Genomic DNA, 55,505 nt, shown 5'->3' with positions numbered 1-55,505 from the left:
GACCCTGATCTCCACCTCGGGTGCGCAGGTGGGATCAGGTGTGCGGCTGGTGCGGGAGACCCAGACCGCCCTCGACGGGATCGTCAGCCAGGCCGGGCGCATCGACGGCCTGGTGGCCGAGATCGCGGCGTCCGCTCAGGAACAGTCCACGGGGCTGCATCAGATCAACGCCGCCGTGAACCAGATGGATCAGGCGACCCAGCAGAACGCGGCCATGGTCGAGCAGACCACCGCCGCCAGCCATCGTCTGGCCGAGGAAGCTGAAGGTCTGGCCCGGTTGGTCTCCATGTTCCGCATCGACGCGCCTGCGGACGCGCCATCAAGACGGATGTCCAAGGCCGCGTGAGCGCGCCCGGCGATCAGCTGGCCGCGAACTCGCTCAGGGCGTCCATGACGGCGCGGTTCTGGTCCTCGGTGCCAACCGTGATGCGCAGGGAGTCGTGCAGACCATAGCCGCCGACGGGGCGAACGATGATGCCCTTGGTGTTCAGATAGTCGCTGGCCGCCTTGGCCCGGTCCGCATCCTTGAACCGCACCAGCACGAAATTGCCGGCGCTGGGCGGGACCTCGAAGCCGAAACCCTTGATGGCCTGGGTCAGGCGCGGGCGCCAGGTCTGGACCAGCTCGCGTGAGGCCTTCACGTGCGCCTCGTCCGCCAGGGCCGCCACCGCCGCCTCGATGCCGGGCACGGAGACATTGAACGGCAGGCGGATGCGGTCCACCGCCTCGGCCACATGCAGGGGCGCATAGCCGAAGCCGACCCGCAGGCCCGCCAGGCCGTGGATCTTCGAGAAGGTCCGCGTCACCACGATGTTGGCGCTGTCCTTCGCCAGCGGGAAGGACGTGGCCCAGTCGGGCTCGGTGACGAACTCCGCATAGGCCTCGTCCACCACCAGCAGCACCGAGGACGGCAGGGCGGCGTGCAGGCGCTCGATTTCCTCGGCCGCGTTCCAGGACCCGGTGGGGTTGGACGGATTGGACACATAGACGATGCGCGTGCGCTCATCGACCTGCTCCAGCAGGGCGTGCACTTCCGCTTTCAGCTTGGGTTCCGGCGCGGACTTCACCTCGGCCTGATTGGCCAGCGCCGAGATGCGGTAGGCCAGAAAGCCGTACTGGCCGGTGACGATGTTGTCGCCCGGCGTCAGATAGGTCTGGTTCAGAAGGGCGAACACCTCGTCCGAACCGTTGCCGAAGATCAGGCGCTCGGGCTCCAGATCATGATGCTTGGCCACCGCATCGCGCAGTTTCGCTGCGCGCCCGTCGGGATAGAGCGCCAGATTCTTGATGGCCGCCTCATAGGCCTCGCGGGCCAGCGAGCCGGCGCCCAGGGCGTTCTCGTTGGAGGACAGCTTGATAGGCTCGGCCACCCCGTCCACCTTCGACTTGCCGCCCACATAGGGGGCGATGTCCAGAATCCCGCTCTTGGGGGCGGGGCCGGTCGGGGCGGCGCCCTTGTCGGTGTCGGTCATCTGCGTCTTCCCTGTCGTATGTTCAGAACACCGGGGCGGCGCCGATCACGCCGCTCAGCCGTCCGGTGGGGGCGATCAGGCGCCCGTCGTCAGGCTGCACATAGCCCGCCAGCATGAACAGCTTCAAGCCGCCAGCCGTCTCCAGCGGCGTGCCCGCCAGACCGCGCTGGGCCAGAAGGTCGGTGATCTTCGCCTCGTCGCCCGGCGCCTCGATGACCCAGAAGGTGCGGTCCTCGCCGGTGGGGCCGATCTCCTCGCCCGACACCACCAGCGCCAGCGGCCGGCCGGAGGCGTCGTCGGGCAGGGCCGCCGTCACCCTCAGGTCCGGCTGGGCCAGCAGCCGCGCCCACCAGGGCGTTGACCGTCCAAGATCCAGCACCGCCCGGCCGCCCTCGCGCGCGGCCTTCAGCGCCGCCTCCGGGTCGTGGGCCGAGCGCACGCTGTGGCCATACCGATCCGCCGCCAGCAGGGCCGACAGGGGCCCCCAGACGCTGACCGGCCCGGCTGACCGCGCCTCCAGCCGGCTCCACAGCACCCGCACCAGATCGCGCGGCAGGTCGCCGGCGTCCTTGAGCACGGCGCGCAGGGCGATCACGGCTTCGTCGCGGGACCGGGGCCCCTCCGCCGCCACGCGGGCGGACAGGGCCGCCAGCAGGGTGCGGTCTAGATTGCGCGTGGCGGGCATCAGAACAGTTCCGGCGCCGGCGCCAGATTGAACGGGCCCAGCCAGGCCCGGCCTTCGCGGAATTCCACTTCCAGCTCCACGTCGCCGGTCAGCACCTCGTCGGCCCCGGCCGCCGCCGCCGCGCCCACCGTGGCGGTGCGGTTCACCGTGTCGGACTGGGCCAGACCAGCCAGAGCCGGCGCGGCCCGGTCGGCCGACAGGCGCAGGGTCCCCACCAGCCGCCCGTTCTCATCGGCGCGCAGTTCATCGGCCGTCAGGCGCGCGGCGCTCTCGCCCGCCTGCATTTCGCCGCGCACGTCCAGAAAGCGCCCGCCCGAGGCGGTCCACGCGGCCAGCAGGCTGGAGGCGTCCGGTCCGCTCAGGCCCTGGAAATTCTCCACCACCGTCTCGGCCTGCAGGCTGAACAGCCCGTCGCGGCTCATGAAGGCGATGGGGCCGCCGTCGCGCCCGACAGCGTCGATCAGGCGGAACAGCACATCCACATTGCGCTGCGAGGCGGGCAGGGCGGTCTGCACGGTTGCCCCCTCCGCCTCCCGCGCCTCGCCCGGCCGCAGATACAGCTCGATCCGCTCCGCCCGCTCCAGCGGGAAGGGTTCGGCCCCCGGATGGGCCGTGAACACCGGCTCCAGAATCTCCAGCGCCAGATTGGGGAATGGCTCGGTCAGACCGCTGGCCGAGGCGCGGATCACCGGCGCGGCCACCGCCACCTTGCCCTTGTCGCCCCGGGTCAGCACCAGCCCGTCGTCAGCCACCACAACCCAGCGGTCGGGCCGATAGGCGTTGGCCTCGGCGGCCAGACGGGGCGCGGCGATCTCGTGCCCGGTGGGCGCGGTCAGGCGCACATGCTGGCTTTCCAGCCGGGTGCGGAACGGCCAGCCGGTCAGGACGGGCTCGGAATAGACCACCTCCCAGCCCTGGGCGCGCAGGCCCTCGGCCGCCACGTCCAGCCGGTCGCGCACCTGCTGCGACAGCCAGAACCACCACGCGGTCCACACGACCAGAACGATCAGGACGATGGCGAACGGAATGATCAGGGGCGCATAGCGCGCGCGGGCTTGGGTCATGGACGCTCCGTTAGCTTGGCTTGAGGAACGCGCCAACCGTCTCGATGGCTTCCACCAGTCCCATTCTTTGCACCTCGGCCCCAGGCGGCAGGCCCGCGAACAGCCGCGTGGGGCTGGCGGCGTCCAGCATGACGAACACGCCCCGATCGTCCGCCCGGCGGATCAGGCGGCCGAACGCCTGGCTGATGCGGCCCCGGGCGATGGCGTCGTCATAGCCGCGCCCGCCGAAGGTCTCGCGCCGCGCCTTGTGCAGCAGGTCCGGCCGCGGCCACGGCGCCCGGTCGAACACCAGGATGCGCAGCGACCGACCCGGCACGTCCACCCCGTCACGCACGGCGTCCGTGCCCAGCAGGCAGGAATCCTCCTCGGCCCGGAACACGTCCACCAGCCCGCCCACCTCCAGCGGGTCCATGTGCTGGGCGTAGAGCGGGATGCCGGCCTTCGCCAGATCGGGCCCCAGCCGCTCATAGACCGCCTTCAGCCGCCGGATGGCGGTGAACAGGCCCAGCCCCCCGCCGCCCGCCGCCAGGAACAGCTCGCGCATGGCCGCCGCGATCTGGCGCGGGTCGTCGCGGGCCACATCGTTCACCACGATCACCCGGCTGTTGGCCGCATAGTCGAACGGGCTCTCCACCTTCAGGGTCCGGGGCCGCTCGGGCAGGCGGGCCGAGCCGGTGCGCATCCGCGCCATGTCGAACGGATCGTCGGCCATGGGGTCCGACAGGGTGGCCGAGGTCACCAGCACCCCGTGCGCCGGGGCGATCACCGCCGCCTCCAGCGGGATGGTCGGATCGATCCAGTGCCGCCGCAGGGCCACGTCATGGATGCGGCCGAAGGCGACCTCCGCCGACAGCCAGTCCACGAAATCCGGGTCCGGCGCCGCGTCCCCGTCCTCCAGCGCCGCCAGCATGGCGCGCCAGCCGGGCAGGGTCATGCGCGCGCGCCGCTCAAGGCCCCGCAGCGCCCCCTCGATGCGCGCCCGCGCCCCGCCGTCCAGCTCGGCCGCCTCGTCGTCCAGAAGGTCCTCAAGGTGCCGGGCCAGCGCCAGCAGGGGCGCCTCCACCGCCGCCAGCGCCCGCGCCGCCCCGCGCGCCGCCTCGATCACCGGCTCGGCGGAGGGGCGCACCGCGCACTCCATGCCGAACTCGCCCCCGCCATAGGTCGCGGCCTCGGACGTGCGCGCCCGCAGCTGCACCAGCGCGGCGGCCAGAAAGGTCTCGATGGGCCCGATGGGGTTCACCTCGCCCGACGGCGGCGCGATGCGGCCCGAGGCGCCTTCCCCCGGCAGCTGCGCCGCCGCCCGCACCGCATCGGTCAGGGCCTGCCGCGCGGCCTCGGAGTCCGCCACCAGATCGCCCAGTCTTTGTTCAAGGCCCCGCCCGCGCCGCCCGCGCCCCTCCGGCCCCCGGATCCAGCGCCGCAGCTCCGCCGCCTCCTGCCCCGACAGACAGGCGGAAAAGGCGCTGTCCGCCGCGTCGAACAGATGGTGCCCCTCGTCGAACACCACCCGCTTCAGGGCGGCGGTCTCGGTGTCGCCCTTGATGCCCCGCGCCGCCCGCGCCCCGTCGAACGCCGCCTGGCTCATCACCAGCGCATGGTTGGCCACCACCAGATCGGCCCGGCGGCTGGCGCGGATGGTCTTCTCCACGAAACACATGCGGTAGTGGGGACAGGCGGCGTGCACGCACTCCCCGCGCCGGTCCACCAGATTGGCCGCCCCCGCCTGCTGCGCCGGGGCCACGGCGAACAGCCCGGGCAGCCAGCCGGGGAAATCCCCGCCGGTCATGTCCCCGTCGCGGCTGTGCGTCACCCAGCGCGCGGTCAGGGCGGCCCCGATCAGGTCGCCGTTGCCCAGCTGCGCCCCCTGCACCATCTCCTGCAGGTTCAGCAGGCACAGGTAATTCTCGCGCCCCTTGCGCACCACCGCCTTGACCCGCCGCACCTCCGGATCGGGCCAGATGGCGTGGCTCTCCCGGTCGATCTGGCGCTGCAGGGCCCGGGTGTAGGTGGATACCCACGCCGCCCCCTGATTGCGCTCGGCCCACAGCGAGGCGGCGGCCAGATAGCCCAGGGTCTTGCCCGTCCCCGTCCCCGCCTCGGCCAGCAGCACCCGGGGCCGCCCCTCCTCGTTGCGGGGCGAAAAGGCGAAGGCCGCCTCGGCCGCATAGTCCGACTGGGTCGGCCGCGTCTCGTCCAGCCCGGACGCCTCCAGCAGCTTGGCCAGGCGGATGCGCGCGGACTCCGAATCCACCGGCGCCGAGCCCGCCTCCCCGCGCGGCGCCTCGTCCTCCCACTCGTCCAGCCGCGACCACACGTCCAGGCCCGAACCCCGGTATTGCCGGTCCCGGATCGGCTGCGACTGCAAGGCCGTCAGCACCCGCGGCGCCCAGGCCCAGCCCGCCCGCTCCAGCGTCTCGGCCAGGGTCACGGCCGCCTCGCGCCCGCCATAGGCCGGATCGGTCAGGTCCTTCAGCAGAACCCCCGCCGCCTCGCGCAGGGCCGCCGCCTGCTCCGGCGCGGTCTTCGGAGTCTCCAGCCCCAGCGCCAGCGCCAGCCCGGTGGGCGACGGCGCGCAGAATTGCGCCGGCCGCACGAACGCGAACAGCTCCAGCACATCCATCAGGTCCGGCGATCGCCCCGGCGCCGCCAGCCCCAGCCGCCGCGCCGTCAGGCTGGCGTGGGCGACCAGCACCGCCCCGCCGGTGAACAGCCCCTCGGCCGCCCCCCGCCCGACAGCCCGCGCCCCCGCCTCATCCGCCACGGCCCCCGCCCCCGGCGGAACCGCCAGCGCCGGCGGCAGATCGCGCCAGGCAGCCGCCGCGTCGGCGGCGGCGATGCCTACCTGCGTGTCAGCGATCACGGGATCGCTTTTTGTCTTTCAGGGTTTTGGCGAGTTGACGAAGCTGGTCCTCACCTGCGCGCTCTGCTTCAAGCCGCTTCCGTTGCTTGAAGGCTTTAATTTCTTTGGATGCATGAGCCGCTGCCTGCGCATGGCTCACAGATGTGGCGGCTCCCCAGGGCTTCAGTGGCCGTCCATCCAACTTGATAAGCTCGCGGAGTTTTATCTGGAACTCGCCCAATGTCGTCGCCCGACGTTGCTCAGCTTGGCTGTCAAAGAATTCCAGCATTAAGCTTGTGATGTGATTCAGCGCCTTGATCTCAGGTTCCAGCAACAGGTTTTTCGCAGTTTTGGCTTCATCGACGGTGGGCAGATTTCCTTTGAACGTGACGACGCCCGCACGTTCTTTTTGGTGGTCAACGCGCTCCACAACGAGTTCGCTGGCGGTCTTCTGGACGACCGCCCAATGAAGTGTGTTCTGTATCTCCGCGAAAAATTCAGTGTGCTGTGTCTTGTCGCGTGGGTCGTAATCAACACAGAAGGAGGCAAGCTCGAGGATGCGGGTCCACATCCGCTTTTCGGATGAGCGGATGTCCCTGACGCGCTCAAGAAGCTCGTCGAAAAAGTCGGGCTTGCCGTCTGGATTCTTCAGGCGTTCGTCATCGATGACAAACCCCTTCGTCAGGTAAGCCATTAGCACCTGGGTAGCCCAGATGCGGAACATGGTTCCAAGTCGCGAACTGACCCGATAGCCAACCGCTATGATGACATCGAGGCTGTAGAGGTTGGTTCGATAGGTTCTACCGTCGGCAGCAGTTATCCAAGATTCTTGGATAACCGAATCAGCCTCCAATTCGCCTTCGGTGAATATGTTCTTAATATGTTGGCTGATGCTGCGGACGTTCACTCCAAACATGTGAGCCATCTGGGCTTGTGTGGCCCAGAAGGTGTCACCGATCACCCGCAACTCCGCCCGCACTCCCTCTTTGGAGACGTAGACGAGAAACCGATCACCCGTGTCCCCGTCCTCTCGGATGGTGACCGGTCCGTTTTCTGCGGTGTTGCGGGGATCTTTCATGCCGCCAAGCTAGCATTCTCTATACCGAAACGAAACCGGAACATGGGCATCAAATCGCGTTCAGCGGCATCTTCAGAAACCGCTTCCCCGACGACTCTCCGCCGGCGGCAGGGCGCCGGCGCGGATGTTCACCTGCAGCGAGGGCAGGATCAGGATCGGGGGCTTCAGCGCAGCGTCGCGGGTCTAGCGCATGGCGGCTTGGGCGTCCTCGACCTTGAGGCGGTGTTTCCGTGGTCTCAGGTCAGGTCCGGCGGAACCAGGCCGACGCCGCCCAGCCGGTGAAGGCGGCCAGCACCACCGACAGGACGCCGTACAGCCACGAGCGCTGGTGCGCGAAGTCGAAGACGGCCCGCTCCACCCCAACCTTGTCCACGGCCAGCTCCATGCGGCTGACAGAGATCGCCTCGCCCTCCTGGAACAGCCACACCTCGGCCTCATAGGTCCCGGTGGGCGCCTCGGCGGGCAGTTCCACCTCGGCGCGGAACAGGCCCTGATCCACGAAGCGGACCCCGTCCGGGTCGGTGGCGTAAAGGGCCGCGTCCTCCTTCAGGCGGATCACCGCCCGGCGCCAGTCCAGATAGTCTTCGCCCAGCCGGTTGATGACCACGTCGCGCACGCCGAACCGGGTCACGGTGGTTTCCTGCTCCGGCGCGTTGATGCGGAGGTGGTCGACCCCTACGCCCAGACGCCGCAGCACGCTGAAATTGGTGATCTCGTCCAGCGGTCGCGTGGATGCGGTCATGTAAAAGCCCGGCGCGCCCTCGAACACCACCGGCCGGCTGTTCAGCCACAGGCCCGCGACCCGCACCTTGCGCACCAGACGCACCGGCTGATCGGGACCGCGCACCACCACCACCACGTCGGCGGGGGTGTCCGTGGGATTGAACACCGCCCCGTACAGCACCATGGAGGCGCCGGCGAAGCCCGTGTCGATGTCCACCGTCGTCTCGGTCAGGGCGGCGGCGACCCGCGCCCGGGTCACGGGGGTGAGGGTCTGCTGGCTCTGGGCCGGGGCCTCGGCCACGACGGCGGGCGGCTCGGGCGGCGGGGCGTCCTGGATCATCAGTCCACCCCCGGCGCCAGCACGAACATCTCGGACGGGCGCACGAACAGCTCCAGCCCCATCTGGATGCCCACCAGCAGCACGATCAGCCCCAGCACCGCCCGCAGTTCCTCGGCCCGGAACTTGCCCGACATGCGCGCGCCGTACTGGGCCCCCACCACCCCGCCGAACAGCAGCAGGGAGGACAGCACGATGTCCACCGTCTGGTTGCGCCCCGACTGCAGCACCGTGGTGATGGCCGTGGTGATGATGATCTGGAACAGGCTGGTGCCCACCACCACGCTGGCCTTCATGCGCAGCACGTACAGCATGGCCGGCACCAGGATGAAGCCGCCGCCCACCCCCATGATGGCCGACAGGATCCCGGCGAACACGCCCAGCCCCAGCGGCGGGATGGCGCTGATGTACAGGCCCGAGCGGGGGAACTTCATCCGCCACGGCAGACCGTACAGCCACATTGGGCGGCGGTTCTGGGGACGCGGCGCCGGCAGACCTTTCCGCCGCCGGATGATGGCCTCAAGGCTCTCCTTCAGCATCAGCCCGCCGATGGCGCCCAGGAAGATCAGATAGGACAGGGCCACCACCAGATCCGCCTGGCCCAGCAGGCGCATCAGGCGGAACAGCTCCACCCCGCCGACGGCGCCCATGGCGCCGCCCAGGGCCATGATCCCGCCCATGCGGTAATCGACGCCCTTCTTGGCGGTATAGGTGATGACGCCCGAGGTGGAGGAGGCCACCACGTGGCTGGCCTGGCTGGCCACGGCCACCGGCGGCGGCACGCCCATGAAGATCAGCACCGGCGCCATCAGGAAGCCGCCGCCGATCCCGAAAAGGCCCGAGATGAAGCCCACCGCCGCGCCCAGCAGGATCAGCAGGGGTGCGTTCACCGACACTTCGGCGATCGGCAGATAGATGTCCAAGGCGCTCGCCTTCGGCTCAGGAACTCGAAACAACCTCCGAAGGGGAGGCGTGAAAGTCTGGTCTATCGAGCCGTCCGGTGATGCGCCAGCACAGACGCCCGAAAAGCGTGCATCACGCCGACGTTCAGGCCAGCGGAGGCGCCTCGAAGGCGTCCGCGGCGTGGCGCGCGGTGCGCCGCACGCCCGCTGACAGTTCGCCCGTCATGCGGTCCGCGTCCGCCTGGGCCTGCTCGTCCCCGGCCCGGCCGGCGATCAGGTACCATTTGTAGGCCTCGCCCGCGTTGGCGGCGACGCCGTCGGCGCCCTGCTCATAGATGCGGCCCAGATTGTACTGGCTGTCGGTCAGGCCGCGCTCCGCCGCCTGCCGGAACCAGCGCACCGCCTGCACCTGGCTACGGTCGCCGCCGACGCCGTCGAACAGATACAGCGCCATGTTGTGCATGGCGCGCACCTCGCCGCCCTGGGCCGCCCGCTCGGTCCAGATGCGGGCCTCCGCCGCATTCTGGGACACGCCGTTCTCGCCGCCTTCATACAGCCGCGCCAGATGGAACTGCGCCGGCGCATGGCCGAGATTGGCCGCCCGGGTCAGGGTTTCGACGCCGGAATCCTCGCCTGCGTCCAGTTGCGCGACCGCCTGCTCGTAAAGGGTCTGGGCCTCGCTCGCCTCGGCGGGGCGGGCGGCGGCGTCCGTGTCCGGCAGCATGGCGGCGGCCAGCAAGGTCGGCTCCTCGTCGCCCTGGCCGCGCGGCCCCAGGGTCGAGCCGTCGGTCAACCGCGTATAGCCGAACACGGCGCCGGCCAGCGCCGCCACGGCGACGGAGGCCATGAACGCCTTCTTGACCGTGCCGCCTTCACGGCGGGACTGGCGATCCATGCGCTCCTGCAGCCGCGACTTGCCGCCGCGCTTGAGGCCGAAGCCGCCGCTTTTCGCCGGCTCGGGCTCGGGCGTGCTCATGGCGGCGCGGGCGGCGTTGATGGTGTCGCGGGTGGCGCTGATGCGCTGGGCCGGGGCGGGGGTCACGAACTCGGTTTCGGCCGCATAGTCGTCGCCGGCGTCCAGGGCGTCCGCCACATCTGCGCCCCCGAAGGCGGCGAAGGGCGCCGGCTGCGCCATGGTCTGAACCGGCGGCTGTGAGGCGGAAGGCTGCGGATCCGCCGGCGCGGCGACCACTTCAGGTTCCGGCTCCGGCTCCGCCGGCAGACGGGCGAACGGCTCGGCCGCCGCCGCCGCTGTCGGCGCGGGCGTCTCGGCCAGGTCGTCGCCGGGCCAGGCCATGGGATCTTCGTCCCCGAACGCGTCCGGGAACGCCGCCGCGCGCCAGTCCGGAGTGGGTTGGTCGACCGGCGCGGCAGGCTCGGCGGGCCGCTCACCCACGCGCTTCTCGATGCTCTCGCGGGCCTCGGCCAGCAGCTTCGCCGTGCGCTCCTCGCTCTGGCGCATGCGTTCGGCCAGCTCGCCGGACGCGCGGTCGTACTGCTGCTCGATCTTGTCGGACGAGCGCTTCAGCCGCTCGCCGATGTCGTCCAGCGCCTGGGTGGAGCGCCGCTCGGACTCCGTGATGCGCTCGGCCAGCCGTTCGGAGATGCGGGTGATCTCGCCGCCCAGCTTTTCGATGGCCAGGGCGTGGCGGTCCTCGGACCGGATCAGGCGCTGCTCGACCCCCTGGGCCAGCTTGGCCATGTCCTGCTCGACACGGCGGGTCATGTCCTGGCCCAGGGCGTCGAAGCGTCGGCCGCCGTCGTCCTCGGCCTTGACCATGCGCTGGTTCAGGTTCTGGGCGATGCGCAGAACCTCCTTGCCCATGGCCTCGACGGCCTGGGCCGAGCGCCGTTCCGACGCCTGCACCTGTTCGCCGATGGCCAGGACGGCGCGCTCGATCTTGTCGATGCGCCCTTCGGCCGCCGCGGAGTCCAGCCGCCGCATCATCTCGGCGCGATTGGTCTCAACCTGTCGGCTGAGGGTTTCAGCCAGCTTTTCGAAGCGCGCGGCCTCGCTCGGGCCTTCGGCGCGCGGACGGCTTTCAGCGGCGCGCATGCGCTGATCCAGCCCGGCGAAGGATTGCTCCAGCGCGCGCAGGGCGTCGGTCGTGCGCGATTGCGCCGCATCCAGCCGGGCGCCGACCTGGCTGAGTATCTCGGAGCTGGAAACCCGCGAGACCGCATCCTCGGCCTTGTCCGCCCGTCCGCGCAGCTCGATGAAGCCGGTGCGCTGGCGCTCCTCAAGATCATAAAAGCGGCCTGCCAGCGTCCCCAGCGCGGTCTCGACCTTCTTGAAGGCCTCGGTGGTCTGCGGTCCGGTGTCGTTCTCGAAGCGGCGCAGGCGGCGATGGCCCTCGCGCAGCTCTTCGGCGATGTCGTCGATGCGACGGCCCTGGGCGCGGAACTGTTCGTCGACCCCGTCGATCCGGTGCATCAGGCCGCTGACCGCCTGATCCACCCCCGCGATGGCGGTGGTGGAGCGGCGCTCGGAAGCCTCCAGCCGGTCGGCGATCATCTCCACCGACGCGGCGACCCGATCCAGGGTCTCGTCGCGGCCATAGGCGTCGTCCAGACGGCGCAGGCGCGAGCGTCGATCATCGCGCGGCGCGGCCTGATGCCGGCGCGGCAAGGGGGTCACCCCGTCGTCCTCGTCATCCAGGATCATCTGGTTGAGCCACTCGCCCAGGGTCATCCCCGAGCGGCGCGCCAGATCCTTGGCGATCTCACGCGCCTTGGGTTCAATCCCTTTGACGCTCCAAGGCGCCGCTGCGCTCACTGATTCGTCTCCCGACCCGTTTCCACGACGCTACCCGCCCAAATCAGGGGTGTAAACGCATGGTTAACCCCAATATCTAGCGACGAGGCCTTGTTCCTGTGGACAGAGACTCCGCCGGATTCATACCTGCGGTGATACGGTTAATGAGGCGTAAAGGGTTAACGGGTCGCGTAATCATTCGTCAGCACTTGTCGGAAAGAGACGCAGCGGCCATCTGCTCGAACGCCATGAGCCTCACCGTCACTCTCGCCGCCCTCGCCGCCGCCATCGGCCTGACTGTGTTCAGCGGCTGGCGCGGTTCCCGTCCGCCGGACCTCATCCGGGGACCACGCATGGCGCCGTGGCGGTTCTTCATGCTGCTGGGCATTACGGTCGGCATCTTTCTTGTGGTGCACCTGGTGAATCTGGCCGGGTTCGACACCAGCGCCGCCAGACCGGGCTTCTGACGGGAACATCATCGCCCCGCATGGGTTGTCCCGGCTCCACCGCAACAGGAGCCGACCATGACCGACCATCTGGACCGCAAGGACGCCGAGGATCGCCTGTTCAAGGCCATCGAGGACACCCGCGTCGGCATGCTTGGCCCGGCGGGCGGCGAGCCCCGCCACATGCAGCCCATGACCGCCTATGTGGAACGCGAATCCAACGAGCTGTGGTTCTTCACCTATCGCGACACGGATCTGGTGCGGGATGTGAACGCCTCGGGCGGCCATTACGCCATGTTCTGCGTCATCTCCAAGGACCGCGAGGTTTACGCCTGTCTGGGCGGCGAGCTTGAGGAGCATTTTGATCGCGAGCGCATGGAGCGGTACTGGAATCCGGTGGTCGCCGCCTGGTACCCGGACGGCAAGGACGATCCCCGCCTGACCCTGCTGCGCATGCGGCTGGACGACGCCCAGATGTGGATCAGCCAGGCCGGCCCCGTCCGTTTCGCCTTCGAGATCGCCAAGGCCAATGTGACCAAGGACCAGCCCGATCTGGGCGGCCGGGCCGACATCCAGTTCTGACGGACGTCAGCGCGGGTCCAGCAACAGGCCGGACACCGTGACGGCCAGCAGGCGCGGCGCGAAGGGCATTCGCGCCGCGCGCCCCAGCAGGTGGTCGCGCACCCACGGCAGCAGCCGTCCGTCGGCCTGATAAAAAGGGGTGAAGCCCCAACTGAGCGCCTGATAGAGACGCACATGCCAGCGCCGTGCGGCGGCATAGGCAGGCAGGGCGACGGTCATGTCGTCGGTCGCCGCCAGCGCCCGAGCCAGAGCGTAGGCGTCCAGCAGGCCCATGTTCACGCCCTGGCCCAGTTGCGGGCTGGTGGAGTGGGCCGCATCGCCGATCACCGCCAACCGGTCGCCGAAGGGACGCTTCAGGGTGCGGTGGGCGTAGCGCGCCAATGTCAGGTCATCCGGCTCTGTGATGGGGGCCAGAAGGGGCGCCGTCTCGGGCCAGAAGCCCCGCACCCTGTCCTTCCACGCCTCGAGCCCCGCCGCGCGCCATGCCTCATGGTCGCCGCCCTTGAGGCTCCAGAACACGGTGGCGAGACGCTGGTCCGATCCGGGCCGCCGCCCGCTGGGCAAAACCCCGATCATGGTGTCCGCCCGCCGATAGACTTGCTCCAGCGCGCCCTCATCGAACCCGGCCCCATCCGCCCATGGCACGGTGGTCCACAGCGCCCCGAAGCTCAGCGGCCGGCGCGGGCCTTCCAGCGCTTCTGCTATAGGCGACCGGGCGCCGGCGGCGTCGATGACCAGATCGAACCGGGGCGTCGTCCGCCCCCTGGCGTCGGTGAGGCGGCCGTCATCTGCGCCGACCGCATCAAACCCGGTCTCGAACCCGACTCCTGCGGCCAGACAGGCCCGATAAAGCACCTCGAACAGCGCCGCCCGGTGCACCCCCAGAGCCGCCCGGGACCGTTTCAGATCGGCGTATCGCACATCCAGAACGGTGCGGTAGGTCGGCGCCGCGCGACCGAACAGACGCGTCACCGGCTGGCCGAGCGCTTCGACCTCGCCAGTCAGGCCCAGTTGATCCAGAACATGCAGGCCGGTGGGTTGAAGCAAAAACCCCGCCCCCACCGGTCTGGGCGCGTCGAACCGCTCATGGACCACCACCCGCCGTCCCTGACGGGCCAGCATCAGGGCGACGGCCAGACCAGAGGGCCCCGCGCCGACGACGGCGATGTCGTGCGGCTTCACGGTCAGGCCGGAACGATATCCAGCAGGTCCAGATTGGATTCGTACTGCGGCCACGGAATCACCAGCCGCCAACGCTGGTTCTCGATGCGCTCCAGCACCGCCACCATGTCCCGCTCGGGCCGCTGGCCATAAGAGTTGGCGGGCGGCTCGCTGGCCAGGGCCATGGAGCCCAGGAACACCATGCGCCGGTCGCTTTCCGGGAACAGCAGGCCCGCCGGGCGCTGCGAGCCGGTCAGCTTGATGAATTTCAGCCCGTTCGGCGTCTCTTCCACCCGGCAGGCGAACCAGCCGTAGACCACATAGCCCAGGCCCTCCTCGCCCCCCTGCGACCCCAGCTTGACCGTGCGGCAGCGATAGTCGCCCACCGGCGGGGTCACGTCGCTCAGGCCCGCGCCCGGGTCGATCAGCCGCCCCGTGGAGGCCAGGTCGCCCGAGCCTTCCTGACGCCGCGCCTGTTCCAGAGCCAGATCCCACGCATGCTCCAGCCGGTTCAGGCGATCGCGGTCATGGCTGGTGATGGCGCCGCGCCAGTCCGGCAGAATGCGTCCGCCCCCGCCCGACGCGTCCGGCAGGGGCGGCGGCGGGGGAAGCGCCGGCGTACAGGCGCCCAGGACCAGAAGGGATGCGAGAATAACGGCGGAGATGCGCATGGATGAGGTCCATTGCTTGAAGCTTCACCATCCTTAAGACCCGCCCGTAGCGGCTTTCGTCAACCCCGGGCCACGCTGTTCCAATGCCCCCGCAGCCGCTATGCATGGCCCATATGAGCCGGAATCCCACCATGAAACTCTACATCACCCCGCCCTCCCCTTTCGCCCGCAAGTGCCGCATCGTGGCCCGGGAAGCGGGCCTTTCGGACCATATTGAGGAGATCGTCGCCGACCCCTACGCCAGTGCGCCCGAACTCCTTGCGGCCAACCCCCTGGTCCAGGTTCCGGTCCTCATCGCCGACGACGGCGAGCCCATCACCGACAGCCCTGTGATCTGCGAATATCTGGATGCGTTGGGCGGCGGCCTGCGGCTGCTTCCCGCCGAAGGACCGGAGCGCTGGCGGGTCAAGCGGCTGGAGACCCTGGCGAACGGCGTGCTGGAAATGGGCGTCAAGCTGGTGCTGGAAAAGCGCCGGCCGGAGCCTGAGCGCTCGCCCTCGTGGATTGAGCGCTGGACCCGCAACATGGGCCTGGGACTGGACGCGCTGGAGGCCGCGGCGCCCCGGGCCGACCCGCTGGACATGGGCGTGATCACCACAGGTGTGGCGGTGACCTGGATCGGCTTCCGCCATCCGGATTTCGACTGGAAGACGGGACGCCCGAATCTGGTCGCCCTGCAAGAGGCGCTGGAAGCGCGCGACAGCTTCCGCCAGACCCGCCCCGTCCCTTAAGGCGCAATACCGGCCAACTGCAGGCCCTGATAGAGCGCCAGGGCGATGATCAGGCCGCCGACCAGAAAGGTCAGGGTCCGCGCGGGCACGATCTTGGTGATCCAGCCGGCGAAAGGCGCAGCCATCAGGCCGCCGACCACCAGGCCGCCCACCGCCCAGGCGTGGTCCTGAAGCGCGCCTCCGGCCCAGCGCCCGGTGAGCAGGGCGGCCAGAAAAGCCACCGAAATGGCCGTGGTGACGAACAACTCCGCCGTGTTGACCGTGCCGATGGCGCGCCTGGGCTCCGCGCCCGCGCCCACCAGGGTGGAGGTCACCACCGGCCCCCAGCCGCCCCCGCCGATGGCGTCCAGAAAGCCGCCGACAACGCCCAGCGGGCTGCTGTAGCGTTCATTGAAGCCCTTGGGCCGGCGGGCGCCGAAAGCGCGATACAACACCCACACGCCGATCAGCAGCAGATAGCTGAGGATGAACGGCTTGATGATGTCGCCATCAACGCCGGTGAGGACGTAGGCGCCGACGATCCCGCCCACGACCCCGCCCGCGGTCAGCGGCCAGAACAGCGACCATTGAACGTTGCGGTGATAAAGATGCGACCCGCCCGAGGCCGCGCCGGTGAAGATCTTGGCCACATGGACACTGGCCGAGGCCGTGGCCGGGGGCACCCCGAAGGCCAGCAGAACGGTGTTGGCGATGACGCCGTAGGCCATGCCCAGGGCGCCGTCCACGGCCTGGGCCAGCACGCCTACGAGCAGGAAGATGAAGAAGGTCTCCAAGCGCGCAGCCCCGGGGCCCTGCCGACCGTTTCGGCGCCCCATGTTCAACGCCGCATATAGGGTTTGCGCCCGCTCGCCTTCTGATTTTTTCTTGATCCGCCTGGCCGACAATCTGTCAGCGGTTGATCCGTCCGCGCGCATCGACATGCGCCCCCGCCCCGGCGTAAACAGCGCCCCTGCCCTTCCCCGACGGAGACGTGATCCTTGCGACTGCCCCAGGCCCGCCTCGACCAGGTGCTCGACCGTTTCCACGAAGTGGAGGCGCGCATGGGCGCGGCCGCGGACGGTGCGGAGATCGTGCGCCTGTCCAAGGAGCACGCCGAGATCAAGCCGGTGGCCGATGCGGTCCAGACCCTTTCGAAAGCGCGTCAGGAACTGGCCGATCTGGAGATCATGGCCCGCGACCCCGAGATGGCGGCCATGGCCGGCGAAGAGCTGGAGACGCTGAAGGAACAGTTGCCCGAGCTGGAGCGGCAGGTGGCCCTGCTGCTGGCCCCGCGCGACGCCGACGAGAACGCCAGTGCGGTGCTGGAAGTGCGCGCGGGAACCGGCGGCGACGAGGCCGCCCTGTTCGCGGGCGACCTGTTCCGCATGTATTCGCGCTACGCCCAGGGTCGCGGCTGGCGCGTCGAGGTGGATTCCGCATCCGAGGGCGAGGCCGGCGGCTACAAGGAGATCGTCGCCACCATCTCGGGCGACGGGGTGTTCGGGCGGCTGAAGTTCGAATCCGGGGTGCACCGTGTTCAGCGGGTGCCGACCACCGAAGCCGGCGGACGCATCCACACCTCGGCCGCCACCGTCGCCGTCCTGCCCGAGGTGGAGGACGTGGAGATCGAGATCCACGACAAGGACATCCGCATCGACACCTACCGGGCCTCAGGCTCGGGCGGGCAGCACGTCAATAAAACCGACTCAGCGGTGCGCATCACCCACCTGCCCACCGGCATTGTGGTGACCTCGTCGGAAAAGTCCCAGCACGTGAACCGGGACAAGGCCATGAAGAACCTGCGTGTGCGGCTCTACGACATGCAGCGTCAGGCCAAGGACGCGGCGCGGTCGGACGCTCGCAAGTCGCAGGTGGGCTCGGGCGACCGCTCCGAGCGCATCCGCACCTACAACTTCCCGCAAGGGCGCGTGACCGACCACCGCATCGGGCTGACCCTGCACAGCCTGCCGCAGATTCTGGAGGGCGACATCGATCCGGTGCTGGACGCCCTGATCGCCGAGGATCAGGCCGCACGGCTGGCCGACCTGGAGGCGGAGCTGGGTTAATCGCCCCTGTTGCGCCCCCGGCGCATGAGGCGGTCAGACAGGCTCTCGGCATGCTTGAGGGTAAAGGCCAGGGCCGCCGGATTGCCGCGCCGCGCGCCCACAGAGTCCGCCATCACCGCGCCCCGCTCGCCCAGCGGCGCCGGGGCGCCGGTGGTGGTGTCCAGCGCGGTCTGGTGTTCGATCTCGGCGTTCAGCTCGGCGCCCATGAGAACGATCTGAACCGTGACCCAGGTCCACAGCAGGAAGGCCATCATGGCCGCCAGCGGGCCATAGGTGTCGGTGCGCACGAAATTGCTCAGGAACCAGCTGAACACGAACGAGGTCACGACGCTGAGGGTCGCCGCCGTCAGGGCGCCGGGCGTCAGCCAGCGCCAGCGGGCCCGCGCCCGACACGGCCCCATGCGGTAGATCAGGGTCAGGGCGGTGACATAGCCGACGAACATCACCGGCCACCGCAACGGCGCCAGATGGGCCCACTCATCCCGCAGGCCGAACAGATCGAGGATGATCGGCACCCCGATCACCATGGCGGCGGTTATCAGCACGAAAACCAGAGCCGACACCGTGAAGGCCATGCAGACCAGATTGTAGCGGACGAAATTGCGCTTCTCGACCTCGCTGTAGGCCACGTTCAGCCCGTAAAACAGATGCTTGACCCCGTTGTTGGCGGTCCACAGCGACAGGGCCAGGGTCCAGATCAGGGTGAAGGTCAACTGGCCCGCAGAGTTCTCGGCCAGGCGCTGCATCTGGGCGCCGATGAACTCGGCGATGTTGGCGGGCAGCACCGAATACAGAAACTGCAGCCGCCCCCAGGCGTCGCTGGGATCGGCGAACAGGCCGTAGATGGTCACGAACGCCGCCAGCATGGGAAACAGCGACAGCACCATGAAAAAGGTCACCCCGCCCGCCACGAAGCCGACCCGGTCGCCCAGATAGGCGGCGCCGGTGCGCCACAGGATGTCGCTCCAGCCCCTGTGGGGGATTCGCGTGGGCCGGTCCGCCACACGCCCCCGGCCTGGCTCCTTCGCGTCATAATCAGCCGGCTGGGGATCGGGCTCAGGCTCGTATGGTCGCGTGCCCGGCTCCACGCCAAGATCGCGCACCAGCTTGTTGCCCCGCGTGTGCAGCAGGTGCGCGCCGGCCGCGCCCGCCGCCAGACCCCCAGCCCCCGCCGCGATCCAGCGCCACAGCCCTGCCTTCCCGCCGGAGCGGGACAAGGCGGACAGCAGAGGGTTATCGAGACGGGGAAGGCGCGCCATGAGCGGGGAACGGTCAAGCCTGATCGCCGTTCCCGCTTGCCCCGTCACGCGTGCGAGGCCATCTAGCGCCCATGACCGACGCCCCCACCTTGCTGACCGCCTGGAAAGACGCGCAGGCCCGCCTGAAGGCCGCGCGGATCGACAGCCCGTCCATCGACGCCCGCCTGCTGCTGGAGGCGGCTGCTGACGTGTCGCGCACCGACATCCTCACTGATCCCTATCGCCATCTGGGCCCGGAGGCGCTGGCGCGGATGGAGGACTATGTGGAGCGGCGTCTGAAGCGCGAGCCGGTTTCCCGCATCCTGGGCCGCAAGGGATTCTGGAAGATCATGCTGTCGGTCACCCCCGACGTGCTGTCGCCGCGCCCGGACACCGAAGCGGTGCTGGACGTCTGCCTGAAAGCGTTTCCCGAGGGCCGGTCCTTCGAGATGGCCGATCTGGGCGTCGGCTCCGGCGCAATCCTGCTTGCCGTGCTGGCGGAGCGCCCGGCCGCGAGGGGTCTCGGCACCGAGGTGTCCGAAGAGGCCCTGGCGGTGGCCCGCGAGAACGCGGCCAATCTGGATCTGAACAATCGCGCTGTCTTCCTGCGCACGGACTGGACCGCAGGGCTTTCGGACGGCGCCTTTGATCTGGTGGTGTCCAATCCGCCCTATATCCCCAGCAAGGACATCGAGACATTGGACCCGGAGGTGCGCGACCACGACCCCCGTCTGGCGCTGGACGGCGGCGAGGACGGGCTGGACGCCTATCGTCTGCTGGCCCCCGAAATCCGGCGTATTCTGAAACCGGGCGGGATTTTCGCTGTGGAGATCGGCTGGGATCAGGCGGGGGCCGTGAAGGCCTTGTTCGAGACCGCCGGGTTCGAGGACGTAAAGGTGGTCAAGGACCTGGCCGGGCGTGACCGCGTCATCACCAACGGGCCCGATCCGCACGAAGGCACGGCGCTGAACTGATCGCTTTTGCGCGAATGCCTCTTGGAAAGCGGCGCGACGCGCGCTAAGTCTCGATCTGTCTCCCACCCATCAGAACCTTTTCGGGTCCGCCCGACGGTTGACGACTGGAGTTCGTGACGGCTCACGGGGTTCCGTGCGTTGTGGCGCAAAGGGCGGCGAACGGTTTTCCGAGCATCGGACGCCGGGGATCGGCCCCGGCCGGCAGGATCAGACCCATTTTCGGCGACGTCTCACCGCTTCAGTCGGCGACCCGCCCCAAGCACGGTAGCGTCTATGAGAGATTTCAAGGGCATGAAGCGCCAACGCGGGCGCAACAGGAAGCCCGGCGGCAATCAGAACAACAACAGCGCCAATCCGAACCGTTCCTGGGACTCCCAAGGGCCCGAGAACATCAAGGTTCGGGGCAACGCCCAGACCGTCTATGAGCGCTATCAGCAGCTGGCGCGGGACGCGACGTCGGCGGGCGACCGGGTTCTGGCCGAGAACTATCTGCAGCACGCAGAGCACTATTTCCGCGTCCTGCGCGCCCTTCAGCCGCAGCGCTCGTTTCAGGAAATCGCCCAGCGCGAGCAGATCGGCCAGGGCTTCGACATCGATTTCGAGGACGAGTCCGGCGCCCAGGCCGCCGCTTTCCTCGCGGCCCAGCAGGCGGCCGACCGTCAGGCCCAGCAAGGCCAGGGCGGTCACAATCAGGGCGCCCAGAATCAGGGCGGTCAGAACCAGGGCGGCCAGGCCGCATCCGACGTCGAGAGCCGTGACGGAGACAACCGTGACGGAGACGGCAACCGTCGCGAAAGCCGCCGCGAACGCTGGGAGCGCCGCCGCGACGGCCGCCGGGGTCAGTATGAGCGCGACGACGCCGAAGGCGCCGCAGCGCCGTCCTCCGAAGCGGCTGACGAAAGCGCCGCTCCGGACCGGGACAAGCCAGCGCCTACGGGCGATTCCGGCGATCAGGACCGGCCGCGGCGCGCCCGACGGCCTCGCAGCGGCGGCGACGAGGTTCCGAGCGAAGTGGAATCCGCCCTTCCCGGCTTCCTGACCCGTTCCACGCCTCAACCCGCCGGCAGCGAAACCGCCGAGGCTGATGCGGAAGAGAAGCCGGCGCCCCGCCGCCGGGCGCCGCGACGCAAGGCGGCGGATGCGCCCGTGGGCGAAGACCTGTAAAGCAACCGCAGCAAGATATTCACCGGTACGCAACCTATACGTGCTCTCATTGGGCGCGGGAGGTACGCATGTCCGGCAATTGTTCTGTGCTGAATGGGTCAACGCTCGCGCCTGATGAGACGGCGGGCGGCAAACAAGACGCGCTTCTGAAAGGGCTTTCCCGCGAGATCGCCCTGGCTGCCGCCGGGGTGGCCGGCCTGGTCCAGGCCCTCGACGACGAGCGCGTCTGCGAGCCTCTCGGATCGCGGCAGGAACGCGCGGTACGCGGCCTGCGTCACGCGGGCCGGCGCCTTCTGGCCCTGGCGGAGGATTTGACCGACACCACCGCGCAAGAGCGCTCGCCTCTCGCCAGCCCGGCGCGCGTGGATCCCGTCCTGGCGCTTCATGGAGCCCGTGAACGGCTCGCCGAACGCCTGCATGACACGCGCGTGCGCGTGGTCGGACCGGGCTCCGCCCCGGGCCTGGGCGCTCTGGTTCCGCCCGACGGGCTCGACGACCTGCTCGACGGCGTCCTCTCAGCGACATCATCCATGTTGGGCGATGACGGGGTGGTCGTTATGGAGGTCCGCAAAGCGGACCAGGTGCAGATCAGGGTGCGCATGGTCAGCGCGACCTTGACCGAGGAGGCCCTGCACGACGCCATGAGCCCGGGCGGCGAACTCGGCCTGGCGCGGCGACGCGCCCGGCGCATGGGTGGAGACCTGACCTTGCGCGCCGACGGCCGCCTGTGCCCCGGACTGATCCTTCATTTGCCGGCGACGTACGGTCCGGGGGGTGAAGCGGTTGTTCTGCCGGCCTTCGAGCCTGTGAGCGGCAGCGCCCTGCTCATAGGATTTGGTCCCGCAGATCGCGCCCTGATGCGTCTGATCGCCGACGCCGTCGGCCTGAGCGCGCTGTACATGGCTCAGGATGAAGTGGACGGCTTGCGAATGACAAACGAGCTGGACCCCGATGTGGTGATCGTCGACCTGTCGAAGCCCCGCATCGACGCCGAAACCTTCGCGCGAAGTCTCGATCGGGAGGATCATGGTCGCCGGGCGAAACGCCTGGCCGTCGCGTCATCCGCGCCCAGCTCGGCCGAGCGGCGCAGCCTGCGCCGTTGGGGGTATCGCCATGTTCTGGCCCATCCCCTGGACCTCGAGGACGTGGCGCACGCTCTCAAAAGCGCGGTCTGCGCCTGAACTGTCAGCGGGCGAGCCGACCCAGAACCGCCCGTGCGAAGCCCGCGCCGTGTTCGGGATCGAAACCCAGGTAGAAGTCGGGTTCGATCAACTCGGCCTCGATCAGCACGGGCGATCCCTCCGGCCCGGGAACCAGATCGATGCGGGCGTACAACAGATCCTCGCCGATGATGGCCAGCACCTGCTGCGCCACCGCCATCGCCTCGTCCGGCGGCGTGATGGCCGTGACATGGCCGCCGAAATCCGGCTGGCTGCGGAAATCCCCCACGGCCGGCACCTTGCGGATGGCGTGGCTGAAGCGGCCGCCGAAGAACAGCAGCGACAGTTCGCCCTCGGTCTCCAGCCCCTTCAGATAGGGCTGGATCATCGCCGTCCCCTGGGGCGCCTCGGTCAGGCTCTCGCCCCGGCGCAGGCGGGTGGTGCGGTAGGCCCCGCCCGACACCGCCGGCTTCACGATCAGGGCCTCGGCGTCAAAGTCCGCGAAGGCGGCCTCGATGTGATCCTGGGTCACGTTCTCCGCATAGACGGTCGGCACGATGGGCGCTCCGGCCTCGGCCAGCCGCCCCAGATAGCGCTTGTCGGAATTCCAGATCAGCACATCCGCGGGATTGGCCACGGGAACCCCCGCCGCGCGCCAGGTCTCGCACGCCGCCAGCCAACGCCCGTGATCCCGGTGATAACCCCAGGCGATCAGCGGCAGAACCAGACCGAACCCGGCCAGACCCGCCGCATCCCCCTCATGGTCCGTCCACGGGGTCGGGACCGGCTCCAGCCCCGCGTCTCGCAGCGACGGCGCCAGACGGTCGAACACCGCGCGCCAGCGGCCCCCGTAGGACGGATCGTTCGGCGCGGGGGTCAGAATGGCGATGCGGTTCATGAAAGCTCCTTCAGCGCGGCCAGGTCAGTTCGTCGGCGCCCAGCACTTCGCCCGCCAGATACAGCGATCCGCAGATCACCACACGCTCCGCGCCGAAACGCAGGGCCCGCTCCAGCGCGGCGTCCAGTCCCTCGCACGGCGTCGCGCCCAGCCCGTGACCGTGGGCCACGGCCGCCAGGGCGGCGGGATCGGCCGCCGCGCCCTCGAACGGCACGGTGAACACATGGGCGCCCGTGCCCGCCAGCGCCTCGAAGAACCCACCCGCATCCTTGTTGGCCAGCATGCCGCAAATCAGCGCCAGAGGCCGGGGCGCGCGGGCCTGCATCCGCGACAGGGCGTCGCCCAGGGCGGCGGCGGCGTGGGGATTGTGGCCCCCGTCCAGCCACAGCTCGGCGTCGGCCTCCCGCGCCATTTCCGCGTATCGCCCCTCCACCAGCCGCTGCATGCGCGCCGGCCAGCGGGCCGTCTCGACGCCGCGCACGATGGCGGCCTCGGGCAGGTCCAGCTCCAGCGCCACGGCGACGGCCAGCGCCGCATTGTCGATCTGGTGCGCGCCGTACAGGGTCGGTGCGGGCAGGTCCAGCAGCCGGTCCTCGCCCTGCCAGGCCATGGCCCCCCGCTCGGGCCAGGCGTCGAAGTCGCGGCCCATGACCGTCAGGCGCGCGCCCACGCGGGCGGCCTCGGCCTCGATCACGGCCATGGCGTCTTCCGCTTGCCGCGCAATGACGGCGGGGACGCCGGGCTTGAGCACCCCCGCCTTCTCACCCGCGATAACGGCCCGGTCGGTCCCCAGAAACTCGGCGTGGTCCAGATCCACCGGCGTGATGACGCTGACCAGCGGCCGGTCGATCACATTGGTGGCGTCCAGACGCCCGCCCAGCCCCACCTCGATCAGGGCCAGATCCGCAGGCGTCTCGGCCATGGCCAAGAGCGCCGCCGCCGTGGTGGCCTCGAACACCGTCACGGGCACGCCCGCAGCCTCAACCCGGTCCAGAAGGCCGTTCAGGGCGTCGGTTTCGATCAGGTCGCCAGCCAGCCGGATGCGCTCATTGAACCGCACCAGATGGGGCGAGGTGTAGACATGCACCCTTAGCCCCGCCGCCTCGGCCATGGCCCGCAGGAAGGCCACGGTGGATCCCTTGCCGTTGGTCCCGGCCACATGCACCACGGCGGGCAGCCGGTCCTGCGGATCGCCCAGCGCCGCGCACAGGGCCCGCATGCGGTCCAGCGACAGATCGATCTTCTGGGGCAGCCGCGCCAGCAGGCGCGCGGAAATGGGGTCCATGGCGCGCTTTTACGCCGCGCGCCGCCGTCCGCCCATCAGCATCGACAGGATAGCGCCCAGTTCCTTCGGCAGGTCGGCGCGCTTGACCACCCGATCCACCATGCCCTTTTCCTGCAGGTACTCGGAGCGCTGGAAGCCGGGGGGCAGTTTCTCGCGGATGGTGGTCTCGATCACGCGCGGCCCGGCGAACCCGATCAGGGCGCCCGGCTCGGCCAGGTGAACGTCCCCCAGCATGGCGTAGGACGCCGTCACCCCGCCCGTGGTCGGGTCGGTCAGCACCACCGCATAGGGCAGTTGCGCCGCCTTCAGCTCCTGAATCGCCAGGGTGGTGCGCGCCATCTGCATCAGGCTCAGGGCGCCTTCCTGCATGCGCGCGCCGCCGGCGGCGGTGAAACAGACCATGGGGCAACCGCGCTTCACGGCCTCGCGCGCCGCGGCGATGAAGGCCTCGCCCGCCGCCATGCCCAGCGATCCGCCCATGAAGGTGAAGTCCTGCACGATGACCACGGCGGGGGTCCCGTCGATCTCGCCATAGCCGATGGCCATGGCGTCCTTTGCCCCGGACTTCTTGCGCGCGGCGTTCAGGCGCTCGCGGTATGGCTTGCCGTCCGAGAACTTCAGCGGATCCTCGGGCACATCCGGGGTGTCGATCTTCTCCCAGGCGCCGTCGTCGAAGGTGTAGCGCAGGCGCGCCTCGGCCCCGATGCGCATGTGCCGGCCCGAGGGCGTGACCCACAACGCCGTCTCCAGATCCGGGCGATACAGCATCTCGCCGGAGTCCGGATCCTTGACCCAAAGGTTATCGGGAGTGTCGCGGCGGCCCACGATCTTGCGCACGCCCGGCGCGAAACGGGACAGCCAGCCTTGGCGAGGGGGATTGGTCTTGTCGATCATGCCGGGGCCTTTAGACGGTTTCCGCCGTGCGCGCACCCCGGACCGCGTCGGACAGCGCCTTCACCTTGGCCAGAACGCGCGGCGCGGCCGGTTCGTTCGCGTCCAGCGCGGCGGCCACCTCGTCCACCAGCACCGACCCGGCCACCACCGCATCGGCCACCTTTGCGATCTCGGCGGCGCGTTCGGGGGTCTTGACCCCGAAACCCACCGCCACTGGCAGGCCCGAGGCCTTGCGCACCCGCTCCACGGCGGGGGCCACGGAGGCGGCCTGCGCCTCCTTCACCCCGGTCACCCCGGCCACCGAGACGTAATAGACAAAGCCCGACGTGCGCGAGACCACGATCTTCAGCCGCTCATCGTCCGACGTCGGCGTGGCCAGGCGGATCAAGGACAGGCCCTCGGCGTCCAGGGCGTCGGTCAGAGGGCCGGCCTCCTCGGGCGGGCAGTCCACCACGATCAGGCCGTCGATCCCGGCCGCATTGGCCGCGCGGGCGAAGGCCTCATGGCCCATGCTCTCGATAGGGTTCAGATAGCCCATCAGGATCACCGGCGTGTCCGCGTCGCCCTTGCGGAAATCGGCGGCCAGATCCAGCGTGCCCTGAAGAGTCAGCCCGGCCTTCAGGCCACGCTGCGCCGCCCGCTGAATCGGCGGTCCCTCGGCCATGGGGTCTGAGAACGGAAAGCCCAGCTCGATGATGTCGGCCCCCGCGCCCGGCAGGCCGCGCAGGATCTCCAGCGCCTGATCCCGCGTGGGATCGCCGGCCATCACATAGGCCACAAACCCGGCCCTGCCCTCGGCCTTCAAGGCCGCGAAGCGGGCGTCGATACGCGTTGTCGTCATTGCTGAGGCGTCTCACCCTCTGTCGGGGGCGGCAGGCAGTCGCCGCCGGTGTGCAGGGCGAAGCCCAGATAACCCGGCGCCGTCGCGAGCGCCTCTTCGGACAGTTCCACATCGTAGAAGGTGATCATCTCCAGGATGTCGCAGCCGCCGCTGGACCGCGCACGCTGGAACAGCACCTGGTTGGGCCGCCCGCCCGCACCGCTCCAGCCGGTCTGGCCCAGGGCGCCGATATAGACTTCGGCGATGTCTCCGATTTCGCTCAGCGGAGCCGTCATGCACTGGGCCCGCCCGGCCAGACCATACAGGCCGCCGCAGTCGGGCGCCGCGCGGGCGCCCTCCACCACCGGCAGGACCAGGCTGATGTTGTCCTGGCCGGACGACGCGTCCTGGCGGGCATGGGCGGGAAGAGCGATAAGGACCGTCATTGCGGCGGTCAGGGCGATACGCATCAAAGATTCACTCCCAGGTGCTTGGCGACGGTGAAGATGTCCTTGTCGCCGCGTCCGGACATCAAAAGCACGATATCGCCGTCCTTGCCCACCTGCTTCGCCACCTCGCCGGTCCGGGCCAGGGCGTGGGACGGCTCCAGCGCCGGAATGATGCCTTCCAGCTCCGAGCACATCTGGAACGCGTCCAGGGCCTCCTGGTCGGTGGCCGACAGATACTCCGCCCGCCCGATGTCGTTGAGCCACGCATGCTCCGGCCCGATGCCGGGATAGTCCAGACCGGCGGAGATGGAGTGTCCCTCCACGATCTGGCCGTCCTGGTCCTGCAGCAGATAGGTGCGGTTGCCGTGCAGCACGCCCGGACGCCCGCCCTTCAGACTGGCGGCGTGGTCGGGCGTGTCCAGCCCGTGGCCGGCGGCCTCGACCCCGATCAGGCGCACGCCCTCGTCGTCCACGAAGGGGTGGAAGGCGCCGATGGCGTTGGAGCCCCCGCCGATGCAGGCGACCACCGCCTCCGGCAGACGCCCGATCTGGTCCATGGACTGGGCCTTGATCTCACGACCGATCACGCTCTGGAAATCGCGCACCATGGCCGGATAGGGGTGCGGCCCCGCCGCCGTGCCGATGATGTAGTAGGTGTCCTCGACATTGGTCACCCAGTCGCGCATGGCCTCGTTCATGGCGTCTTTCAGGGTCGCGGCGCCCGCCGTCACCGGCGTGACCTCGGCCCCCATCAGCTTCATGCGGAACACGTTGGGTTGCTGCCGCTCCACGTCAACCGCGCCCATGTAGACCGTGCAGGGCAGGCCGAAGCGCGCGCAGACGGTGGCGCTGGCCACCCCATGCTGGCCCGCGCCGGTCTCGGCGATGATGCGGGTCTTGCCCATGCGCCGGGCCAGAAGAATCTGGCCCATGCAGTTGTTGATCTTGTGCGCGCCGGTGTGATTCAGGTCCTCGCGCTTCAGCCAGACCCGGGCGCCGCCGAAATGCTCGGTCAGGCGCTCGGCGAAATACAGCGGGCTGGCCCGGCCCACATAGTGGGTCAGAAACCCGTCCAGCTCCGCCTGGAACGTGGGATCGGCCTTGGCCGCCGAATAGGCCGCATCCAGCTCATGGATCAGCGGCATCAGGGTCTCAGCCACGAACTGCCCGCCGTAAGGTCCGAAGCGGCCCTTGTGGTCGGGCCACGCGTAAGCGTTCGTCAGGGGGGCGTTCGTCGGGGAAGCGTTCATCAGAGGAGCGTTCATTCAGGCCACCAGCGTCAACGTGGGGAGGTTGCGCGCACAGCCTCCAGGAAGGCCGTGATCAGGGCCGGTTCCTTAACACCCGGCGCGCTTTCCACGCCAGAAGATACGTCCAGCATGGGCGCGCCGGATGCCGCCAGCGCCTGCGCCACATTGTCCGGGTTCAGACCGCCGGCCAGGAACCATGGTCGGGCGAAGGTCCGCCCTTTCAGCATGGACCAGTCGAACGACAGCCCCATGCCGCCGGGCAGGCTCGACCCCTCCGGCGTACGGGCGTCGAACATCAGGTGATCCGCCGCCTCGCTCCAGGCGTCCGCGGCCTTCAGATCGGCCGGGCCGGAAACCGGAATGCATTTGATGATCCCGGCCCCGGTTATCGCCCGCACCTGGCCTGCTCGTTCGGGCGTCTCCGATCCATGCAGCTGGATGAAATCCGGCGCGATCCACTCGGCGATCCCCTTCAGCAGGGCGTCGTCCGGATTCACCGTGACCGCCACCACCTTCACCGGCCGCTCCTGCGCCATACCGGCGCCTTCCAGCACCGCCGCCGCCCGCAGGGGCGACACCGCCCGGGGGCTGCGCGGATAGGCCACCAGCCCCACGAAGTCGGCCCCGGCGTCCACCGCCGCCCGCAAGGTCTCTGGCGTCGTCAGGCCGCATATTTTCACGCGCGTGTTCATGGGTCGCAGGTGACGCTCGCGGGGCCTCAGGTCAAGGCGTAGAGGTCCGCATCCCCGTCCGCCTTCCCGCGCACCGCGGCTGCGACGACCTGGCTGGCGATCACCGAATAGGTGATGCCGTTGCCGCCGGAACCCATGACGGCGTGGGTGTGCGCCATGTCCGGAACCAGCCCGATCAAGGGCAGGCCCGTGGCGCTTTCCCCGAAGGCCCCGCCCCAGGCGTAGTCGATGTCGAACGCCACGCCTGGCAAAAGGTCGTGCAGCTTTCGGGCGATGCGCTCGCATTTGCGCCGCACCTTTTCCGGGTCGTCGTGATTGTCCGGCCCTTCCTCGTCCTCGCCCCCCGCGATCAGGCGTCCGTCCCGGGCCATGCGGACGTAGAGGTACGGGTTCGACGCCTCCCACATCAGCGTATCGCGCAACCAAGCCGGACAGCGCGCCCGCGGCTTCGACGCCAGCGCCCAGGTGGAGATCACCTTGCCGCCGGGCGTCGGCACGCCCTTCGGGAACTCGTATCCGCAGCAGAACACCACGTGACGGGCCCGCACGGCTTGGCCGGTGTCAGTGGCGAGGGTGACGCCGTCGGGATCGGACAGCACCTCTGTCACCTCGGCGGGCGCATAAATACGCGCGCCATCAGCCGCGGCGCGGCGCAGAAGCCCCGCCGCCAGCCGGGCGGGATCGGCGCTGGCCGACCCCTGGGACAGGATCGCCCCGGTGCGGTCGATGCCGAACTGTTCGCGCAGGGCCGCGCCGTCCAGATATTCCGAGGGCAGATCCATGGCTGCCCGCGCGTCGGCCTCGGCCTTGAGCGCCCGGTGGCCGTATTCATCCCCCGCCAGATAGAGAGAGCGGCGCTCGGCCAGACCACAGGGTATCCGATCCGCCTCGACGATCCGCTTCAGCGCCTGCACCGCCGACCAGGACCGCGCATAGGCCCGCCTCGCCTTCGCCATGCCGATCCGCTCGGCCAGGGCGGTCAGGGGCAGATCAATCTCCCACTGCAACAGGGCGGTCGAGGCCATGGTGGAGCCCATGAGGGGCGCGCGCCGCTCCAGCACCGCCACCGAATGGTCCTTCGCCAGCTCGCGGGCCATGAAAGCCCCGCTGATCCCGGCCCCAACCACAGCGACGTCCACCGACAACGCCGCCCTGAGAGGCCTTGCGGGCACGCCCAGCCCGGGGCTGTCGACCCATACCGACCGCCCCGTTCGTAGATCCCGCTTGTTGGTGGCGCCGGTCATCAGAAACCTCAGATCGATAAACCCCAAGCCTGAACTCATGGACGATGGGGTTGTTGCCGAGGGATTGAAGAAGAACGGCATCAGCGTTCGATGCCGCCTCAAGCCCACAGGGCTCCAGGCTCAGCCCACGAAGCCCGCCGCCCGCCTCAGCCGGTCATTGACCGCTTCGCCCAGCCCATGGGCGGGGATGGGGGCGACAGCGATGGCCCTGGGCGTCTCGCGATCCGCCTCGCGCAGCATGCGGAACAGGTTGGCCGCGGCCTCACGCAGGTCGCCGGCTTCGGAAAGGCTCCAGCGGCCCTGCCCCACCGAGCCGAAGCCCAGCAGGATTTCGCCCGCCTCGGCGCCGTCCGCATTCAGCCGCACCGGCGCGTCCGGCGCATAGTGCAGCGCCAGCCGCCCGGGCGAGCGGTGCCCCTCTGCGCCGCCCTCCGACAGGGGGCCGGCCAGGGTCTTGATCTCGTCGCGTGTCACCGAGCCGGGGCGCAGCAGGCGGATCGCGCCGTCCATCACCGCAACCACCGTGCTCTCCACCCCCACCGCGCAGGGACCGCCGTCCAGGGCCGCGCCCGCGTGGTCTCCCGTCTCCTCCACCGCATCCTCGAAGGTCGTGGGGCTGGGTCGTCCCGAGCGATTGGCGGACGGCGCCACCACCGCCCCGCCGAAAGCCGCGATCACAGCCCGCGCCCGCATGTGGCCGGGCACGCGCACCGCCACCGTGTCCAGTCCCGCCCGCGCCAGATCGCAGACCGCCGCCCGGTCCCGCACCGGCGCCACGATGGTCAGCGGCCCGGGCCAGAAGGCGTCGGCCAGCGCCCGCGCCCGGTCATCCAGCACCGCGATCCGCTCGGCCTGCGCCGCATCGGCCACATGGGCGATCAGGGGATTGAAGCGCGGCCGTCCCTTGGCCTCGAAGATGCGCGCCACCGCCTCGCCATCAGCCGCGTCGGCGGCCAGCCCATAGACCGTCTCGGTGGGCAGAATTACCAGTTCGCCCCGCTTGAGGGCGACGGCGGCGTGCTGGATCTCGGCCTCGGGCGTCATGCCCGCCAGCTTACGCCATCTCCGACAACTTGAGCAGTTGTTATCAATGAGAGTTTTGCCAGATCAGCGATCCGGGCAACTATCATTCGCATTGATTCGCCGCTGGTGATTTGCGCTGTGTCCTTGCTGGACTTGCTCAGCCCCAAAGAACGGCAGTGCCTGAAGGGTGTCGCGCGGCATCTTCAGGCAGGCGAAATTGCGCATGAAATGGGCGTAGCCCAGGTCACCGTGGAAACCCATCTCGCCAACGCCCGCAGAAAGCTGGGGGTCACCAGCAGCCGAGCTGCGGTTCGGCTGCTGATCGAGAGCGGCGACCTCTGTACCGAGTCATTAGAGGGTTTTTCCCCAATGGCCGGAAAGGCTGGCCGGCCTTCTCATGCCTCCATGACAGGAGGCGCTCATGTTCAAACCGCAAAAGGCCATCCCGAGCTGGTACCAGAGGGACTGGTCGCCAGCCTCTGGATCGGACGAACTTCCGCAGTTGCAGTGGAGCGATGTGCTGCAGGTTGTTCACGACCTGGCCCCGAACAAGACTCGTGCGGAAGCGACGACGAGCCTTTTTCAGCGCCTGCGCTCGGAAGCAGACAACCATTCTCCCATGGATCTGCTCCAGCAGGTGCTGATCTGCGCTTCGACCTTGATGAAGCCGCAAACCCCTGTGCTGTTCGTGGCGCCGCCCAGAAGTCTTCCTGTGCAGATGCCGCGCTGGAGCTGCACGGATGTGGAGGTGGCGCTGAGCTACAGCTGCTCGGGGATGGAGCTGGTCCTCGCCCAGCATCGCTACAACGACCTGCTCAGGCGTTATGGGGCCTGGGGACCGCGCAAGGAGGTTCTGCGGAGCCTTTTTCTGATCGTCATGGGTTTGTCCATTTCCGCCGAGATGGAGCTGAGAAAGGAAGCGGCGCGCGCAATTTGCCGGGCAGCCTGACGCCTGGGCCAGTCTCCAGACTTGGCGCCGTCTGCGTGATCCTGGCGATCACCAGCCTCATCGTCTTTTCCCTCTTGGCAGCCGCAGATTTCGCGTTATGGTTGCAATCATCCTTTTGATGCAATCGTACGAGGGGTCTATGAAACGAGTTGAGGCGGGCAGACAGCTGGCTCACGGGGTGAGCCATGATCTCTTCGCGGCCGAGGCCGCAATCGATGAAGCCATGATGCAGATTGCGGGTCTGGCGCAAAGGCTGCCGCCCGCCAGCAGGGCCGCGGGTTTTGCCTCCACACGCGGTCAGGATGTCTATGAGGCTTTGGGCCACGCCATGGCGGCCCAGATTCAGGCTCGCGCCGCCATGGTCACGGTCCACACGCGTTTGTCGGACCTCAAGGAAAGCTCCCACCTGCGCAGCGTCGCCATCGGCGGCGGTACGAAGGATCCGGAGCGGCCTCCAAGCCCCACGACGGCGCTTGCCGATCAGGTAATTGTGGGTTGATTGTGCGCCCTCGGCGGAGGGCGCATGCAGATATCATCCCAGGAATGGTTGGGTCTGGCGATCATGGCGCTGTCCTGCGCCTTCGCCGCCTGGCGAGGCGGAAGAATGGAAAGACGGACGGCCGCCGTCATTGCAGCCGCCTGGACCTTTTCCATCCTTCTCGATCAGGATGGTCACCATGGCGTTCAGTGGCGCATTCTGGCGATCGACATCCTGCTGCTGGGCTACTTGCTCCATGAAGTCGCATTCGGGAAGCGCCTGTGGCCTCTGTTCGCCGCTGCGGCCCATGGATTCGTCGTCCTGACCCACGCCGCCTTCTTTCTGGATGGCAGAATCCAGCATTGGGGTTTCTTCACCGCATACTACGTCTGGAGCTACGCTGTTCTCGCCGCACTCGTTGGCGGAGCGGTCTGGCGACCGAGGGAGCAGGTCTAGGCGTTTCGTGAGCGCAGGAAGGGCAGCATGCGCTGCAAGACGTTATCCTTGTCGATGAAATAGTGCTTCAGCGCCCCGGCGATGTGCAGGGCGATGAGGATGTACAGCGACTTCACCACCGCGCCGTGGATTTCCATCATCAGCCCGGCGGTCTGGCGTCCGCCGCCGATGGGTAGCAGGGGCCAGTTGAACAGGCCGTACCATTCGATCGCCCGGTCCGCCGCCGAGGACGCCAGCCAGCCGGTCAGGGGCATCACCAGCAGCACCACATAGAACAGGATGTGCGTCGTGCGCGCCGCCAGCCGTTGCCAGCGCGGGGTGGTGGCGGGCAGCGGAATGGCCGGATGCTTCAACCGCCAGCCGAGGCGCAGCAGGGTCAGCAACAGGATCGAGATGCCGTTGGCCTTGTGGGTCGCCATCCACAGGCCCGCATTGGCGCCTTCCTGATCCGCCGCCGAAACCAGCAGGATCTGGCCGATCACCAGCACGGCGATAACCCAGTGCAAGGCCATGGACACGGCGGAATAGCGGCTGCGGGTCTCGGTCATGGGTCCCTCCTGAATTGCAGCGCCCAGTGTGACCGGCCCGGCGCGGTTCGCCAAGGCGCCGCCTCACCATGGCTTGACCCTGCGTGATCTTGCGTCCGGGCCTCGCATCCCCCAATCAGAAGTCAAAGAAAACGCACCGCTTCAGGAACGCCCCATGACCTTCCGCGCCCCCGTTCGTGACCTGGCCTTTTCGCTCCAGGCTGTCGCCGGCATCGACGACGTCGCCGCCACCGGCGCCTTCCCCGACTATGACGCCGATCTGATGGGCGCGGTGCTGGACGCCGCCGGACAGTTTTCGGAACAGGTGCTGGCGCCCCTGAACCGGGTGGGCGACCAGAAGGGCTCGCTCTACGCCAACGGCGCGGTCACCGCCGCGCCCGGCTTCGCCGACGCCTATCGCCAGTTCGCGGCGGGCGGCTGGACCGGCCTGTCCGCCGACGCGGCACACGGCGGCCAGGGTCTGCCCAAGGCGCTTGAGCTGGCGGCGTTCGAGACGGTGCACGCGGCCAACATGGCCTTCGGCCTGTGCCCCATGCTGTCGCTGGCCGCCATCGAGGCGCTGCAGGAGCACGGGACCGAGGCGCAGAAGGACACCTACCTGTCGAAGCTGGTGTCCGGCGAGTGGACCGGGGCCATGGTGCTGACCGAGCCGCAGGCGGGCACGGATCTGGGGTCGTTGACCACGACCGCCACGCCGAATGGGGACGGGACCTACGCCCTGAACGGGCAGAAGATCTACATCACCTGGGGCGACCACGACGCCACCGACAACATCGTGCATCTGGTGCTGGCCCGCCTGCCCGACGCCCCGGCCGGACCCAAGGGGATCAGCCTGTTTCTGGCGCCCAAATATCTGCTCAAGGACGACGGCTCGCCGGGCGAGCGCAACGCCTTCCGGCCGGTGGGCGTCGAGCACAAGCTGGGCATCCACGCCTCGCCCACCTGCGTCATGAGCTATGAAGGCGCGACGGCGGAATTGGTGGGCCAGCCCAATCAGGGCCTGTCGCACATGTTCACCATGATGAACGCCGCGCGTCTGGCCGTGGGCGTCGAGGGCGTCGGCATCGCCGAGCGGGCCTATCAGGGCGCCCTGGCCTATGCGCTGGACCGCCGGCAGGGCCGCAGCGTCTGGACCGGCGAGCACAACGCCCCGATCTTCGACCATCCCGACGTGCGCCGCATGTTGTCCGTGATGAAGGCCCGCATCGAGGCGGCGCGCGGCATCTGCCTGTCCACCGGCGTCGCCGCCGATCTGGCCCGCCATGCCGGGACCGAGGAAGACCGCCGCAAGTGGAAGGCGCGCGAAGACCTGTTCACCCCCATCGCCAAGGCCTGGTCCACGGACATGGGGGTCGAGGTGGCCTCCATGGGCGTGCAGGTCCACGGCGGCATGGGCTTCATCGAGGAGACCGGCGCGGCCCAGCATTACCGCGACGCCCGTATCGCCCCGATCTATGAGGGCACCAACGGGGTCCAGGCCATGGATCTGGTGGGCCGCAAGCTGTCCATGGACGGCGGCGAGGCCGCCCGCGCGGTGATCGCGGACATGCGCGAAACCCTGACCGCCATGGCGGGGCTGTTCGAGGGCAAGCCGGTTGAGCGCTTCGCCACGGCCATCACAGCCGTGGAGGACGCCACCCTGTGGCTGATTGACCGCAAGGCCGAGGCGGAGGGCGCCGCCGACGTGCTGGCGGCGGCGGACGCCTATCTGCGCCTGATGGGCGACGTGATCGGCGGCTGGATGCTGGCCACGGGCGCCCTGGCCGCGAAGACGCGGCTGGACGCCGGCGAGGGCGATCCCGCCTGGCTGAACGGCAAGGTCGCGCTTTATGAGGTATACGCCGCCAACATCCTGGGCCACGTCTCGAGCCGTCTGGCCGCTGTGGGCCAGGGCGGCGCCCTGCTGGAGCGGATGACGCCCGAGGCCCTTGGGGCCTAGTCGCCGAAGGGGCCGTCCGGCACAGGCGTATTGGCCGCCGCCGCATCGGTCCAGTCGACGATCTGGCCGCTGATCTCTGTGGTGGCCGCATCCAGAGCGGCCACAATGGCCGAGACGCGGTTGTCCGACGCGGGCAGGCTTGCGGTGAAAATACGCTCCTCCACCACGTCTCGCGTGGGAAACTGAAGGATGCGCGCGCGAACCGCGATGTGGGCCGTCGGCACGGCGCCTTCGTACTCGTAGCGCGCCTCGAATGACCGTACGTCGATATCCAGCGACAAGGCCGAACGGGTGAACTCGCGCGGTCCGATCAGGCGGGTGTTTCGGCTCTGGTCCGAGAAGGCGCCGGTCAGCGCCTCGGTGAACAGCTGGTCCGCCGGGCTGACCCACCGGGCGCCGGACAGATAGGCCGCCTGTGTTCCCGTGACGGCCAGGATGCGGTCGCCCCGCGCGGCCTCTGAGAACTGGATTCGGCGCATGGAGACGGGGCGCAGCGCGGCCGTCGGCGCGGGCGAGGCGGCCTGCATAGCCGCCTCGGAGGCGCCGAAGCGGTACATCTGCACCGGATCGGGCGTGGACAGCAGGGCGCATCCGGCCGTCAGGGCCGCGGCCGCCGCGATCACCGCCGCGCGTTTCAGAATGAGGGTTCGGCTCATTGTTCGACCTCAAGTTCAATGGATTCCGGGCGGCCGATGAAGTCGCGCGGGCTGCTGCGAACATCATCCACCAGACGATCCAGCGAATCCGCCGCTTCCTCCAGGCTCTGGATGGCGTTGGCGAAACGCGGCAGGCCGTTGGTGGCGAAATCGCCGACCGGCCCCTGCAGGCCTTCGGTGGTTTCGTTCAGGGTGCTCATGGCCTCCTCGGCCTGGGCGGCGGCCCGCTCGATGCTGGCGACGGCGCGGGCGCCGTCGCCCTGAACCAGCTGGCGGGCCTCGGCGCCGAGCGCCTCATACTCGGCGACGGCGCGGTTCGCGCCAGCCAGCGCTTCTTCCAGCTCGCGCAGCATGCCGCGTCGGGCCTCAAGCTCGGTGGTGATTTCCTCGATGTTGTTCAGGCTGGTGGAGAACGAACGGATGTTGTCGTCGGACAGCACTCGGTTGATGCGGTTCAGGGAGTCCACCGCCTCGGCCAGCACCGTGCCGCCGCCTTGCAGCAGTTCGGCGATGGGGCTGGGCTGGCTCTGGATCACCGGCACGACGTCGTCATCGTACTGGGCCTTGAGCAGGGCGCTTTCGGCTTCCCCCGCCGTCACCTGAATATAGTTCAGACCGGTGATGCCCTGGGGCTCCAGCTGGGCGCGGGAGCTGACGCGGATCGGCGTGCCGCCGTCGATGCGGACGCGGGCCACCACCTGATCCGGCTGGTCGGGGTCGAGGGCCAGGTCGGACACCTCGCCCACGCGGATGCCGTTGAAGTGGACCTCGCCGCCTTCCTGAAGCCCGCGCACGGGGCCGTAGAAGACGATGTCGTACAGGTCGTACTCCTCGGCGAACTGAAAACGGGCCAGCCAGATGACGAACACGGCCAGGGCCGCGACGATCGCGATCGTGACCATGCCGACAGCGGCGTAATGTGCGTCTCTTTCCATGCCTAATCCGTCCTCCTGACGGGTCTCATGCCGCCCGGGCCGCGGCGCGTCCGCGCGGTCCGAGGAAATATTCTTGAATCCAGGGGTGGTCTGACTTCTCCAGCTCCTGGACAGGGGCCTTCTCCACCACCTTCTTGTCGGCCAGCACGGCGACATTGTCGCACACCGCGTACAGGCTATCGAGGTCGTGGGTGATCATGAAGATGCTGAGGTGAAGGTCGTCCGAGAGGGTGCGGATCAGCTCGTCGAAGGCGGCCGCCCCGATGGGGTCCAGACCCGCCGTCGGCTCGTCCAGGAACAGCAGTTCCGGGTCCAGGGCGAGGGCGCGGGCCAGACCGGCGCGCTTCTTCATGCCGCCGGACAGTTCGGCTGGCTTCAGGTGGTGGCTTTCGGGGCCGAGGCCGACCATGGCGATCTTCAGTTCGGCCAGTTCGCGGATGGTGTCGCGGGACAGTTTCGTATGCTCGATCAGAGGCGACGAGACATTCTCGATCACCGTCAGGGCCGAGAACAGCGCCCCCTGCTGGAACAGCACCCCCGAGCGGCGCTCGATCTCGGCATGCTCGTCCCGGGTCATCTCGGAGACGTCCTGGCCGAACAGACGCACCGAGCCGCCGTCGGGCTGTTTCAGGCCCAGCACCGTGTTCAGCAGAACCGTCTTGCCCGTGCCCGACCCGCCGACCACGCCCAGCACCTCGCCGCGGTCCAGCGTCAGGTCCAGATCCTCGTGGATGACCCGGTCGCCAAAGGCGGTGAGCAGGCCCTTCACCTGGATGATGGGTTCCGCGCGTTCGGTCATACGCCCATCTCCAGGAACAGCAGGGCGAACAGGGCGTCGAGGAAGATGATGGCGAAGATGGCCTGCACCACCGCCGCCGTGACGCGCCGGCCCAGGGACTCCACGTCGCCCGACACCGCCATGCCCTGACGACAACCGATGGCCGCCACCACGATGGCGAACACCGGCGCCTTGGACAGACCCACCCACAGGTGCTCGACGCCCACGTTCTGTTCAATGCGCTGGATGAAGAAATTGGGCCCGAGCCCCAGCTGGCTCCAGCTGACCAGCAGGCCCCCGAACATGCCGGCGATCACGGCGATGAACGTCAGGAGCGGCAGCATGATCAGCAGCGCCGCGAGACGCGGGATCACCAGGGCCTGAAACGGGTCCACGCCCATGACCTGCATGGCGTCGATCTCCTGATTCATTTTCATTGAGCCGATCTCGGCGGCGAAGGCCGAGGACGAGCGGCCCGCCAGCAGCACGGCGGTGATAACCACGGCGAATTCACGGAACACCGAGATGCCGATCAGTTCGACCGCGAACACCTGGGCGCCGAACTGCTGCAGCAGATCCGCGCCGATGAAGGCGATCACCGCGCCGATGAAGAAGTTGGTGGCGATGACGATGGGTATGGCGTCCAGCCCCGCGCGCTCAACGTGGCTGACCCAGGCGGCCCAGCGGATGCGGCCGGGATGCTTCAGGGCGCTGCCCAGAGCCAGGATAAGCCGGCCCAGGAAAGCCATGGTCTGCATGGCCTCGCTCAGCACGTCATAGACGCCCTGGCCGATCTTGGAGAAGGTTCGGATGATCGCGTCCGGGCGCTTCGGCGGCTCGGCCGTGCCGCGCTCCAGCCGTTCGACCAGGGCGTAGATGCGGCCCGCTCCGGGGTTGTCCTTCCAGGTCTTTTCGGGAACCGGCGCGTCCAGCGCCTGAACCAGAACCAGGGCGCCGGCGGTGTCGAAACCGTCCAGATCGGCGATATCGATCCGGTCCACCGTGACCCCGTTCAGGGCGCGGTCCAGTCGCTGCGGCGTGCGGCGCAGGCCTGCGGTCGTCCAGTCGCCGGACAGGCGCAGCACGGCGCCCTTGTCGCCCGAATCGATCTGGAACTCTGCAGCCTTCATGCGCACACCATAGCTCGCCCCCGCGCATCGCCTAATGGCATAGCCGCGTCGCCGCTCAACGCGCGACACCCTGTTTCCGTTCAGCCACAGGCGAAGAACTGGCGGATGGCTTCTTGCGATTTATTCGCAATGGCTTTAGGACGCCTTCACAGCCTTCAAGGAGTTCCCCATGAGCCTTCGCCTGTCCCTGATCGCCGCCGTCGCCGGCGCCGCCGCCCTGGCGGCCTGCGGCCAGAACGCCGCTGAACCGGAAAACACGGGCTCGGGCGAAGTGAATCTCTACACCGCGCGCCACTATGACGCGGACCTGGCGCTGTACGAGCGCTTCACCGAGGAGACCGGCATTCGCGTCAACCGCATCGAGGGCAACGCCGACCAGCTGATCGCCCGTATGCAGAGCGAGGGCGCCAACAGCCCCGCCGACGTGTTCGTCACCGCCGACGCCGGCGCCCTGTGGCGGGCCCAGAACGCGGGCCTGTTCCAGGCGGCGAACTCCGAGACCCTGAACGCGGCCATCCCCGAGAACCTGCGCGCCCCGGGCGGCGAATGGTTCGGATTCTCGCGCCGCGCCCGCGTGGTGGCCTATGATTCCGAGACCGTCAGCCCCGACGAGATCGACACCTATGAAGAGCTGGCCTCGCCGCGCTTCCGGGGCCGCCTGTGCGTCCGCTCGGGCGACAACGTCTATAATCTGTCGCTGGTGGGCGCCCTGATCGAGGCCTGGGGCGTGGACAAGACCCGCGACTGGGTCGAGGGCATCGTGGCCAACATGGCGCGCCAGCCCGAGGGCGGCGACCGCGATCAGATCCGCGCCATCGCGGCCGACGTCTGCGACATCGCCCTGACCAACAGCTACTACTATATTCGCATGGCCTCGGGCGACGACGAGGGCGACCGCGCCCTGACCGAGACGGTCAAGCTGGGCTTCCCCAGCCTGGATGGACAGGGCAGCCATGTGAACATCTCCGGCGGCGGTGTGGCGGCCAATGCGCCGAACCGCGACAACGCCGTGCGCCTGCTGGAATTCCTGGCCTCGGCGCCCTCGCAGACGCTGGTCTCTCAATACAACAACGAGTTCCCGGCCAGCCCGGACGTGCCCGCGCCCGCCCCGGTGGACGCCTATGCGGACTTTGACGCTCACCCGATGCCGGTCTCGACCTATGGCCCCAATCAGGCCCAGGCCCAGAGCCTGATGAGCGAAGCGGGCTGGCGATAAGCCCCCAATCGGCATCGACGGCCGTGAACGCCCGCCCTGTCGCAAGACGGGGCGGGTTTTCGCCTTTGCGGCTCAGCCCTTTGAAGGCGCTGGCGCTACTGGCCGCCATTACGGCGATCCTGCCGTTGATCGGGGTGGTGGCGGCGGCCCTGTCCGGCGGCGGCGCGGACATCGCGGCGCGGGACCTGACACGCTACGCCCTGACCTCGGCGGCTCTGGCCCTGATGGTGGCGGTGCTGACCGGTGTGACCGGCTCAATCGCAGCATGGCTGGTGGTGATGCACCGGTTTCCGGGCCGCAACCTGTTCGCCTGGGCCCTGGCCCTGCCGCTGGCCGCGCCCGCCTTCGCCGTGGCCTACGCCTATGCCGACCTGTTCGACGTGGCGGGCGACCTGCGCATGTGGATGCGGCCCGCCCTGGGCTTCGACCTGCCGTTCGAGATGCGGACCCTTTACGGGGCGGCCTTCGTGCTGAGCTGCGCCTTCTATCCCTATGTCTATCTGGCCACGCGGGCGGCCTTCGTGAACCAGTCGGTCCATGCGCTGGAGGCGGCGCGGACCCTGGGCGCCACCTCGCGCGGGGCGTTCCTGCGCGTGGCCCTGCCGCTGGCCCGTCCCGCCCTGGCGGCGGGCATGGCTCTGGCGGTGATGGAGACCCTGGCCGACTATGGCGCGGTGCAGTTTCTGGCGGTCCAGACCCTGACCACCGGCGTGGTGCGGGCCTGGTCGGTCTATGGCTCCACCGCCTCGGCGGCCCAGTTCGCCCTGCCCCTCATGGGCGCGGCCGCCCTGCTGATGTGGCTGGAGCGCTGGGGGCGAAAGGGACGCGGCTTCGAGAGTCCCAACGCCCGCTGGCGGCCCCTGCCGACCACGGCGCTGAGCGGGATCAAGGCGTGGGGCGCCACGGCCTTCTGTCTGGCGCTTCTGACCTTCGGCCTGCTGCTGCCTGCCGGATGGCTGGCCTGGTCGTCGCTGGACATCATCCCGGAATGGCCGCGTCTGCAGCGGGCGGCGTTGAACACCGTCAGCATGGGCGGCATCGGGGCGGTGGTCACGGTTCTGCTGGCCGGGGCCCTGGCGCTGGGCGCGCGGACCCTGCCGCTGGCCGCCCGGGTGGCCAGCCTGGGCTATGCGACGCCGGGCGCGGTCATGGCCATTGGACTTCTTGCCCCGGCGGCGGTGATCTGGCGCGTCTTCCCCGGCGCCGCGTCCGGCTTCGGCATGGGGGTGCTGCTGCTGATCTACGCCTACGCCGCCCGGTTGATGGCCGCGGCGCTGGAGCCCATCGACGCGGGCCTGTCCAAGGTGACGCCGAACATGGTCTGGGCCGCGCGCGGTCTGGGCCGCACGGAGGCGGGCGCCGCCGCCGCCGTTCAGATCCCGGTGGCCTGGGGCGCCCTGATGACCGCCGCGCTGGTGGTGTTCATCGACGTGCTGAAGGAACTGCCCGCCACCCTGATCCTTCGGCCCTTCAATTTCGACACCCTGGCGGTGCTGGCGGACAACTATGCGCGGGACGAGCGCCTGCCTCAGGCGGGATGGCCGTCCCTGATGATCGTTCTCATCGCCCTGCCGGCGGTGATATGGCTGTCCCGCAAGGTCGCCGCCTCCCGCCCCGGCGCGTCCGCATGAACCGAGCCGCGACGTGAACATGCATGTGAAAACCCCGCAGACGCTGAGCCAGCCGGTAATCATGGCGCGCGGCGTGACGCGTCGCTATGGCGCGAAGATCGCCGTGGCGGGGGCGGATCTTGAGCTTCGACCGGGCCGGATCACCTGCCTGCTGGGGCCGTCGGGCTGCGGCAAGTCCACCTTGCTGCGCCTGATCGCCGGGCTTGAGCCGGTGGACGAGGGCCGTATCGAGAATGAGGGCGAGGTGATGTCCGGCCCCGGCGTTCATGTGCCGCCCGAGCAGCGCGGCGTGGGGTTGGTGTTTCAGGACTACGCCCTGTTCCCGCACCTGAGCGTACTGGACAATGTGGCCTTCGGGCTGAAGCATCTGCCGCGCAGGGAGCGCAAGGCCCGCGCCCTGGCCCTGCTGGAAAAGGTCAAGCTGGCCGCCCGCGCCGAGGCCTGGCCGCACATGCTGTCGGGCGGCGAGCAGCAGCGGGTGGCCCTGGCCCGGGCCCTGGCGCGCGAACCCGCCGCCGTACTGCTGGACGAACCGTTTTCGGGGCTGGACAGCCACCTCAAGAGCGAGGTGCGCGAGACCCTGATGTCGGCCCTGCGCGCCGCCGACGCCGCCGTCCTGGTGGTCACCCACGACGCCGAGGAAGCCCTGCTGATGGCCGACGATCTGGTCCTCATGAGCGAGGGCCGCATCCTTCAGGCGGGCGATCCGGGCGACTGTTACCTGAACCCGACCTCCATGGCGGCGGCCCGCCTGCTGGGAGAGGCCAACGCCCTGCCCGCCCGCATAGCGAACGGCGTGGCCGAGACCGCCTTCGGCGAGCTGCCCGCGCCGCGCCTGGCCGATGGGGCGGGCACGGTCATGATCCGTCCCGAGGGCCTGCGACTGTGGCTGGAAGGCGCCCCGGCCGAGGTGGTCGCCACGGCGTTCGGCGGCGGCTTTCATGAGGTGACGGTGCTCGCCGCCGGCCAGACCGCGCGCCTGCGGCTGCACGGCGGTGTTCCGGGGGTGGGGGACCAGGTGCGCGTGACCATCGACGCGGACAGGGCGCGGGTGTTTCCCGCCTGACCGCGCCCATTCACGCGGTATCGGCATCCATCCCGACCCGCTGCTTAAGCCGCTGGCCGCGGTAAAGGGGCTCGTCGGCTCGACGTGGCCGTCAAATCCGCTAAGGCTGACCGACATCGTCTTGCGGAGTCTTCCATGATCAGCGTCCTGCGTTCCCTCAGCGCCCGTGTGCTGATCGCCCTGGCCCTGGGTCTGGGCATCGGCGCCGCCTTCCAGAGCTCTGGCGTGACGGTCGAGCCCGGCGTCATTTCAGGTGTCGAGGCGGTTGGAGGGCTGTGGCTGAACGCCCTGCAGATGACCGTGGTGCCGCTGGTTTTCTCCCTTCTGGTCACCGGCATCGCGGCGGCGTCCGACGCGGCGGCGACCGGGCGGCTGGCGGCGAGGTCGGTGTTGCTGTTCGTCGGACTGGTGGCGCTGGCCGCAGCCCTGACCCTGTTGCTGGTTCCGCTGGTTCTGGCCGTGTGGCCCGTGGGCGCCCAGGCGGCCCAGGCCCTGATCGCGGGCGCCGGAGCGGCGCCGGCGGACGGTCTGGAGGCGGCGGCCCAGGGCGGCGGTTTCGCCCAGTGGCTGATGTCCCTTGCGCCGGCCAATCCGGTGCGCGCGGCGGCCGAGAACGCGGTGCTGCCGCTGGTGCTGTTCGGCGCCTTCTTCGGCTTCGCCGCCACCCGTCTGCCGACCGACCAGCGCGCCTTGATCGTTAATGTCTTCGAGGCGGTGGCCCAGATCATGATCATCATCGTGCGCTGGGTGCTGCTGGCGGCGCCCATCGGCGTCTTCGCCCTGGCGCTGGTGCTGGGCCTGCGCAGCGGTTTCGGCTCGGCGCCCGCGTTGATCCATTACATCGTGCTGGTGTCCGGCGCCTGCATCGTCACGGTGATCCTGAGCTATCCGCTGGCCATGATGGGCGGCGTCCGCCTGCCCCGGTTCGCGCGCGCCCTCGTGCCGGTTCAGGCGGTGGCCTTTTCGACCCAGTCGTCCCTGGGCACCCTGCCGGTGATGGTGGAGCGGGCTCAGGACTTCCTGGGCATTCCAGAGCGTGTGGCCGGTCTGGTCCTGCCGCTGGCGGTGGCTATCTTCCGCATCACCAGCCCGGTGGCCAACCTGTCCGTGGCCCTGTTCATCGCCCATGTCTCGGGACTTGAGCCCTCGGTCGGCCAGATGGCGGCGGCGGGCGTGGTGGCCCTGGCGGTCAGCATCGGCACCGTGGGCCTGCCCGGCCAGGTGTCGTTCTTCGCTTCCATGGCGCCGATCTGTCTCGCCCTGGGCGTGCCGCTGGAGCTGCTGCCCCTGCTGCTGGCGGTGGAGGTGATCCCCGACATCTTCCGCACCCTGGGCAACGTCAGCGCCGACATGGCCGTCACGGTGGTGCTGGACGACAGTGAGGGCGAAGACGTCAGCGCCGGGGCGGCCTGAACCGCCCCGGCATTCACCTTCAGAAACGCGCGCGGACGCCCAGGACGAAGTTGCGACCGCGCAGGGGCGCCGAGTCCTTGATGAACGACGTGTGGTTCAGAGCCAGCTCGTCCAGCAGATTGGTGGCGCGGGCATAGAGCTGCACCCCGTCGCCGCCCGCGCGCAGGTCATAGGCGATGGTGGCGTTGAGCATGTCGTAGCCGGCGGTCTCGGTCTCGAAGTCGGCGATGCGGTCCTGTTCGAACACCCGGTAGTATTCCAGGTTGCCGCTGAACTGGTTCCAGCCGCCGTCGACACGGGCGCCCAGACGCGCCGCCGGGATGCGTGGCAGGTTGCTCCCGTCGTTCAGCTCGGCCCGCACATAATCGCCGAAGACCGTCGCCGAGAAGTTCGGGCTGAACCGGTGGCGCACCTCGCCGTCGACGCCGGTGAATTCGGCGTCGGCCTGGGTGTACTCGATCAGTCGGAACTCCTCGAACTGGTCCAGGGTCCGGGCGTAGATGTAGTCGTCGAAATCGTGCCGGAAGGCGCTGACGCTGAAAGTGGTCGGGCCGGTGGTCTTGCGGAAGGTCAGCTCCAGGGTGTTGGCGGTCTCCACGTCCAGATCAGCCTGACCCAGCTCGAAGGTGTTGGTGGCCACGTGCACGCCCCGGGCGTACAGCTCCTGCACATTGGGCGCCCGCTGCGAGCGCGACGCCGTCAGGGCCACGGACCAGCCGGGCATGGGCGACCAGGCGGCGGATCCGGACACGGACAGCGGATCATGGTCGCGGTCCGGGCGGCCGATGGCCTCGGTCTCCTGCCACTCCTGACGCACGGCGCCCTCGAAGCGCCAGTCGTTCCACCGGTATTGCTCCAGCACGAACAGGGCGTTGGTGCGGGTGATGCTTTCCGGCACGAAGCCTTCGTCGCCCACGGCCGCGAAATCGCTGCGCGCGGTCTGGAAGCCCACCACGCCGCGCAGGCCGCCGATGGGGGCGTGCTCCACCTCGACCCGGGCGTCGTGGCCCTCGTTGGTGAAGCGGGTGCCCACCTCGCCGCCCTCGACTTCCTCATGCTGATAGTCGGTCACGCCGCCGCGGAAGCGGATGCGCTCGACACCGGCGAAGGGATCGCGCAGCTCGCCGCGCACGTCCACGCGCCGGTTCTCCAAGCGGACGAAGGGAACGCCCTCCTCCTCATGGTCATGCCCGTGGTCCTCCTCGTCGTGCCCCTCTTCGTCGTGGTCGTCCTCGTCGTGGTCGTGACCGCCGCAGTGAAGGGATGTCCCGTGCGGGTGGCAGTCCTCGTACTCGTGATTGTGGCCCGGCAGACCATAGGTGCTGTTCTGCTCGGTGACCGCCACGCCCAGATAACCGCGCGACCCGATCCATGACGCGCCCAGCGTCAGGGTGCGGGTGTCGTTGAAGGTGCCCTCGACGCGGGTGACGGGACCCTCTTCCTCGTGGTCGTGATCTTCTTCGTCGTGATCATGATCCTCGTCCTCATGCTCCTCGTGATCGTCATGGGGGCGCAGATAGGAGGGGATGTCATAGTCGTCGCTGGTGCGGTCCATGGCTTCCAGCCGGATGGCGAAGTTTCCGGCCCCGGCGGTCAGGCCCACCACGCCGGTCTGTTCGCCGTCAGCGGTTCCGCCGCGAAACTCGATGGCGCCGTCCACGCCGCCCGCCGGGATCTCGGTGGGGATCTTGCGGTCCAGCAGGTTCACAGCGCCGCCGATGGCCCCGCCGCCGTACAGCAGGGCGCTGGGGCCGCGCAGGATCTCGATGCCGTCCAGCAGCAGGGGCTCGCCCACCACCGCATGGTCCGGCGACACGGCAGAGGCGTCCATCAGTTCCGAGCCGTCGGTCAACACCTTCACCCGAGGCGACGTCTGTCCGCGGATCACCGGGCGGCTGGCTCCGGCGCCGAAGGTGTCGGAGTTGACGCCGGGGATGCCCTGCAGCGTCTCGCCCAGGGTCGCCTGGCGTCGACGCACCAGCTCGTCCCCGCTCAGCACCGCCACATTGCTGATGACCTCGTCGCCGCGCTGATCCAGCGGCAGGGCGCGCACGACCACCTCTTCAAGCTCGGTCACGGGCGGAGCGGTGGTCGTGGCGGCGGCGGTCTCGGCTACGGCGGGCACAGTCATCAGCGACAGGCTGGTGGCGGCGAGCAGGGCGGTCTTGTGATGCATACGGCGGTCCTCAAATCTGACGCCGCAGTGCTATGTTATAGTATATCAGTTTGCAAGGGCGCGATGGCGATTTCCGGTCCGCACGCGTCAGGACGGCGTCAGCGCCCCCGCACGATCTCTATGGTGATCGGATCCCCTGTCACGGAGCGTGCGTTCCAGCGCGTTCCCACGTCCGCCTCGACCAGGGGTGTGCAAAATGGGATGGGCACGGGAATGGGGCGGCGCTGGGTGAAGCACAGCTGTTCGCCGCGCACCCGCCAGGCGCCGCTGGACCGCCTTTCGCCATGGCCTCGATAGCCGCCGTCGCGGTCCAGCCACATACTTGAAACTCGCCCCCGGCTGTCGGTGATCTGGAGCGTGTGACGGAAGGCAGGCTCCAGCCGCGCGAGAACGCCGGCGTCGTCGGCCTCGCCGCCGACCATGGCGGCGCCCATCATCAAAACCACGCCCAGACCGGCCAAGATCAGCCCTCCGCAAAACCCGGCGCGGAATGAACCACAAGGCGCGCGGCGGGTGAAGCCCGGTCGCGCATCAGGGGTTTCCATGCGCATAAAAAACGCCCCGGCGTCGGAGCGCCGGGGCTGAGGGTCAGGATCGCCGTGATCAGTTGGGCTCGACCACGATCAGGGGCGTCGGGGCGGCAGGTTCCGCTTCGGTCGCAGCGCCGCCCTCGGCCGCGATCACCGCGTCATAGGACTGCGGGCCGGCGGGCGGAGCGACCGTCTCCACCGGCTCGGCGGCGGGTTCGGCCGGGGCCTCGCGCGCGGCGGGGGCCGGAGCAGGCTCGGCGCGCGGCGTACTTGCGACCGGGGCGGGCGAGGCTTCAGCCGGAGCCGGCGCGGCGTCCAGCTGCGACTGGAGCGCGGCGTCCTCGGCGGACGCCGCCTCAGTCAGAAGCGGGTCCGTCGCCGGGGCCGGCGCGGCGATGGGCGCCGGCTCGTCGGCGGCAGGCGCCGCGGTCTCCTCGCCCGGATTCATCAGAGCCCAGGCGCCGATGGCCGCCACGGTCAGGGCGCCGACGGGGGCGAGGATCATCCACGACTTCACCTTGCCTTTGCGGCGCGCGGGGCGGCGCGCATAGACCGGCGTAAAGGCGCCGGACTCGTGGCCGCTCATTTCCGGCACGATGGGCTGGGGCTCGGGACGGGTGTCGGGGTAGGTGAGAGACATGACGTTCTCCTTCACAGTTGAGCGGAATGAACCGGCCGCCGACCTCACGGTTCCGTGATCGCGACGAAAGCCCCGAAGAAACACCGTTACCGCCGCAATCGCGCCAGATGCCGCCCCGGAAAGGCCCGAATGGCCGCGCTTTCCGGCCGAAACCGGGCCGTGGGCGGGATGGCGGCGACGCCACGCTTCTCCACGATCGTCGCGCGAAATTCGCCCATCGGTTGACCCGGCGTTCAGGCTTGTCCATCACCATGAAGCAGTCGGACTGGATTGACGGAGGCGTCGCATAACGATGGGCTTGGTGGCGAATATCCGTCGCGATCTGCGCTTTGTGGGCGGCCTGCGCCGCCTGTTGAAGCGCATCAAACCCATTCAGCTGGACAGCCCGGATCTGGTCTGTGACGACTGGGAGGAGGCGGTCGACCGCTTCCCCGACAATATCGCCGTCACCGACGAGCGGCGCTCGCTGACCTATCGCGAGCTGGACACCCTGGCCAACCGGTTCGCCCACTGGGCGCGGGGGCGCAACCTGCGCCGCGGCGACGCCGTGGCCCTGATGATGCTGAACCGGGCCGACTATCTGGCGGCCTGGATCGGGTTTTCGAAGGTCGGGGTGGCCACCGCCCTGATCAACACCAACCTCAGCGGACACGCCCTGGCGCACTGCCTGAACATCGCCGGGGCGTCGCAGGTGGTGGCCGACGACGAAACCTGGCGTCAGGTGGAGACCGCCCGCCCCTACGCCGAAAAAAGCCTGATGCTGTGGGTGATGGGCTTGAACCCGGACGACGAGGCCAGCGAGCGGCGCGGTCTGGACGCCGGGGTTCGCGGGACGTCGGGCGTGCGGCCGGACCGGGGTCTGCGCGCGGGCCTGACCAACCGCGACACGGCGCTGTTCATCTTCACCTCGGGCACCACCGGCCTGCCCAAGGCGGCGCGCATTCCCCATTCGCGGGCCCGCACCTATATGCGCGCCTTCGCCGGGGCCACGGCCTCCACCGAGAAGGACCGGCTGTACTGCGTGCTGCCGCTGTACCACTCCACCGGAGGCCTCGTGGGCGTGGGCTCGGTGCTGCTGAACGGCGGTACGGTGATCCTGCGCAAGAAATTCTCGGCCACCGGATTCTGGCCCGACGTGGCCGAAAGCGGCGCCACCACCTTCGTCTATATCGGCGAGCTGTGCCGCTATCTGGTCAACTGCCCGCCCAATGAGATGGAGCGCTCGCACAAGCTGCGCCTTGCCTTCGGCAACGGCCTGCGCCCCGATGTGTGGCCCGACTTCAAGGATCGTTTCGCCATCCCCGAGATCCTGGAGTTCTACGGCTCCACCGAGGGCAATGTCTCGCTGTTCAACTTCGACGGACGGCCCGGCTCCATCGGCCGGGTGCCGCGCTTTCTGCGCAGCCAGCTGAACATCCGGCTGATCCAGTATGATGTGGAGGCGGACGAACCCGCGCGGGGCCCGAACGGCCGCTGCATCGAGTGCCGGCCCGGCGAGATCGGCGAGGCCATCGGCCAGATCAAGGCGGACATCCGCCACGACTTCTCCGGCTATGCCGACAAGGCCGCGTCCGAGAAGAAGATCCTGCGCGACGTGTTCGCGGCAGGCGACGCCTGGTTCCGCACCGGCGACCTGATGAAGCAGGACTCTGACGGCTATTTCTACTTCATCGACCGCATCGGCGACACCTATCGCTGGAAGGGCGAGAACGTCTCCACGTCAGAGATCGAACAGCGTCTGGCCGAGGCGCCGGGCGTCAAGGAAGTCATCGCCTACGGGGTCGAGGTGCCGGGCCACGACGGGCGCGCCGGCATGATCACGGTCGTCCCCGACGGCCGCTTCGGGGTCAAGAAATTCGCCGCCTTCGTCAACGAGGAGCTGCCGGCCTTCGCCCGGCCGGTGTTCGTGCGCGTGGCTCGCGAACTGGAGACCACGGGCACCTTCAAATACCGCAAGGTGGACCTGGTGAAGGACGGCTTCGATCCGGCCATGGACGACGACATCCATGTGCGCGACGACAAGGGCGCCTACACCCGCCTGAAACCCGAGACCTACGCCGCCATCATGAAAGGCGACGCGCGGCTCTGACTCCTTCAGCGCGCCGGTGAGGACAGCGATTCAGGATCAGGCCGCGCGGCGGCGTCGCGGCGCCGCTACCGTCTCGGCCTCGAACAGCTCGGCCAGCTTCTCGGTCATGGCGCCGCCCAGCTGCTCCACATCGCTGATGGTCAGGGCCTTGCGGTACCAGCGGGTCACGTCGTGGCCGATGCCGATGGCCAGAAGCTCCACCGGCGAACGTTCCTCGATCCAGCTGATGACTCCGCGCAGATGCTTGTCCAGGTACAGGGACGCATTGGCCGACTGGGTGGAGTCGTCCACCGGGGACCCGTCCGAAATGACCATCAGGATGCGCCGCGCCTCGCCGCGCGCCAGCAGCCGGTCGTGGGCCCACAAAAGGGCTTCGCCGTCGATGTTCTCCTTCAGCAGGCCCTCGCGCATCATCAAGCCCAGGTTCTTCTTGGACCGGCGCCACGGCGCGTCGGCGGCCTTGTAGATGATCTGGCGCAGATCGTTCAGGCGGCCCGGCTCGGGCGGCTTGCCCGCGCTGATCCACGCCTCGCGCGACTGGCCGCCCTTCCAGGCGCGGGTAGTGAAGCCCAGCACCTCCACCTTGACGCCGCACCGCTCCAGCGTCCGCGCCAGGATGTCGGCGCATACCGCCGCTACCATGATCGGCCGCCCGCGCATGGAGCCGGAGTTGTCCAGCAGCAGGGTCACCACCGTATCGCGGAAGGGGCTTTCGCTCTCCTCCTTGAAACTGAGCGGCGCGGTGGGGTCGGTGATCACCCGGGTCAGGCGGGCGGTGTCCAGCACCCCCTCCTCAAGGTCGAACATCCAGGACCGGTTCTGCTGGGCCAGAAGCCGGCGTTGCAGCCGGTTGGCCAGCCGCGCCACGATGCTGGACAGCTGCACCAGCTGCTGGTCCAGCAGCGACCGCAGCCGCGCAAGTTCGCTGGGGTCGCACAGTTCCTCGGCCCCGATGGTCTCGTCAAAGGCGGTGGTGAAGGCGCGGTAGCCGTCCGTGGGCCGACCGTCGTCGGCGTTGGCGCGGCGCTGGGGCTGGTCGCCTTCGGACAGTTCCGGATCGCCGTCGCCGGGTTCCGCCTCGCCGTCCGGGCGTCCGCCCTCGGGCCGGGTCTCGCGCTCTTCCTCGGCGCCCGCGTCGTCGGCAGAGCCCTCCATGGACTGGCCGCCCTCGCCGCCGGCCTCGTCCTCGTCCTGATCGTCGGCGGCGTCCGGCTCCTGCGGGTCGGGCTCCTCCTCGCCGGGATCGTCCGAGGCGTCCTCGCCGCGTCCGTCGCCGGGGTCCAGATCCAGCGCCCGCAGCACGTCCTTCAGGGCGGTACCGAACGCCGCCTGATCCCCCGCGAGGCTGGTAAGCGCGTCCAGCTGATCCCCGGCCCGGTCTTCCAGATCGGCGCGCACCAGATCCACCATGGCCTTCAGGCCGTCCGGCGCCGGCTCGCCCGTCAGGCGCTCGCGCACCAGCAGGCCCACGGCCTCGGCCACCGGGACGCGCTGGGCCTCGGTGGCGGCCGCCGCCCCCATGCGGTGCAGGCGCGAGACCAGCGCCGCATTCATGTTGTCGCGCACGCCCTTCAACGAGGCCGAGCCCACCGCCTCGATGCGGGTCTGCTCCACTGCGTCGAACACCTCGGCGGCGGCGGTGTCGGCCGGACGCAGCCGGGCGTTCAATCCTTCATCGTGATTGGCCAGCCGCAGGGCCATGCGGTCGGCCTGACCGCGCAGGGTCTGCGCTTCGGGTCCGGCAGGGTCGCGTGGCGGTGTGGGCAGGGTCAGGGTCTGACCGACCACCTTGGGTCCGTCGGTCCCGAACAGGACCTCCAGATCCGGTTGTTCCGCAAGCGCGCGCGCGGCGTGCGCCAGCGCGCGCTTGAAGATTTCGGTGGGACTGTCGGAAACGGCCATGCCCGACACATAGAGCAAAGGAGGGAGGAGGGAAGGGCGCCCTGTGTCTCCTCCCCATCTCTAGAGATGGGGAGGTGGCGCGGGCGCGACTCAGCGCCCGTGACGGAGGGGGCGGCGCAGGTGGAAAGGGATTGGCGGACAACCGGACCGCGCCGAGCCGCCCCCTCCACCACGCCCTTCGGGCGCGGTCCCCCTCCCCACCACGTGGGGAGGAGAGGTCGTCAGCCCTCCTGCTTCGCCTTGTGCGCTTCCATGCCCTGGCGGATCAGTTCGGCGGCTTCGGACGCGTCGGCCCAGCGGTGGACCTTGACCGTCTTGCCCTTCTCCAGATCCTTGTAGCGGGTGAAAAAGTGCTCGATCTGCTCGATCAGGATGGCGGGCAGCTGGCGATAGCTGGCCACGTCCGAATAGAACGGGTTCAGCTTGTCCACCGGCACGGCCAGGATCTTTTCGTCGCCGCCCGCTTCGTCGGTCATCATCAAGGCGCCGATGGGCCGGGCGCGGATGACGCAGCCGGGCACCACCGGGGTCGGGTTGATCACCAGCACGTCGCAGGGATCGCCGTCGTCCGACAGGGTGTGGGGCACGAAGCCGTAGTTGCCCGGATAGTACATGGCGGTGTGCAGGAAGCGGTCCACGAACAGGGCGCCGGATTCCTTGTCCATCTCGTACTTCACCGGCAGGCCGCCCTGCGGGATCTCGATGACGACGTTGATATCCCAGGGCGGGTTGGGTCCGACGGGAACGGCGTCCAGCTTCATGGCGGTCTCTTTTCGTGTGCTTCAGGCGAAACTCGGGGAGGGCGGCGTGATAAGCCCGCCCCGCCCGCGCCGCAAGCGCCCAGAGCCTGATCGGTTGAGATGGAATCGCTGCGCGATTCCGACGACGCCGTGAATCAGGCTCCAGGACACTAGCGAGAGCATGATTCACGCTTCAGTCGGAACCGCGCCGCGGTTCCGCCCGAAACGATCATGCTCTTGCACATTATGGGCATTGCATCGCAGCATAGGGCTCGCCGTGTGATAGAGGATCGGCCATGACACCCTGGGACTGGGGCGCGCTCGCGCTCTTCTTCGTCAGCTGGCTGGGCTATGGCCTGCTGTTGCCCGTGCTGGCCGGGAAGGGGCATTTCCTCAACGACGACATGCTTGCGGTGCGTCAGGCGTGGATGAACCAGATGGCGGTGCGCGAGCTGCGGCTGGTGGACAGCCAGCTGATGGGCCACTCCATCAACTCCGCTTCTTTCTTCGCCTCGGCCAATCTGCTGCTGATCGCGGCGGTGGCGGGGGTGCTGTTCGGCGGCGAGGCGGCGCTGCGCGGCGTGGCGTCGGTGGGCGCGGACATCGGCGGCGCCCAGACCGCCTCTCTGGAACTGCTGGAGGCGAAGCTGGGCCTTGTCACCCTGTGTCTGGCGCGGGGTCTGCTGGATTTCATCTGGGCGATCCGCCAGATGAACTACACCCTGGCCCTGATCGGGGCGACGCCGGAAAGCGAGACATCGTCTCTTGATCGCGCCGCCTACGCCGCAGCGACCGGGGCGGTGCTGAATCCCGCCATGGTGGCCTTCAACAGCGGGGTGAGAGCCTATTATTTCGCCCTGGCCGCCACCGCTTGGCTATTCGGCCCTCTGTGGCTGGCGCTGGGCGCCGCCGCCGCCTTCTCGCTGCTTCTGTGGCGTCAGAAAGGGTCCCCTGCCGCCCGCGCCATCAGCCGCGCCCGGGAAATGCTGGACGAAAGCCAATGATTTCGCATTCGCGAAATAAGTGATCATTGATCCCCATGCGCCGAAGGCCGCCCCTGTTACGGTCTGTGATCGCAAGTGCGAAATAGCCGCTTGACGGATTGTGCGCCGCAACGTAGCTTGATTTTCGACGCTTTCGAGCGTCTTGCCCTTCCTGGGCGTTTCCTCCCTATAGACTTTCCAAACCGCGCCCCCGGGCGCGGTTTTTTTTGTCTGGAATCCTATTCCGCCGCCTGGGCGTGGGGCTCCAGCCCCGACCAGTCCCGGGCCGCCAGGGCCGCCGTCACCCGCCGAATGACCTTCTGCGTCATGGCGAAGTTCGGGCCGGGCGTGAGAGCCTCCTCGTTCAGATACAAGGCGCGGTTCAATTCCACCTGAACGGCGTGAAGGCCTTCACCGGGCCGACCCCACCGCTGGGTGGACCAGCCGCCGGCATAGGGACGGTTCAGGGCTACGCGCCAGCCGGCCCGCTCGAACTGCGCCCGCAACAACCGCGTCACCTCGGCCGAACAGGATGAGCCGTGCCGGTCGCCGAGCACCACGTCGGGACTGCGCACGCCGGCCGACCGGCCCACGGCCCGCGAGGGCATGGAATGCCAGTCCACCAGAACGGCGAACCCGAACCGATCCCGCGCGCGGTGGATCAGCCGCTCCAGCGTCTCGTGATAGGGTCGGTGCGCCGCCGCCAGTCGGGCCAGGGCGTTCTCACGGGTGAGGGCGTGATCCCGGATCACCTGTCCGTCGCCCGTCAGGCGCGGAATGACGCCAAACCCGGCCGCGACACGGGCGGTCGCCGCGTCCGCGCCCTCGACCACCGCCGGATCCAGCTCCTCGGGATCCCGGTTCAGATCCACATAGGCCCGCCCCAGACGCGCGGCGATCAGCGGTATCCCCAGATCAGGCTGCGGCGCCGCCAGCCGGTCGACCAGGGCGTCCTCGGCGCTGCGCAGGGACAGCTCCGGCAAGTCTTCGCGCGCGCCCAGATCGGCGGGATAGACATCCCCCGAATGGGGCGAGGCGAACACCAGGGGCGACACCACGGTCCGGGCAGCGTCCAGTGCGTCAGGAGGAACGAGCGTGAACACGGAGGTCGCCATAGCCGAGCCATAACGCAATTCGCCCGCCTGTGGATGATCCGTTCGCCTTCATCGGCGGTTTACCGTCCCGCCCTAGTGTGACGGTAACGAAACGGGGCGGCCCAAGAGCGCACGATGGCGAGAATTCTTCTGGCGGAAGACGACGGATCCCTGCGCGGATTCCTGACGCGCGCCCTTGAGCGGGCCGGTCACGAGGTCACGGCGTGCGAGAATGGCGACGATGCCGTGGACGCGCTGGAGGACGGGCCCTGGGACCTGTTGCTGACCGACATCGTCATGCCCGGCGCCGACGGCATCGAGGTGGCCCGTATCGCCGCGGCCCGCCAGCCGGGCCTGCGCATCATGTTCATCACCGGCTTCGCCGCCGTCGCCCTGACCGCCGCCCAGTCCGCGCCCCAGGCCAAGGTGCTGTCCAAGCCTGTCCACCTGCGTGATCTGGTGGCCGAGGTGGAGCGCATGGTCGCGGCTTGATGCTCGCCCTATCGCTCGCCGCGCGGCGGCTCGCTGCTTGAGGGCGTAATTCCGGCCCTATGCTCGCAACGCGGTCGGTCGCGGCTTGAGGGTGTGACCCCTCGGCCGGCGACCGTGCGATAACCCCCTTGCAGGGGCGAAGGCGACCGGGCTATAGACCACGCCTTCCCGCCCCGGGCGCATTTCCGGGGCCGTCACGGCGGACGCGTAGCTCAGCGGGAGAGCACCTCGTTGACATCGAGGGGGTCACAGGTTCAATCCCTGTCGCGTCCACCATTCTCCCCTCAGATCAAAGCGCCTCGATTTCCGCCTCCGTCAGGGAACGGGTCACGCGGACGCGGCAGCGCTCGATGTCGCCGCCGAGGGGGCGAACCACCAGGTCGGCGAGATCATCGACGCACAGGTTTGACGCGCCCACCAGGGGCTGGATAGCCACCTGATTGGCCCAGTCTATGTCTCGGCAATAGCCGACGGCGGCCAGTTCGAAGGCCGAACGACGCGAGGCGTGCACCACAATCGTACCGGCGTCGGCGGCGCTGAAATTGCGCACCTGACTCACCAGGAAGCAGCGGCGGGCCTCGGCCTCGCCATCGGCTCCCGGTGCGGCGGAGGGCATGGGCGCGCATCCGGCGAAGGACGCCGCAGCCAGCGCAATGAACAGTGTGACGATACGCATATCCGAACTCCCGATCAGGCCCCCGCGACCATCATAGGGCCGAACGCGCCGCCTGGTCCATGATGGCGGCGCGGATGGCGGTGATCTTGGCGTCGGTCTCGGCCAGTTCGGCCTCTGGATCGCTGTCCGCGACGATGCCTGCGCCCGCCAGGGTGCGGAAACACCACCGCCCCCCGGTCCTGTGCAGGGCCACCGTGCGGATCAGGACCGAGGCTTCCAGCGATCCGTCGAACCCCGCCGTGAACAGGCTGCCGCACCACGGTCCGCGCGCCGCCTCGTGGCGGGCGATGACCTGCATGGCCTGATGCTTGGGCGCGCCCGTGATGGAGCCGGGCGGGAACGTCGCCGCCATGATCTCGGCGGATCCGACCCCGGGGGCGGGACGCCCCTGAACCGTCGAGACCAG

At 69.0% G+C, this 55,505-nt stretch carries 53 protein-coding genes, 1 tRNA gene and 1 pseudogene (2 of these 55 only partly in view); 21 read left to right on the top strand and 34 right to left on the bottom strand.

The genetic code is table 11. The features are described from left to right. On the top strand, window positions 1–346 hold the 3' portion of the coding sequence (locus ACI8U3_RS07625; RefSeq protein ID WP_415014266.1) for a methyl-accepting chemotaxis protein. The gene continues 1,475 nt to the left of window position 1, outside the view; only the last 346 of its 1,821 coding nucleotides appear in the window; the start codon falls outside the window, past its left edge; the stop codon is at window positions 344–346. Window positions 347–359: 13 nt separating this feature from the next. Here the strand turns inward: ACI8U3_RS07625 and hisC are convergent, their stop codons facing one another. From hisC to ACI8U3_RS07585, 8 genes are all read right to left on the bottom strand, one after another. Further along, entirely contained in the window at window positions 360–1,472 is a 1,113-nt protein-coding gene (gene hisC, locus ACI8U3_RS07620) for a histidinol-phosphate transaminase (protein ID WP_415014265.1), read from the bottom strand. 22 nt (window positions 1,473–1,494) lie between these two features. Continuing rightward, complete coding sequence (locus ACI8U3_RS07615; protein WP_415014264.1) at window positions 1,495–2,157, bottom strand: hypothetical protein; 663 nt, start codon at window positions 2,155–2,157, stop codon at window positions 1,495–1,497. Continuing rightward, window positions 2,157–3,221: a DUF2125 domain-containing protein gene (locus tag ACI8U3_RS07610; protein WP_415014263.1), complete on the bottom strand. Its 1,065-nt coding sequence runs from the start codon at window positions 3,219–3,221 to the stop codon at window positions 2,157–2,159. Before ACI8U3_RS07610 ends, ACI8U3_RS07615 begins: the two co-directional genes overlap by 1 nt. 10 nt (window positions 3,222–3,231) lie before the next feature. Continuing rightward, window positions 3,232–6,081 (bottom strand): ATP-dependent DNA helicase, encoded by a 2,850-nt coding sequence (locus tag ACI8U3_RS07605; RefSeq protein WP_415014262.1) that lies wholly within the window; start codon window positions 6,079–6,081, stop codon window positions 3,232–3,234. Continuing rightward, window positions 6,071–7,138, bottom strand: a complete 1,068-nt coding sequence (gene rhuM / locus ACI8U3_RS07600) for a RhuM family protein (RefSeq protein WP_415014261.1) — start codon at window positions 7,136–7,138, stop codon at window positions 6,071–6,073. The genes ACI8U3_RS07605 and rhuM overlap by 11 nt, the downstream gene beginning before the upstream one ends. Before the next feature lie 241 nt (window positions 7,139–7,379). Then, window positions 7,380–8,201 (bottom strand): TIGR02186 family protein, encoded by an 822-nt coding sequence (locus ACI8U3_RS07595; protein WP_415014260.1) that lies wholly within the window; start codon window positions 8,199–8,201, stop codon window positions 7,380–7,382. Continuing rightward, on the bottom strand, window positions 8,201–9,121 hold the full coding sequence (locus tag ACI8U3_RS07590; RefSeq protein WP_415014259.1) for a sulfite exporter TauE/SafE family protein: 921 nt from the start codon (window positions 9,119–9,121) through the stop codon (window positions 8,201–8,203). Before ACI8U3_RS07590 ends, ACI8U3_RS07595 begins: the two co-directional genes overlap by 1 nt. Window positions 9,122–9,245: 124 nt before the next feature. Beyond that, window positions 9,246–11,876: a hypothetical protein gene (locus ACI8U3_RS07585; protein ID WP_415014258.1), complete on the bottom strand. Its 2,631-nt coding sequence runs from the start codon at window positions 11,874–11,876 to the stop codon at window positions 9,246–9,248. A gap of 227 nt (window positions 11,877–12,103) precedes the next feature. On the opposite strand from ACI8U3_RS07585, the gene ACI8U3_RS07580 reads away from it, so the two are divergent. After that, complete coding sequence (locus tag ACI8U3_RS07580; RefSeq protein WP_415014257.1) at window positions 12,104–12,322, top strand: hypothetical protein; 219 nt, start codon at window positions 12,104–12,106, stop codon at window positions 12,320–12,322. 57 nt (window positions 12,323–12,379) lie between these two features. Beyond that, window positions 12,380–12,883 (top strand): pyridoxamine 5'-phosphate oxidase family protein, encoded by a 504-nt coding sequence (locus ACI8U3_RS07575; protein WP_415014256.1) that lies wholly within the window; start codon window positions 12,380–12,382, stop codon window positions 12,881–12,883. 6 nt (window positions 12,884–12,889) lie between these two features. Here the strand turns inward: ACI8U3_RS07575 and ACI8U3_RS07570 are convergent, their stop codons facing one another. Together ACI8U3_RS07570 and ACI8U3_RS07565 are read right to left on the bottom strand one after the other, a co-directional pair. After that, window positions 12,890–14,065, bottom strand: coding sequence for an FAD-dependent oxidoreductase (locus ACI8U3_RS07570; RefSeq protein WP_415014255.1), 1,176 nt, complete (start codon window positions 14,063–14,065; stop codon window positions 12,890–12,892). Between the two features lie 2 nt (window positions 14,066–14,067). Continuing rightward, entirely contained in the window at window positions 14,068–14,715 is a 648-nt protein-coding gene (locus tag ACI8U3_RS07565) for a DUF4893 domain-containing protein (RefSeq protein WP_415014254.1), read from the bottom strand. A gap of 131 nt (window positions 14,716–14,846) precedes the next feature. Between ACI8U3_RS07565 and ACI8U3_RS07560 the strand changes: the two genes are divergently transcribed. Continuing rightward, window positions 14,847–15,446: a glutathione S-transferase N-terminal domain-containing protein gene (locus ACI8U3_RS07560; RefSeq protein WP_415014253.1), complete on the top strand. Its 600-nt coding sequence runs from the start codon at window positions 14,847–14,849 to the stop codon at window positions 15,444–15,446. On the opposite strand, the gene ACI8U3_RS07555 is transcribed toward ACI8U3_RS07560, so the two are convergent. Then, window positions 15,443–16,219 (bottom strand): sulfite exporter TauE/SafE family protein, encoded by a 777-nt coding sequence (locus ACI8U3_RS07555; protein ID WP_415014252.1) that lies wholly within the window; start codon window positions 16,217–16,219, stop codon window positions 15,443–15,445. The genes ACI8U3_RS07560 and ACI8U3_RS07555 overlap by 4 nt on opposite strands. Window positions 16,220–16,423: 204 nt before the next feature. Here ACI8U3_RS07555 and prfA point away from each other — a divergent pair, with 204 nt between their 5' ends. After that, the gene (gene prfA / locus ACI8U3_RS07550) at window positions 16,424–17,491 is read left to right on the top strand and encodes a peptide chain release factor 1 (protein ID WP_415014251.1); all 1,068 of its coding nucleotides are present in this window, start codon (window positions 16,424–16,426) and stop codon (window positions 17,489–17,491) included. On the opposite strand, the gene ACI8U3_RS07545 is transcribed toward prfA, so the two are convergent. Beyond that, entirely contained in the window at window positions 17,488–18,750 is a 1,263-nt protein-coding gene (locus tag ACI8U3_RS07545) for a YihY/virulence factor BrkB family protein (RefSeq protein ID WP_415014250.1), read from the bottom strand. The two genes, prfA and ACI8U3_RS07545, sit on opposite strands and share 4 nt — an antisense overlap. A gap of 71 nt (window positions 18,751–18,821) precedes the next feature. On the opposite strand from ACI8U3_RS07545, the gene prmC reads away from it, so the two are divergent. From prmC to ACI8U3_RS07530, 3 genes are all read left to right on the top strand, one after another. Further along, entirely contained in the window at window positions 18,822–19,703 is an 882-nt protein-coding gene (gene prmC, locus ACI8U3_RS07540; protein ID WP_415014249.1) for a peptide chain release factor N(5)-glutamine methyltransferase, read from the top strand. 291 nt (window positions 19,704–19,994) lie between these two features. Beyond that, window positions 19,995–20,867 (top strand): DUF4167 domain-containing protein, encoded by an 873-nt coding sequence (locus ACI8U3_RS07535; protein ID WP_415014248.1) that lies wholly within the window; start codon window positions 19,995–19,997, stop codon window positions 20,865–20,867. 68 nt (window positions 20,868–20,935) lie between these two features. Continuing rightward, window positions 20,936–22,048: a hypothetical protein gene (locus ACI8U3_RS07530; RefSeq protein WP_415014247.1), complete on the top strand. Its 1,113-nt coding sequence runs from the start codon at window positions 20,936–20,938 to the stop codon at window positions 22,046–22,048. 4 nt (window positions 22,049–22,052) lie between these two features. Here ACI8U3_RS07530 and ACI8U3_RS07525 read toward each other — a convergent pair whose 3' ends face one another. From ACI8U3_RS07525 to ACI8U3_RS07485, 9 genes are all read right to left on the bottom strand, one after another. Then, complete coding sequence (locus tag ACI8U3_RS07525) at window positions 22,053–22,925, bottom strand: ATP-grasp domain-containing protein (protein ID WP_415014246.1); 873 nt, start codon at window positions 22,923–22,925, stop codon at window positions 22,053–22,055. Between the two features lie 10 nt (window positions 22,926–22,935). Beyond that, window positions 22,936–24,210, bottom strand: a complete 1,275-nt coding sequence (locus ACI8U3_RS07520; RefSeq protein WP_415014245.1) for a bifunctional folylpolyglutamate synthase/dihydrofolate synthase — start codon at window positions 24,208–24,210, stop codon at window positions 22,936–22,938. A gap of 9 nt (window positions 24,211–24,219) precedes the next feature. Next, complete coding sequence (accD, locus tag ACI8U3_RS07515) at window positions 24,220–25,104, bottom strand: acetyl-CoA carboxylase, carboxyltransferase subunit beta (RefSeq protein WP_415014244.1); 885 nt, start codon at window positions 25,102–25,104, stop codon at window positions 24,220–24,222. 10 nt (window positions 25,105–25,114) lie between these two features. Then, entirely contained in the window at window positions 25,115–25,945 is an 831-nt protein-coding gene (gene trpA / locus ACI8U3_RS07510; RefSeq protein ID WP_415014243.1) for a tryptophan synthase subunit alpha, read from the bottom strand. Beyond that, complete coding sequence (locus tag ACI8U3_RS07505) at window positions 25,942–26,394, bottom strand: hypothetical protein (protein ID WP_415014242.1); 453 nt, start codon at window positions 26,392–26,394, stop codon at window positions 25,942–25,944. Before ACI8U3_RS07505 ends, trpA begins: the two co-directional genes overlap by 4 nt. Continuing rightward, entirely contained in the window at window positions 26,394–27,623 is a 1,230-nt protein-coding gene (trpB, locus tag ACI8U3_RS07500) for a tryptophan synthase subunit beta (protein ID WP_415014314.1), read from the bottom strand. Before trpB ends, ACI8U3_RS07505 begins: the two co-directional genes overlap by 1 nt. Window positions 27,624–27,652: 29 nt before the next feature. Beyond that, window positions 27,653–28,315: a phosphoribosylanthranilate isomerase gene (locus tag ACI8U3_RS07495; protein ID WP_415014241.1), complete on the bottom strand. Its 663-nt coding sequence runs from the start codon at window positions 28,313–28,315 to the stop codon at window positions 27,653–27,655. Window positions 28,316–28,341: 26 nt separating this feature from the next. Beyond that, window positions 28,342–29,559 carry an NAD(P)/FAD-dependent oxidoreductase gene (locus tag ACI8U3_RS07490; RefSeq protein ID WP_415014240.1) on the bottom strand — a complete coding sequence of 406 codons (1,218 nt, stop codon included), beginning with the start codon at window positions 29,557–29,559 and terminating at the stop codon, window positions 28,342–28,344. A gap of 120 nt (window positions 29,560–29,679) precedes the next feature. Beyond that, window positions 29,680–30,603, bottom strand: a complete 924-nt coding sequence (locus ACI8U3_RS07485; RefSeq protein ID WP_415014239.1) for an L-threonylcarbamoyladenylate synthase — start codon at window positions 30,601–30,603, stop codon at window positions 29,680–29,682. A 105-nt stretch (window positions 30,604–30,708) separates the two neighbouring features. Between ACI8U3_RS07485 and ACI8U3_RS07480 the strand changes: the two are divergent. The 4 genes and pseudogenes from ACI8U3_RS07480 to ACI8U3_RS07465 form a co-directional block, all read left to right on the top strand. Further along, window positions 30,709–30,888: pseudogene (locus ACI8U3_RS07480) on the top strand (helix-turn-helix domain-containing protein); the annotation flags it as partial. Between the two features lie 115 nt (window positions 30,889–31,003). After that, on the top strand, window positions 31,004–31,531 hold the full coding sequence (locus ACI8U3_RS07475) for a hypothetical protein (protein WP_415014317.1): 528 nt from the start codon (window positions 31,004–31,006) through the stop codon (window positions 31,529–31,531). Window positions 31,532–31,709: 178 nt separating this feature from the next. Beyond that, a complete protein-coding gene (locus ACI8U3_RS07470) occupies window positions 31,710–32,030 on the top strand; it encodes a hypothetical protein (protein WP_415014238.1) in 321 nt (106 codons plus the stop codon). 24 nt (window positions 32,031–32,054) lie between these two features. Then, window positions 32,055–32,465, top strand: a complete 411-nt coding sequence (locus ACI8U3_RS07465; protein WP_415014237.1) for a hypothetical protein — start codon at window positions 32,055–32,057, stop codon at window positions 32,463–32,465. Here ACI8U3_RS07465 and ACI8U3_RS07460 read toward each other — a convergent pair. Beyond that, window positions 32,462–33,013, bottom strand: coding sequence for a cytochrome b (locus ACI8U3_RS07460; RefSeq protein WP_415014236.1), 552 nt, complete (start codon window positions 33,011–33,013; stop codon window positions 32,462–32,464). The two genes, ACI8U3_RS07465 and ACI8U3_RS07460, sit on opposite strands and share 4 nt — an antisense overlap. A gap of 154 nt (window positions 33,014–33,167) precedes the next feature. Between ACI8U3_RS07460 and ACI8U3_RS07455 the strand changes: the two genes are divergently transcribed. Then, window positions 33,168–34,952, top strand: a complete 1,785-nt coding sequence (locus ACI8U3_RS07455; protein WP_415014235.1) for an acyl-CoA dehydrogenase — start codon at window positions 33,168–33,170, stop codon at window positions 34,950–34,952. Here ACI8U3_RS07455 and ACI8U3_RS07450 read toward each other — a convergent pair. From ACI8U3_RS07450 to ACI8U3_RS07435, 4 genes are read right to left on the bottom strand one after another with little or no spacing between them, the layout of a single operon-like run. Continuing rightward, window positions 34,949–35,608 (bottom strand): ABC-type transport auxiliary lipoprotein family protein, encoded by a 660-nt coding sequence (locus ACI8U3_RS07450; RefSeq protein WP_415014234.1) that lies wholly within the window; start codon window positions 35,606–35,608, stop codon window positions 34,949–34,951. The genes ACI8U3_RS07455 and ACI8U3_RS07450 overlap by 4 nt on opposite strands. Next, window positions 35,605–36,543, bottom strand: coding sequence for an MlaD family protein (locus ACI8U3_RS07445; RefSeq protein ID WP_415014233.1), 939 nt, complete (start codon window positions 36,541–36,543; stop codon window positions 35,605–35,607). Before ACI8U3_RS07445 ends, ACI8U3_RS07450 begins: the two co-directional genes overlap by 4 nt. 25 nt (window positions 36,544–36,568) lie before the next feature. After that, window positions 36,569–37,342 carry an ABC transporter ATP-binding protein gene (locus tag ACI8U3_RS07440; RefSeq protein WP_415014232.1) on the bottom strand — a complete coding sequence of 258 codons (774 nt, stop codon included), beginning with the start codon at window positions 37,340–37,342 and terminating at the stop codon, window positions 36,569–36,571. Next, the gene (locus tag ACI8U3_RS07435) at window positions 37,339–38,451 is read right to left on the bottom strand and encodes an MlaE family ABC transporter permease (RefSeq protein ID WP_415014231.1); all 1,113 of its coding nucleotides are present in this window, start codon (window positions 38,449–38,451) and stop codon (window positions 37,339–37,341) included. The genes ACI8U3_RS07440 and ACI8U3_RS07435 overlap by 4 nt, the downstream gene beginning before the upstream one ends. Window positions 38,452–38,620: 169 nt before the next feature. On the opposite strand from ACI8U3_RS07435, the gene ACI8U3_RS07430 reads away from it, so the two are divergent. The 4 genes from ACI8U3_RS07430 to ACI8U3_RS07415 all read left to right on the top strand — a co-directional run bounded on the left by ACI8U3_RS07430 (window position 38,621) and on the right by ACI8U3_RS07415 (window position 43,777). Beyond that, complete coding sequence (locus ACI8U3_RS07430; protein WP_415014230.1) at window positions 38,621–39,667, top strand: extracellular solute-binding protein; 1,047 nt, start codon at window positions 38,621–38,623, stop codon at window positions 39,665–39,667. A gap of 65 nt (window positions 39,668–39,732) precedes the next feature. After that, a complete protein-coding gene (locus ACI8U3_RS07425) occupies window positions 39,733–41,298 on the top strand; it encodes an ABC transporter permease (protein ID WP_415014229.1) in 1,566 nt (521 codons plus the stop codon). 19 nt (window positions 41,299–41,317) lie between these two features. Continuing rightward, a complete protein-coding gene (locus tag ACI8U3_RS07420) occupies window positions 41,318–42,364 on the top strand; it encodes an ABC transporter ATP-binding protein (protein ID WP_415014228.1) in 1,047 nt (348 codons plus the stop codon). Window positions 42,365–42,499: 135 nt separating this feature from the next. Further along, on the top strand, window positions 42,500–43,777 hold the full coding sequence (locus ACI8U3_RS07415) for a dicarboxylate/amino acid:cation symporter (RefSeq protein ID WP_415014227.1): 1,278 nt from the start codon (window positions 42,500–42,502) through the stop codon (window positions 43,775–43,777). A gap of 19 nt (window positions 43,778–43,796) precedes the next feature. Here ACI8U3_RS07415 and ACI8U3_RS07410 read toward each other — a convergent pair whose 3' ends face one another. The 3 genes from ACI8U3_RS07410 to ACI8U3_RS07400 form a co-directional block, all read right to left on the bottom strand. After that, window positions 43,797–45,953: a TonB-dependent receptor domain-containing protein gene (locus tag ACI8U3_RS07410; protein WP_415014226.1), complete on the bottom strand. Its 2,157-nt coding sequence runs from the start codon at window positions 45,951–45,953 to the stop codon at window positions 43,797–43,799. A 98-nt stretch (window positions 45,954–46,051) separates the two neighbouring features. Beyond that, window positions 46,052–46,414, bottom strand: a complete 363-nt coding sequence (locus ACI8U3_RS07405; protein ID WP_415014225.1) for a hypothetical protein — start codon at window positions 46,412–46,414, stop codon at window positions 46,052–46,054. Window positions 46,415–46,556: 142 nt separating this feature from the next. Next, window positions 46,557–47,123: a hypothetical protein gene (locus tag ACI8U3_RS07400; protein WP_415014224.1), complete on the bottom strand. Its 567-nt coding sequence runs from the start codon at window positions 47,121–47,123 to the stop codon at window positions 46,557–46,559. Window positions 47,124–47,415: 292 nt separating this feature from the next. Between ACI8U3_RS07400 and ACI8U3_RS07395 the strand changes: the two genes are divergently transcribed. Beyond that, a complete protein-coding gene (locus ACI8U3_RS07395; protein WP_415014223.1) occupies window positions 47,416–49,212 on the top strand; it encodes a long-chain-acyl-CoA synthetase in 1,797 nt (598 codons plus the stop codon). Window positions 49,213–49,248: 36 nt separating this feature from the next. Here the strand turns inward: ACI8U3_RS07395 and cobT are convergent, their stop codons facing one another. After that, window positions 49,249–51,114: a cobaltochelatase subunit CobT gene (gene cobT, locus ACI8U3_RS07390; RefSeq protein WP_415014222.1), complete on the bottom strand. Its 1,866-nt coding sequence runs from the start codon at window positions 51,112–51,114 to the stop codon at window positions 49,249–49,251. A 221-nt stretch (window positions 51,115–51,335) separates the two neighbouring features. Continuing rightward, window positions 51,336–51,875: an inorganic diphosphatase gene (gene ppa / locus ACI8U3_RS07385; protein WP_415014221.1), complete on the bottom strand. Its 540-nt coding sequence runs from the start codon at window positions 51,873–51,875 to the stop codon at window positions 51,336–51,338. Between the two features lie 275 nt (window positions 51,876–52,150). Here ppa and ACI8U3_RS07380 point away from each other — a divergent pair, with 275 nt between their 5' ends. Beyond that, window positions 52,151–52,858 carry a DUF599 domain-containing protein gene (locus ACI8U3_RS07380; protein WP_415014220.1) on the top strand — a complete coding sequence of 236 codons (708 nt, stop codon included), beginning with the start codon at window positions 52,151–52,153 and terminating at the stop codon, window positions 52,856–52,858. 218 nt (window positions 52,859–53,076) lie between these two features. Here the strand turns inward: ACI8U3_RS07380 and ACI8U3_RS07375 are convergent, their stop codons facing one another. Then, window positions 53,077–53,940, bottom strand: a complete 864-nt coding sequence (locus ACI8U3_RS07375; RefSeq protein WP_415014219.1) for an N-formylglutamate amidohydrolase — start codon at window positions 53,938–53,940, stop codon at window positions 53,077–53,079. Window positions 53,941–54,066: 126 nt separating this feature from the next. Here ACI8U3_RS07375 and cpdR point away from each other — a divergent pair, with 126 nt between their 5' ends. Next, window positions 54,067–54,423 (top strand): cell cycle two-component system response regulator CpdR, encoded by a 357-nt coding sequence (cpdR, locus tag ACI8U3_RS07370; RefSeq protein ID WP_415014218.1) that lies wholly within the window; start codon window positions 54,067–54,069, stop codon window positions 54,421–54,423. A gap of 201 nt (window positions 54,424–54,624) precedes the next feature. Beyond that, a tRNA-Val gene (locus tag ACI8U3_RS07365) sits at window positions 54,625–54,699 on the top strand. Between the two features lie 13 nt (window positions 54,700–54,712). On the opposite strand, the gene ACI8U3_RS07360 is transcribed toward ACI8U3_RS07365, so the two are convergent. Both ACI8U3_RS07360 and ACI8U3_RS07355 read right to left on the bottom strand, forming a co-directional pair. Then, window positions 54,713–55,099 (bottom strand): DUF6491 family protein, encoded by a 387-nt coding sequence (locus ACI8U3_RS07360; RefSeq protein WP_415014217.1) that lies wholly within the window; start codon window positions 55,097–55,099, stop codon window positions 54,713–54,715. 31 nt (window positions 55,100–55,130) lie between these two features. After that, a protein-coding gene (locus ACI8U3_RS07355) for an anthranilate synthase component I family protein (protein ID WP_415014216.1) crosses the window boundary here: on the bottom strand, window positions 55,131–55,505 show its 3' end. 981 nt of this gene lie beyond the right edge of the window; 375 of the gene's 1,356 nt are visible here — the last part of the coding sequence; the start codon falls outside the window, past its right edge; the stop codon is at window positions 55,131–55,133.

Origin of the sequence: Brevundimonas sp. (assembly GCF_047617075.1) — a bacterium.
In the GTDB taxonomy this organism is placed as follows: Bacteria; Pseudomonadota; Alphaproteobacteria; order Caulobacterales; family Caulobacteraceae; genus Brevundimonas.
This window is presented reverse-complemented; position numbering and strand designations above follow the sequence as displayed.

Bases quoted from the DNA above. Each gene is read 5' to 3' on its own strand.
- hisC (WP_415014265.1), bottom strand. From the start codon at position 1,472: ATGACCGACACCGACAAGGGCGCCGCCCCGACCGGCCCCGCCCCCAAG.
- ACI8U3_RS07615 (WP_415014264.1), bottom strand. From the start codon at position 2,157: ATGCCCGCCACGCGCAATCTAGACCGCACCCTGCTGGCGGCCCTGTCC.
- ACI8U3_RS07610 (WP_415014263.1), bottom strand. From the start codon at position 3,221: ATGACCCAAGCCCGCGCGCGCTATGCGCCCCTGATCATTCCGTTCGCC.
- rhuM (WP_415014261.1), bottom strand. From the start codon at position 7,138: ATGAAAGATCCCCGCAACACCGCAGAAAACGGACCGGTCACCATCCGA.
- ACI8U3_RS07595 (WP_415014260.1), bottom strand. From the start codon at position 8,201: ATGATCCAGGACGCCCCGCCGCCCGAGCCGCCCGCCGTCGTGGCCGAG.
- ACI8U3_RS07580 (WP_415014257.1), top strand. From the start codon at position 12,104: ATGAGCCTCACCGTCACTCTCGCCGCCCTCGCCGCCGCCATCGGCCTG.
- ACI8U3_RS07575 (WP_415014256.1), top strand. From the start codon at position 12,380: ATGACCGACCATCTGGACCGCAAGGACGCCGAGGATCGCCTGTTCAAG.
- ACI8U3_RS07565 (WP_415014254.1), bottom strand. From the start codon at position 14,715: ATGCGCATCTCCGCCGTTATTCTCGCATCCCTTCTGGTCCTGGGCGCC.
- ACI8U3_RS07560 (WP_415014253.1), top strand. From the start codon at position 14,847: ATGAAACTCTACATCACCCCGCCCTCCCCTTTCGCCCGCAAGTGCCGC.
- ACI8U3_RS07545 (WP_415014250.1), bottom strand. From the start codon at position 18,750: ATGGCGCGCCTTCCCCGTCTCGATAACCCTCTGCTGTCCGCCTTGTCC.
- prmC (WP_415014249.1), top strand. From the start codon at position 18,822: ATGACCGACGCCCCCACCTTGCTGACCGCCTGGAAAGACGCGCAGGCC.
- ACI8U3_RS07535 (WP_415014248.1), top strand. From the start codon at position 19,995: ATGAAGCGCCAACGCGGGCGCAACAGGAAGCCCGGCGGCAATCAGAAC.
- ACI8U3_RS07530 (WP_415014247.1), top strand. From the start codon at position 20,936: ATGTCCGGCAATTGTTCTGTGCTGAATGGGTCAACGCTCGCGCCTGAT.
- ACI8U3_RS07525 (WP_415014246.1), bottom strand. From the start codon at position 22,925: ATGAACCGCATCGCCATTCTGACCCCCGCGCCGAACGATCCGTCCTAC.
- ACI8U3_RS07520 (WP_415014245.1), bottom strand. From the start codon at position 24,210: ATGGACCCCATTTCCGCGCGCCTGCTGGCGCGGCTGCCCCAGAAGATC.
- accD (WP_415014244.1), bottom strand. From the start codon at position 25,104: ATGATCGACAAGACCAATCCCCCTCGCCAAGGCTGGCTGTCCCGTTTC.
- trpA (WP_415014243.1), bottom strand. From the start codon at position 25,945: ATGACGACAACGCGTATCGACGCCCGCTTCGCGGCCTTGAAGGCCGAG.
- ACI8U3_RS07505 (WP_415014242.1), bottom strand. From the start codon at position 26,394: ATGCGTATCGCCCTGACCGCCGCAATGACGGTCCTTATCGCTCTTCCC.
- trpB (WP_415014314.1), bottom strand. From the start codon at position 27,623: ATGAACGCTTCCCCGACGAACGCCCCCCTGACGAACGCTTACGCGTGG.
- ACI8U3_RS07495 (WP_415014241.1), bottom strand. From the start codon at position 28,315: ATGAACACGCGCGTGAAAATATGCGGCCTGACGACGCCAGAGACCTTG.
- ACI8U3_RS07490 (WP_415014240.1), bottom strand. From the start codon at position 29,559: ATGACCGGCGCCACCAACAAGCGGGATCTACGAACGGGGCGGTCGGTA.
- ACI8U3_RS07485 (WP_415014239.1), bottom strand. From the start codon at position 30,603: ATGACGCCCGAGGCCGAGATCCAGCACGCCGCCGTCGCCCTCAAGCGG.
- ACI8U3_RS07475 (WP_415014317.1), top strand. From the start codon at position 31,004: ATGTTCAAACCGCAAAAGGCCATCCCGAGCTGGTACCAGAGGGACTGG.
- ACI8U3_RS07465 (WP_415014237.1), top strand. From the start codon at position 32,055: ATGCAGATATCATCCCAGGAATGGTTGGGTCTGGCGATCATGGCGCTG.
- ACI8U3_RS07460 (WP_415014236.1), bottom strand. From the start codon at position 33,013: ATGACCGAGACCCGCAGCCGCTATTCCGCCGTGTCCATGGCCTTGCAC.
- ACI8U3_RS07455 (WP_415014235.1), top strand. From the start codon at position 33,168: ATGACCTTCCGCGCCCCCGTTCGTGACCTGGCCTTTTCGCTCCAGGCT.
- ACI8U3_RS07450 (WP_415014234.1), bottom strand. From the start codon at position 35,608: ATGAGCCGAACCCTCATTCTGAAACGCGCGGCGGTGATCGCGGCGGCC.
- ACI8U3_RS07445 (WP_415014233.1), bottom strand. From the start codon at position 36,543: ATGGAAAGAGACGCACATTACGCCGCTGTCGGCATGGTCACGATCGCG.
- ACI8U3_RS07440 (WP_415014232.1), bottom strand. From the start codon at position 37,342: ATGACCGAACGCGCGGAACCCATCATCCAGGTGAAGGGCCTGCTCACC.
- ACI8U3_RS07435 (WP_415014231.1), bottom strand. From the start codon at position 38,451: ATGAAGGCTGCAGAGTTCCAGATCGATTCGGGCGACAAGGGCGCCGTG.
- ACI8U3_RS07430 (WP_415014230.1), top strand. From the start codon at position 38,621: ATGAGCCTTCGCCTGTCCCTGATCGCCGCCGTCGCCGGCGCCGCCGCC.
- ACI8U3_RS07420 (WP_415014228.1), top strand. From the start codon at position 41,318: ATGCATGTGAAAACCCCGCAGACGCTGAGCCAGCCGGTAATCATGGCG.
- ACI8U3_RS07415 (WP_415014227.1), top strand. From the start codon at position 42,500: ATGATCAGCGTCCTGCGTTCCCTCAGCGCCCGTGTGCTGATCGCCCTG.
- ACI8U3_RS07410 (WP_415014226.1), bottom strand. From the start codon at position 45,953: ATGCATCACAAGACCGCCCTGCTCGCCGCCACCAGCCTGTCGCTGATG.
- ACI8U3_RS07400 (WP_415014224.1), bottom strand. From the start codon at position 47,123: ATGTCTCTCACCTACCCCGACACCCGTCCCGAGCCCCAGCCCATCGTG.
- ACI8U3_RS07395 (WP_415014223.1), top strand. From the start codon at position 47,416: ATGGGCTTGGTGGCGAATATCCGTCGCGATCTGCGCTTTGTGGGCGGC.
- cobT (WP_415014222.1), bottom strand. From the start codon at position 51,114: ATGGCCGTTTCCGACAGTCCCACCGAAATCTTCAAGCGCGCGCTGGCG.
- ppa (WP_415014221.1), bottom strand. From the start codon at position 51,875: ATGAAGCTGGACGCCGTTCCCGTCGGACCCAACCCGCCCTGGGATATC.
- ACI8U3_RS07380 (WP_415014220.1), top strand. From the start codon at position 52,151: ATGACACCCTGGGACTGGGGCGCGCTCGCGCTCTTCTTCGTCAGCTGG.
- cpdR (WP_415014218.1), top strand. From the start codon at position 54,067: ATGGCGAGAATTCTTCTGGCGGAAGACGACGGATCCCTGCGCGGATTC.
- ACI8U3_RS07360 (WP_415014217.1), bottom strand. From the start codon at position 55,099: ATGCGTATCGTCACACTGTTCATTGCGCTGGCTGCGGCGTCCTTCGCC.